This is a genomic window from Nocardiopsis sp. CNR-923, assembly GCF_001942255.1.
GTDB lineage: Bacteria > Actinomycetota > Actinomycetes > Streptosporangiales > Streptosporangiaceae > Nocardiopsis.
Genome location: NZ_MKKC01000071.1, coordinates 1 through 57,671 on the forward strand (window position 1 = coordinate 1; position 57,671 = coordinate 57,671).

41 protein-coding genes and 9 pseudogenes (1 of these 50 running past the window's edge) are annotated in these 57,671 nt (G+C 72.6%); 13 read left to right on the forward strand and 37 right to left on the reverse strand.

From position 1 onward, the window contains the following. The first annotated feature begins 136 nt into the window (after positions 1–136). Positions 137–364: a hypothetical protein gene (locus BJF83_RS09105; protein WP_143831840.1), complete on the forward strand. Its 228-nt coding sequence runs from the start codon at positions 137–139 to the stop codon at positions 362–364. 123 nt (positions 365–487) lie between these two features. Here the strand turns inward: BJF83_RS09105 and purL are convergent. The 5 genes and pseudogenes from purL to purS all read right to left on the reverse strand — a co-directional run bounded on the left by purL (position 488) and on the right by purS (position 5,287). Then, a pseudogene (gene purL, locus BJF83_RS09110) lies at positions 488–2,781 on the reverse strand (phosphoribosylformylglycinamidine synthase subunit PurL). A 69-nt stretch (positions 2,782–2,850) separates the two neighbouring features. Next, entirely contained in the window at positions 2,851–3,375 is a 525-nt protein-coding gene (locus tag BJF83_RS09115; protein ID WP_075925950.1) for a hypothetical protein, read from the reverse strand. 40 nt (positions 3,376–3,415) lie between these two features. Further along, the gene (purQ, locus tag BJF83_RS09120; protein ID WP_075925984.1) at positions 3,416–4,111 is read right to left on the reverse strand and encodes a phosphoribosylformylglycinamidine synthase subunit PurQ; all 696 of its coding nucleotides are present in this window, start codon (positions 4,109–4,111) and stop codon (positions 3,416–3,418) included. A 301-nt stretch (positions 4,112–4,412) separates the two neighbouring features. After that, positions 4,413–4,889: an ATP-binding protein gene (locus BJF83_RS09125; protein WP_075925951.1), complete on the reverse strand. Its 477-nt coding sequence runs from the start codon at positions 4,887–4,889 to the stop codon at positions 4,413–4,415. 155 nt (positions 4,890–5,044) lie between these two features. Continuing rightward, positions 5,045–5,287, reverse strand: coding sequence for a phosphoribosylformylglycinamidine synthase subunit PurS (gene purS / locus BJF83_RS09130; protein ID WP_075925952.1), 243 nt, complete (start codon positions 5,285–5,287; stop codon positions 5,045–5,047). A 283-nt stretch (positions 5,288–5,570) separates the two neighbouring features. Between purS and BJF83_RS09135 the strand changes: the two genes are divergently transcribed. From BJF83_RS09135 to BJF83_RS09150, 4 genes and pseudogenes are all read left to right on the forward strand, one after another. Further along, a complete protein-coding gene (locus BJF83_RS09135; protein ID WP_075925953.1) occupies positions 5,571–6,182 on the forward strand; it encodes a sigma-70 family RNA polymerase sigma factor in 612 nt (203 codons plus the stop codon). A 405-nt stretch (positions 6,183–6,587) separates the two neighbouring features. Continuing rightward, positions 6,588–7,703, forward strand: a complete 1,116-nt coding sequence (gene pdhA, locus BJF83_RS09140) for a pyruvate dehydrogenase (acetyl-transferring) E1 component subunit alpha (protein ID WP_075925954.1) — start codon at positions 6,588–6,590, stop codon at positions 7,701–7,703. Positions 7,704–7,706: 3 nt separating this feature from the next. Continuing rightward, positions 7,707–8,686: pseudogene (locus tag BJF83_RS09145) on the forward strand (alpha-ketoacid dehydrogenase subunit beta). Positions 8,687–8,699: 13 nt separating this feature from the next. Then, positions 8,700–10,080, forward strand: a pseudogene (locus tag BJF83_RS09150) (dihydrolipoamide acetyltransferase family protein). Positions 10,081–10,573: 493 nt separating this feature from the next. On the opposite strand, the gene BJF83_RS09155 reads toward BJF83_RS09150, so the two are convergent. The 7 genes from BJF83_RS09155 to BJF83_RS09185 form a co-directional block, all read right to left on the reverse strand. After that, on the reverse strand, positions 10,574–12,643 hold the full coding sequence (locus tag BJF83_RS09155) for a protein kinase (protein WP_075925955.1): 2,070 nt from the start codon (positions 12,641–12,643) through the stop codon (positions 10,574–10,576). 83 nt (positions 12,644–12,726) lie between these two features. After that, positions 12,727–13,074, reverse strand: coding sequence for a hypothetical protein (locus BJF83_RS09160; RefSeq protein ID WP_075925956.1), 348 nt, complete (start codon positions 13,072–13,074; stop codon positions 12,727–12,729). A 14-nt stretch (positions 13,075–13,088) separates the two neighbouring features. Further along, entirely contained in the window at positions 13,089–13,382 is a 294-nt protein-coding gene (locus BJF83_RS09165; protein ID WP_075925957.1) for a WXG100 family type VII secretion target, read from the reverse strand. A 33-nt stretch (positions 13,383–13,415) separates the two neighbouring features. Next, positions 13,416–13,754 carry a hypothetical protein gene (locus tag BJF83_RS09170; RefSeq protein ID WP_075925958.1) on the reverse strand — a complete coding sequence of 113 codons (339 nt, stop codon included), beginning with the start codon at positions 13,752–13,754 and terminating at the stop codon, positions 13,416–13,418. A gap of 179 nt (positions 13,755–13,933) precedes the next feature. After that, on the reverse strand, positions 13,934–14,122 hold the full coding sequence (locus tag BJF83_RS09175; protein ID WP_143831841.1) for a hypothetical protein: 189 nt from the start codon (positions 14,120–14,122) through the stop codon (positions 13,934–13,936). 110 nt (positions 14,123–14,232) lie between these two features. Beyond that, a complete protein-coding gene (locus tag BJF83_RS09180) occupies positions 14,233–15,339 on the reverse strand; it encodes a hypothetical protein (protein WP_075925960.1) in 1,107 nt (368 codons plus the stop codon). A 127-nt stretch (positions 15,340–15,466) separates the two neighbouring features. After that, entirely contained in the window at positions 15,467–16,357 is an 891-nt protein-coding gene (locus tag BJF83_RS09185) for a LysR family transcriptional regulator (protein ID WP_075925961.1), read from the reverse strand. 128 nt (positions 16,358–16,485) lie between these two features. On the opposite strand from BJF83_RS09185, the gene BJF83_RS09190 reads away from it, so the two are divergent. Continuing rightward, complete coding sequence (locus BJF83_RS09190) at positions 16,486–16,821, forward strand: DoxX family protein (RefSeq protein WP_262391423.1); 336 nt, start codon at positions 16,486–16,488, stop codon at positions 16,819–16,821. 40 nt (positions 16,822–16,861) lie between these two features. On the opposite strand, the pseudogene eccCa reads toward BJF83_RS09190, so the two are convergent. After that, a pseudogene (gene eccCa / locus BJF83_RS09195) lies at positions 16,862–20,768 on the reverse strand (type VII secretion protein EccCa). A gap of 272 nt (positions 20,769–21,040) precedes the next feature. Between eccCa and eccD the strand changes: the two are divergent. After that, positions 21,041–22,380, forward strand: a pseudogene (gene eccD, locus BJF83_RS09200) (type VII secretion integral membrane protein EccD). Between the two features lie 16 nt (positions 22,381–22,396). Here eccD and BJF83_RS30955 read toward each other — a convergent pair. The 3 genes from BJF83_RS30955 to BJF83_RS09215 all read right to left on the reverse strand — a co-directional run bounded on the left by BJF83_RS30955 (position 22,397) and on the right by BJF83_RS09215 (position 24,601). After that, complete coding sequence (locus tag BJF83_RS30955; RefSeq protein WP_394329316.1) at positions 22,397–22,657, reverse strand: hypothetical protein; 261 nt, start codon at positions 22,655–22,657, stop codon at positions 22,397–22,399. Positions 22,658–23,054: 397 nt separating this feature from the next. Next, the gene (locus BJF83_RS09210) at positions 23,055–24,104 is read right to left on the reverse strand and encodes an aldo/keto reductase (RefSeq protein WP_075925963.1); all 1,050 of its coding nucleotides are present in this window, start codon (positions 24,102–24,104) and stop codon (positions 23,055–23,057) included. Between the two features lie 113 nt (positions 24,105–24,217). Continuing rightward, positions 24,218–24,601, reverse strand: a complete 384-nt coding sequence (locus BJF83_RS09215; protein WP_075925964.1) for a hypothetical protein — start codon at positions 24,599–24,601, stop codon at positions 24,218–24,220. Positions 24,602–25,164: 563 nt separating this feature from the next. On the opposite strand from BJF83_RS09215, the gene BJF83_RS09220 reads away from it, so the two are divergent. Next, a complete protein-coding gene (locus BJF83_RS09220) occupies positions 25,165–26,454 on the forward strand; it encodes an MFS transporter (protein WP_075925965.1) in 1,290 nt (429 codons plus the stop codon). A 17-nt stretch (positions 26,455–26,471) separates the two neighbouring features. After that, positions 26,472–26,627, forward strand: coding sequence for a hypothetical protein (locus BJF83_RS27415; RefSeq protein ID WP_158070349.1), 156 nt, complete (start codon positions 26,472–26,474; stop codon positions 26,625–26,627). On the opposite strand, the pseudogene BJF83_RS09225 reads toward BJF83_RS27415, so the two are convergent. Further along, positions 26,624–28,446 (reverse strand): annotated as a pseudogene (locus BJF83_RS09225) (acyl-CoA dehydrogenase). The gene BJF83_RS27415 and the pseudogene BJF83_RS09225 sit on opposite strands and share 4 nt — an antisense overlap. 311 nt (positions 28,447–28,757) lie before the next feature. On the opposite strand from BJF83_RS09225, the gene BJF83_RS09230 reads away from it, so the two are divergent. Next, on the forward strand, positions 28,758–29,363 hold the full coding sequence (locus tag BJF83_RS09230) for a suppressor of fused domain protein (RefSeq protein WP_075925986.1): 606 nt from the start codon (positions 28,758–28,760) through the stop codon (positions 29,361–29,363). A gap of 16 nt (positions 29,364–29,379) precedes the next feature. Here BJF83_RS09230 and BJF83_RS09235 read toward each other — a convergent pair whose 3' ends face one another. The 17 genes and pseudogenes from BJF83_RS09235 to BJF83_RS09300 form a co-directional block, all read right to left on the reverse strand. Then, positions 29,380–31,065: a thiopeptide-type bacteriocin biosynthesis protein gene (locus BJF83_RS09235; protein ID WP_075925966.1), complete on the reverse strand. Its 1,686-nt coding sequence runs from the start codon at positions 31,063–31,065 to the stop codon at positions 29,380–29,382. Next, positions 31,062–32,435, reverse strand: coding sequence for a hypothetical protein (locus BJF83_RS26660; protein ID WP_316042235.1), 1,374 nt, complete (start codon positions 32,433–32,435; stop codon positions 31,062–31,064). Before BJF83_RS26660 ends, BJF83_RS09235 begins: the two co-directional genes overlap by 4 nt. Further along, positions 32,432–32,671: a YcaO-like family protein gene (locus BJF83_RS28810; protein WP_262391424.1), complete on the reverse strand. Its 240-nt coding sequence runs from the start codon at positions 32,669–32,671 to the stop codon at positions 32,432–32,434. The genes BJF83_RS26660 and BJF83_RS28810 overlap by 4 nt, the downstream gene beginning before the upstream one ends. After that, positions 32,590–34,227, reverse strand: coding sequence for a TOMM precursor leader peptide-binding protein (locus BJF83_RS09245; RefSeq protein ID WP_262391425.1), 1,638 nt, complete (start codon positions 34,225–34,227; stop codon positions 32,590–32,592). Before BJF83_RS09245 ends, BJF83_RS28810 begins: the two co-directional genes overlap by 82 nt. Further along, complete coding sequence (locus BJF83_RS09250; RefSeq protein WP_075925968.1) at positions 34,218–35,825, reverse strand: hypothetical protein; 1,608 nt, start codon at positions 35,823–35,825, stop codon at positions 34,218–34,220. The genes BJF83_RS09245 and BJF83_RS09250 overlap by 10 nt, the downstream gene beginning before the upstream one ends. Further along, the gene (locus BJF83_RS28815; RefSeq protein ID WP_262391426.1) at positions 35,818–36,015 is read right to left on the reverse strand and encodes a hypothetical protein; all 198 of its coding nucleotides are present in this window, start codon (positions 36,013–36,015) and stop codon (positions 35,818–35,820) included. Before BJF83_RS28815 ends, BJF83_RS09250 begins: the two co-directional genes overlap by 8 nt. Beyond that, positions 36,012–36,953, reverse strand: coding sequence for a lantibiotic dehydratase C-terminal domain-containing protein (locus BJF83_RS09255; protein ID WP_262391427.1), 942 nt, complete (start codon positions 36,951–36,953; stop codon positions 36,012–36,014). The genes BJF83_RS28815 and BJF83_RS09255 overlap by 4 nt, the downstream gene beginning before the upstream one ends. Next, on the reverse strand, positions 36,950–37,195 hold the full coding sequence (locus tag BJF83_RS28820) for a hypothetical protein (RefSeq protein ID WP_262391428.1): 246 nt from the start codon (positions 37,193–37,195) through the stop codon (positions 36,950–36,952). The genes BJF83_RS09255 and BJF83_RS28820 overlap by 4 nt, the downstream gene beginning before the upstream one ends. After that, entirely contained in the window at positions 37,162–39,600 is a 2,439-nt protein-coding gene (locus tag BJF83_RS09260; protein ID WP_262391429.1) for a lantibiotic dehydratase family protein, read from the reverse strand. Before BJF83_RS09260 ends, BJF83_RS28820 begins: the two co-directional genes overlap by 34 nt. Next, positions 39,597–40,202, reverse strand: coding sequence for an ABC transporter permease (locus BJF83_RS09265; RefSeq protein ID WP_262391430.1), 606 nt, complete (start codon positions 40,200–40,202; stop codon positions 39,597–39,599). Before BJF83_RS09265 ends, BJF83_RS09260 begins: the two co-directional genes overlap by 4 nt. Then, positions 40,202–40,435, reverse strand: coding sequence for a hypothetical protein (locus tag BJF83_RS28825; protein ID WP_262391431.1), 234 nt, complete (start codon positions 40,433–40,435; stop codon positions 40,202–40,204). The genes BJF83_RS09265 and BJF83_RS28825 overlap by 1 nt, the downstream gene beginning before the upstream one ends. Further along, positions 40,432–41,364 (reverse strand): ABC transporter ATP-binding protein, encoded by a 933-nt coding sequence (locus BJF83_RS09270; protein ID WP_262391432.1) that lies wholly within the window; start codon positions 41,362–41,364, stop codon positions 40,432–40,434. Before BJF83_RS09270 ends, BJF83_RS28825 begins: the two co-directional genes overlap by 4 nt. Before the next feature lie 48 nt (positions 41,365–41,412). Next, complete coding sequence (locus BJF83_RS09275) at positions 41,413–41,595, reverse strand: thiazolylpeptide-type bacteriocin (RefSeq protein ID WP_075925970.1); 183 nt, start codon at positions 41,593–41,595, stop codon at positions 41,413–41,415. Positions 41,596–41,764: 169 nt separating this feature from the next. Further along, a complete protein-coding gene (locus tag BJF83_RS09280) occupies positions 41,765–41,947 on the reverse strand; it encodes a thiazolylpeptide-type bacteriocin (protein ID WP_075925971.1) in 183 nt (60 codons plus the stop codon). 217 nt (positions 41,948–42,164) lie between these two features. After that, positions 42,165–47,215: pseudogene (locus BJF83_RS09285) on the reverse strand (DNA repair ATPase). A gap of 11 nt (positions 47,216–47,226) precedes the next feature. Next, positions 47,227–49,270 (reverse strand): annotated as a pseudogene (locus tag BJF83_RS09290) (SPFH domain-containing protein). A gap of 139 nt (positions 49,271–49,409) precedes the next feature. Beyond that, positions 49,410–50,102 (reverse strand): DUF1449 domain-containing protein, encoded by a 693-nt coding sequence (locus BJF83_RS09300; RefSeq protein ID WP_075925973.1) that lies wholly within the window; start codon positions 50,100–50,102, stop codon positions 49,410–49,412. A 217-nt stretch (positions 50,103–50,319) separates the two neighbouring features. On the opposite strand from BJF83_RS09300, the gene BJF83_RS09305 reads away from it, so the two are divergent. Both BJF83_RS09305 and BJF83_RS09310 read left to right on the forward strand, forming a co-directional pair. Next, positions 50,320–50,742: a YciI family protein gene (locus BJF83_RS09305; RefSeq protein ID WP_075925974.1), complete on the forward strand. Its 423-nt coding sequence runs from the start codon at positions 50,320–50,322 to the stop codon at positions 50,740–50,742. A gap of 74 nt (positions 50,743–50,816) precedes the next feature. Continuing rightward, positions 50,817–52,072 (forward strand): annotated as a pseudogene (locus tag BJF83_RS09310) (RNA polymerase sigma factor). A gap of 70 nt (positions 52,073–52,142) precedes the next feature. On the opposite strand, the gene BJF83_RS09315 reads toward BJF83_RS09310, so the two are convergent. Further along, complete coding sequence (locus tag BJF83_RS09315; protein WP_075925975.1) at positions 52,143–53,471, reverse strand: M20 family metallopeptidase; 1,329 nt, start codon at positions 53,469–53,471, stop codon at positions 52,143–52,145. A 159-nt stretch (positions 53,472–53,630) separates the two neighbouring features. Here BJF83_RS09315 and BJF83_RS09320 point away from each other — a divergent pair, with 159 nt between their 5' ends. Beyond that, positions 53,631–54,617 carry an NAD-dependent epimerase/dehydratase family protein gene (locus BJF83_RS09320; RefSeq protein WP_075925976.1) on the forward strand — a complete coding sequence of 329 codons (987 nt, stop codon included), beginning with the start codon at positions 53,631–53,633 and terminating at the stop codon, positions 54,615–54,617. Between the two features lie 151 nt (positions 54,618–54,768). On the opposite strand, the gene clpB is transcribed toward BJF83_RS09320, so the two are convergent. Both clpB and BJF83_RS09330 read right to left on the reverse strand, forming a co-directional pair. After that, entirely contained in the window at positions 54,769–57,381 is a 2,613-nt protein-coding gene (gene clpB, locus BJF83_RS09325) for an ATP-dependent chaperone ClpB (RefSeq protein ID WP_075925977.1), read from the reverse strand. Positions 57,382–57,468: 87 nt separating this feature from the next. After that, positions 57,469–57,671, reverse strand: the 3' portion of a protein-coding gene (locus tag BJF83_RS09330) for a heat shock protein transcriptional repressor HspR (protein ID WP_075925978.1). It continues 289 nt past the right edge of the window; 203 of the gene's 492 nt are visible here — the last part of the coding sequence; its start codon lies beyond the right edge, outside the window — the gene reads right to left on this strand; it ends in the stop codon at positions 57,469–57,471.

The window sequence follows — 57,671 nt, forward strand, 5'->3', positions numbered from 1 at the left end:
GAGGCAGATGTACGGGCGGGCCGGGTTCCCGCTGCTCCGACACCGCATCCTCCTGCAGTGAGCTCACCGACCGTTACCACCGGAATGGAGACAGAGCCCAAGTAGAGGTGTAACTCCAAGGGGGCAGGAGTTCACCATGAGTGACAAGACGCGGGTGAAGACGGATACTGGCAGGCCGGACGAGGCGCGCATCGCTCTCGAAGAGCACTTCGCCAAGCATGGTGAACCCGCAGAGGAGGCGCGGGCCAGGGTACGGGAGGCGATCCAGACCACAGGGGTGGGGCGCCCGGTCCCCATCGAGGACGCACAGGCGAATCGGGCGGCGCTCGCCTACCTCGACGGCTTGGAAGGGGTGGGCGGATGAGCAGCTGACGGAGCTGGCGGGGGAGCGGTCACCAGGTACGGCGACGTCGTCGGCCGGATCGTTCCACCGTGACACGACGGAGCGGGGCGCCCGGTGGGCGCCCCGCTCGTTCGGCCCCGTGTCCTACACGCCGTCCATCAGGGCGGGCAGCGCGGACTCGTAGGCGGTGCGCAGCTCGTCCAGCGGGACCTCCACGGACCCGCCCGGGTGGCTGACCACCAGGCGTCGCCGCCCACCGCGCCGATCTCGGCGACCGGCACGCCGTGCTCGGCGGCCAGCGCGCGGAGCGCGTCCTTGTGCTCGGGCAGCACGGACACGACGGCGCGGGCGCCGGACTCGCTGAACAGGGCGGTGAACGCGTCGCCGTCCACCTCCACGCGCACTCCACGGCCGCCGCGCAGCGCCGCCTCGGCGATCGCGACCCCCAGGCCTCCGTCGGACAGGTCGTGCGCGGCTGTTGCCAGGCCCCGGTCGGCGGCGGTGGCCAGCACCTCGCCCAGCGCCGCCTCGGCGGCCAGGTCCACCCGGGGCGGCAGCCCACCCAGGTGGCCGTGGACCACGTCCGCCCAGGCCGAACCGCCGAACTCGGCGCGGGTCTCGCCCAGCAGGAACACCGCGGCGCCGTCGGTGTCGAAGGCCGACCGCAGCCGCGTGCGGACGTCGTCGATCACGCCGAGCACGCCGACCACGGGCGTCGGGTTGATCGCCACGTCACCGGTCTGGTTGTAGAAGCTCACGTTGCCGCCGGTCACCGGGGTGCCGAGCCGCTGGCAGGCGTCCGCGAGGCCGCGCGTCGCCTCGGCGAACTGCCACATGACCCCCGGGTCCTCGGGGGACCCGAAGTTGAGGCAGTTGGTGACGGCCAGCGGGCGGGCCCCCGTGGCGGCGACGTTGCGGAAGGCCTCGGCGTAGGCCGCCTGCGTGCCCGCGTAGGGGTCGAGGCGGGTGTAACGGCCGTTGCCGTCGGTGGCCAGGGCGACGCCGCGGTGCGAGTCGTCGGCCACGCGGATCATCCCGGCGTCGTGCGGGGCCGAGACCACCGTGTCACCCCGCACGTAGCTGTCGTACTGCTGGGTGACCCAGGCGGGGTCGCCCACGCCCGGCGCGCCCAGCACCCGGAGCAACTGGTCGCGGAGCTCGGCGTCGTCGGCGGGGCGGGGCAGCGCGGCTGCGTCGTCGGCCTGGAGCGCGTCCTGCCCGGCGGGGCGGGCGTAGGGCCGCTCGTAGACGGGGCCCTCGTCGGAGGCGGTGCGCGGGGGCATGTCCACCACCGTCTCCCCGTGCCAGGTCATGACGAGGCGTCCGCCGCGCTCGGCCTCCTCGGGGGTCACCTCGGTCACTTCGCCGATCTCGGTGGCCAGGATCTGCCACTTGTCGCAGATGGCGAGGAACTCGTCCATCTTGGCGGGCTCGACCACCGCCATCATGCGCTCCTGGGACTCACTCATGAGGATCTCCTCGGGGGTGAGTCTGGGGTCGCGCAGCGGGACGCGGTCGAGCTGGATGTCCATGCCGCCGGTTCCGCCCGCGGCCAGCTCGGTGGTCGCGCAGGACACACCCGCGGCGCCGAGGTCCTGGATGCCCACGACCAGGTCGCGGGCGTAGAGCTCCAGGCTGCACTCGATGAGCAGCTTCTCCATGAACGGGTCGCCGACCTGCACGCTCGGCCGCTTGGCGTGCGAGGCGTCGTCGAAGGTGGCGCTGGCCAGCACGGACGCGCCGCCGATCCCGTCGGGACCGGTGGTGGAGCCGAACAGGACCACCTTGTTGCCCGGGCCGGGGGCCTGGGCGAGCTTGATGTCCTCGTGTCGCAGCACCCCCACGCACAGCGCGTTGACCAGCGGGTTGCCGAGGTAACCCGGGCCGAAGCCGATCTCACCGCCGATGTTGGGCAGTCCCAGGCAGTTGCCGTAGAAGGAGATGCCGGACACCACGCCGGGCAGGACGCGCTTGGTGTCCTCCGCGTCGGCGGGGCCGAACCGCAGCGCGTCCATCACCGCGACGGGCCGGGCGCCCATGGTGAGGATGTCGCGGACGATGCCGCCGACGCCGGTGGCCGCGCCCTGGTGCGGTTCCACGTAGGAGGGGTGGTTGTGCGACTCGATCTTGAACGTGACCGCGCGACCGTCGCCCACGTCGACCACACCCGCGTTCTCGCCCATGCCGACCAGCAGCGCGTCGCTCTCGGGAGCCTTCTCGCCGAACTGGCGCAGGTGCACCTTGGAGGACTTGTACGAGCAGTGCTCGCTCCACATCACCGAGTAGATCGCCAGCTCCGAGGAGGTGGGGCGGCGGCCCAGGATCTCGCGGACCCGCTCGTACTCGTCCTTGGCCATGCCCAGCTCGGCGTGGGGCTGGGGGGTGTCCGGGGTGTCGAGCGCCACGGCGACGGTGTCGAGACCAGGTACTTCAGACATGCGTGGTTCCGTTCGGGATGTGCGGATGTGAGCCGGGCCGCGGCGTCCGCCGGGCGGCGCGGAGGGTCGTCACGAGGCGGGAGGGTTGGCGTTGCCGAGCATGAGCAGCGCGGTCGCGTCCCGCGCGTCGTGCTCGGAGGAGTCGGTGACCATGACGTCCCCGTCGGTGAGGATCGTGTCGCCCAGGGGCACGTCGCCCGGGGACTGCGCGCCCTCGGGGAGCAGCTGACCCCAGTCGGCGCCCAGGAGGTGGTCGTAGACCGACGCGATCGCCTCCTCGGAGCCGGGGGCCTGCTCCCCCTCGGCGGCGACGACCCGCACGAGGCGCACGCACTCGGCGATGGAGCAGCGCACGTCCGCGTCCCCGGAGACGTAGGACAGCCCCTCCGGGGGGTCGCCCAGTGCGTCGACGTCCGGCGCCTCCGACCGTTCCTGGTTCTGGGCCGCCCCCGGATCGGGGGTCTGGACCGGGGCCGGGGGCGTCGGGGCGCGCAGGGCCTGGAAGAGTCCGAGTGCCCCGGAGACGACCAGACCGACCACGACCACCGAGGCCAGCGCGATCTTGAATCGGCGGGAGCGCAGGAACTCCATCATCGTGAGGATCGTCTCCCTGTCCGTGTGCGGGTCGGTCGGGTCAGGCGTGTGCCGGGGTTCCGGCCGTCAGGCGGCTGAGGACCGAGGTGAAGAAACCCAGTCCGTCGGTGGAGGGCCCGGTCAGCGCTTCGACGGCGTGCTCGGGGTGCGGCATGAGGCCGACGACGTTTCCGTGTTCGTTGGCGATCCCGGCGATGTCGCGGCGCGATCCGTTGGGGCTGCCGCCCGCGTAGCGGACCACGACCCGCCCGGTCGCCTCCAGCTCGTCCAGGGTCTCCTCGTCGGCGACGTAGCTGCCCTCACCGCTCTTGAGGACCACGAGGATCTCCTGGCCCTCGGCGTAGTCGCCGGTCCAGGCCGTGTCGGCGGACTCCACGCGCAGCGCCTGGTCGCGGTTGACGAAGCGGAGCGAGGAGTTGCGGGTGAGCGCGCCGGGCAGGAGGTGGCTCTCGCACAGGATCTGGAAGCCGTTGCAGATGCCGAGCACCGGCAGCGCGCCCGAGCGGGCGGCCGGAACGAGTTCGGACATCAGCGGGGCGAACCGCGCGATGGCGCCGCAGCGCAGGTAGTCGCCGTAGGAGAAGCCGCCGGGGAGGACGACGGCGTCCACGCCTTTGAGATCGGCGTCGGCGTGCCAGAGCGGGACGGGCTCGGCGCCGGCCAGCCCGACGGCGCGGGCGGCGTCCTTGTCGTCGAGGGAGCCGGGGAAGGTGACGACGCCCACACGGGCTGTCATGAGCACACTCCGGGTCATTGTGTGTCGCGTCCCGCCTGTGCGGGAGGACGGGTGGTCGGGCGGGGAGTCCGCGGACGCCGGCCCGTCGCCGGAACGGCGTGTCCGCACCTCGCAGCGTACCCGCTCGCCTGTGGTCGGGTACGACGCTCACCCCGGTTCCGGACCCGTGGCCTGTGTGATCCTCCCAATCCCGGTGCTCGGACGCGGGGTCGGAGTGTGCGACCCGACAGCGCCGGTGTGCGCCACGGCGCGCGGGAGGATTCGCGGGCGCCCCGACGGGTCCGCCGGGGCGCGGGGCGCCTCAGAGGGCCGCGAAGTCGTGCCTGGGGGCGGGTGCGCCTCCGGGGCCGCCGTGCCGGTCGCAGGCCGCGAGGTGCTTGCGCAGGAGCACCGTGGACCTGGGGGCGGTCCGGAAGGCCACCTCGTCCATGAGACAGCGCATCAGGAATATGCCCCTGCCGGATTCGGCGGAGAGCCGGGGCAGAGGCACGTGGTCCCGCAGGAATCCGCGGGGCGGGGCCGCGTCGCCCGGAGCCCCGCCGTTGTGGGAGATCCTCAGCTCGCACAGGTCGGCGTCGAGATCGGCCTCGACCCGGTAGTCGTGGCCGGATCCGGCGTGCTCGATGGCGTTGGCGCAGGCTTCGGAGGTGGCGAGGACGACGTCGTCGGCGCAGTCCCGGCACAGTCCGGCCCGCCGGAGGAGGGTGCTGAGGACATCGCGGACGACGGACACCGTGTACGCCTGTCGGGGGAGCGATATCGAGAAAACGGCGTCCATGCGTACACCTCTCGTGCTCCGTGATCGGTTACCGGGCCAGCACGTTAAGGAACGTTCCCGAGCCGGGTTGCCGCAAAACGAACAGCCGCGCCCGATACGGGGCGCGGCTGGCCAATTCCGGACACGCCTGGCGTGGCGTCCGCCCGGCGGTCGGGTCAGTGGACGCGGACCTCGAAGTCCTCGATGACGGTGTTGGCGAGCAGGGTCTCGGCCAGACGTCGCACGTCGGCGAGCTTGGCGTCGTCGACCTCGCCCTCCACCTCGACCTCGAAGCGCTTGCCCTGCCGGACCCGCTCGACCCCCTCGAAGCCCAGCCGGGAGCAGGCGCCGGCGATGGCCTGACCCTGGGGGTCCAGGATCTCGGGCTTGAGCATGACGTCAACAACGACGCGGGCCACAGCGTCCTCCAGAAGAAATGTGGGTGTGCCGCACTCGCCCGCCACGGGGTGGGCGGGCGCCTCTCCAAGCCGCTCGGAGCGGGCGACGCCAGCGTATGGCACGTGGGCCCGCGACCGCGTTCCGGCCAGGAGCCACGCTGGTTCTTGACCGCATGCTTACCCGTGCTGGGGACGCTTTCGATGACTCCGTGACTCGTATCACCACGATAGATGTCATCATTGGAAGCGTGTGGTGGCGTCTACCAGAGTGGAAGTGATCGTCCGGTCGTCCTGAGGGGGAATCTTGACGACTATCGCAGCGGACCAGACCTCCACGACCGGTGAGAACCGCGATGAGGGGCGGACCCTGGACTTCGCCGCCGCGGTGACACCGTTCGCCGACCAGCTCTACCCCACGGCCCTGCGGATGACCCGCAACCCGGCCGACGCGGAGGACCTCGTCCAGGAGACATTCGCCAAGGCCTTCGCCAATTTTCACCAGTTCCGAGCGGGCACCAATCTGAGGGCCTGGCTCTACCGGATCCTGACCAACACCTTCATCAACTCCTACCGCAAGAAGCAGCGCGAACCGCGCCAGGAGACCACCGACGAGATCAAGGACTGGCAGCTCGCCGCAGCCGAGGCGCACACCTCGTCCGGCATGCGCTCGGCCGAGACCGAGGTTCTCGACCACCTGCCCGACTCCGACATCAAGCTCGCGCTCGCGCGGCTGCCGGAGGAGTTCCAGGAGGTCATCTACCTGGTCGACATCGAGGGCTACGCCTACAAGGAGGTCGCCGCCCGCATGGGGACCCCGCTCGGCACCGTGATGTCCCGGCTGCACAGGGCCCGTCGCCAGCTCCGCGAGATGCTCGCCGACTACGGCCGCGAGCGCGGCATGCGCGTGCCCGCCTGAGCCCTCCCGCTCCCCGGAGCCGCACGGCCCTCTCGCCCCCGCGCCCACCCCGCGCGACCCCGCCCCGTCTCTCTCCGTAGTCGCCAAGCCATGACGCGTCACGCCCGGACGGCCTCGAACCCGAGCGTCCGGGCGTTTCCGGTCTGTGGCCGACCGGGGTCCGCAACGTTGTTGGAAGTCCTTGTAATTGCTAGGAAGCCCTGGTAGTTGCGTATGTGCGCTGGTTCAGGATGATGGGGCGGACAGGTTAAAAGGTGACGCTGAGGACTTGCGCACCACATGGTGAGTTCTGTCACGATGTGGTGAGGGCTGTCCGCTGCGCCCACCACCCCGGGTGAGCGGACCTTGATTAGGCCGATCAGCGTTCACCCGCGCGAACCCGGCCCCGAGAATCCGAGGAGCGACGTGTCGGACACCACCGAACACGCAGAACCGGAGCTTGTCCAGCTCCTGACACCCGAAGGGGAGTTCACCGCGCACCCCGACTACCCCCTGGACATCGGTGCCGACGAGATCCGCGACCTGTACCGGGACCTGGTGCTCGTCCGCAGGGTCGACAGTGAGGCCGTGTCCCTCCAACGGCAGGGCGAGCTGGGGCTGTGGGCCTCCCTGCTCGGCCAGGAAGCCGCGCAGATCGGGTCCGGCCGGGCTATGCGCGACGGCGACATGGCCTTCCCCTCCTACCGCGAGCACGGCGTCGCCTGGTGCCGGGGCATCGAGCCCAAGCAACTGCTGGGCATGTTCCGCGGCGTCACCAACGGCGGCTGGGACCCCCACGAACACGGCCTGCACCTGTACACGATCGTCATCGGCAGCCAGGCCCTGCACGCCACCGGCTACGCCATGGGCATCCAGCGCGACGGCGCCGTCGGGGAGGACGGCTCCGCGGTCATCGCCTACTTCGGTGACGGCGCCACCAGCCAGGGCGACACCAACGAGGCGTTCAACTTCGCGTCGGTGAACAACGCCCCCGTGGTCTTCTTCTGCCAGAACAACCAGTGGGCCATCTCCGAGCCCCTGGAGCGCCAGGCCCGCGCGCCCATCTTCCGCCGCGCCGCCGGGTTCGGTTTCCCGGGCGTGCGCGTGGACGGCAACGACGTGCTGGCCTGCCTCGCGGTCACCCGCGCCGCCCTGACCAACGCGCGCGAGGGCAACGGGCCCACGCTCGTGGAGGCGTTCACCTACCGGATGGGCGCCCACACCACCAACGACGACCCCACCCGGTACCGCTCCACCGCCGAGCTGGACGAGTGGAAGGCCAAGGACCCGATCCTGCGCCTGCGCCGCTACCTGGAGGGCTCCGGGATGGCCGACGACGCGTTCTTCGCCGCGGTCGAGGAGGAGGCCGACGCCATCGGCGAGCGGGTGCGCGCGGAGTGCCGGGCGCTGCCCGACCCCGAGCCGCTGGAGATCTTCCACGAGGTCTACGCCGAACCGAACGTCCACATCGACCAGCAGCGGTCCGAGTTCGCCGACTACCTCGCGTCCTTCGAGGGCGCCGGCGCGGAAGGGGGCCGCTAGGCCATGGGAACCAACCTCACGATCGGCAAGGCGATCAACGCCGGCCTGCGCGCCGCCATGGAGCACGACCCCAAGGTCCTGGTCATGGGCGAGGACGTCGGGCGCCTCGGCGGTGTCTTCCGGGTCACCGACGGGCTGTACAAGGACTTCGGCGCCGACCGGGTGATCGACACCCCGCTGGCCGAGTCCGGCATCGTCGGCACCGCCATCGGCATGGCCCTGCGCGGGTACCGCCCGGTGGTGGAGATCCAGTTCGACGGCTTCTTCTTCCCGGCCGCCAACCAGACCTTCACCCAGCTCGCCAAGATGCGGCGCCGGTCCGCCGGCAAGCTCAGCGTCCCCGTCGTCATGCGCATCCCCTACGGTGGCGGCATCGGCGCGGTGGAGCACCACAGCGAGTCCCCGGAGGCGTACTTCACCCACACGGCCGGCTCCGGGTGGTCACGGTCGCCAACCCCGAGGACGCCTACTGGATGATCCAGCAGGCCGTCCGCTCCGACGACCCGGTGATCTTCCTGGAGCCCAAGCGGCGCTACTACGAGAAGGCCGAGGTCGACACCGAGGCGCCGATCGAGGAGGCGACCCCGCTGGGGTCAGCCCGGATCGCCCGCCGCGGCACGGACGTGACCCTGCTGGCGTACGGGCCGATGGTCAAGACCGCGCTTCAGGCGGCCGAGGCCGACACCGACCACTCGATCGAGGTCGTCGACGTGCGGTCGCTGTCCCCGGTGGACTACCCGACCATCGTGGACTCGGTGCGGCGCACCGGTCGCCTGGTCGTGGCGCACGAGGCCCCGCTCAGCGGCGGCCCCGGCGCGGAGATCGCCGCCCGGGTCACCGAGGAGTGTTTCTACCACCTGGAATCGCCGGTGATTCGTGTCGCCGCCTTCGACACCCCCTACCCTCAGTCCAGGCTGGAGGAGCACTATCTTCCAGACCTCGACCGGGTTCTTGACGGTGTGGACCGGGCGTTCGCGTACTAGGGGAACTGGAGACATGGGGATTCAGAGGAACGCACCCGCCAGTGGCGGCGTGCAGTCGTTCAAGCTGCCCGACGTCGGTGAGGGGCTGGTCGAGGCCGAACTGCTCACCTGGTACGTCAAGCCCGGTGACGAGATCACCGTCAACCAGAACATCTGCGAGATCGAGACGGCCAAGGCCGTGGTCGAGCTGCCCAGCCCGTTCGCGGGCACCGTGCGCGAGCTACTGGTCGAGGAGGGTCAGACGGTCGACGTCGGCACGGTGATCATCACCGTCGACGACGGCAGCGGGGGCCCGGCCGAGGCGCAGGCCCCCGCGGCGACGCCGGCCGCGGTCGAGGAGACCGAGGAGCGCGAGAAGCCGCTGGTGGGCTACGGAGAGAGGGTCGCCGCCACCCAGCGCCGCGCCCGTCGGCGTCCGACCCCGTCGGCTCCGGTGTCGCCGACCGCGCCGAGGCCCGCCGCGGCGGCTCCGGTCGCTCCCGCCCCGCCGGCGGCTCCCGCCGGTGGCGTCCGCTGGCCAAACCCCCGGTGCGCAAGCTGGCGCGCGACCTCGGTGTGGACCTGGCGTCGGTGACGCGACGGGTCCCGGCGGGGTCGTGACCCGCGAGGACGTGCGGGCCGCGGTGGAGCCCGCCGAGGCGTCGGCCGCTCCGGCGGTGGCGGCTCCGGCCGTCACCGGGGACCGGGCCGCCCGTGAGCGGCGGATCCCGGTCAAGGGGGTGCGCAAGCACACCGCCGCCGCGATGGTCGGCAGCGCGTTCACGGCGCCGCACGTCACCGAGTTCCTCCAGGTGGACGTCACCCGGACGATGGAGGCGATCGCGCGGCTGCGGGAGCGTCCCGACTTCGCCGACGTGCGTGTCTCGCCGCTGCTGCTGGTCGCCAAGGCGCTGCTCATGGCGATCCGCCGGAACCCGGAGATCAACGCGTCCTGGGACGAGGAGAACCAGGAGATCGTGGTCAAGGACTACGTGAACCTGGGAATCGCCGCCGCCACCGACCGGGGACTGGTGGTGCCCAACGTCAAGGACGCCGACGCCAAGACCCTGCCCGAGCTGGCCGCGGCCCTGAAGGAGCTGACCGACACCGCGCGGGCGGGCAGGACGAGCCCGGCGGACATGTCGCAGGGGACGGTCACGATCACCAACGTCGGCGTGTTCGGCGTGGACGCGGGCACCCCGATCATCAACCCGGGGGAGGCCGCGATCCTGGCCTTCGGGCAGATCCGCGACATGCCGTGGGTGCACGGGGGCGAACTGGCGATCCGCAAGGTGACGACGCTGTCGCTGTCCTTCGACCACCGGCTGGTCGACGGCGAGCTTGGCTCCAAGGTGCTGCGGGACATCGGCACCGCGCTGGAGGAGCCCGAGCTGACCGCGCTCGCCTGGGGGTAGACGGTTGCCCCTCGGGGCATGGATCACGGAAGCGGGCCGGGGGTGGTACGCCCCCGGCCCGCTTCGGCGTTCGTTCACGTGCCAAGCTCTTCCGACGCGCCCGGGCTTCCCGCCACCGGGGCTCGTCGGCGGGTGCGGAGGGTCCGCATCGTGTCCGCGACGAGACGGGCCCATCGGGCCCTGAGGCGTCCCCCGGAGCCGGGCGCGGGTACACCAAGGGGGTCCGTCCCCCAAGGGGGAGAGGGACGGACCCCTCCATTGGGGTGTTCCCGGGTGGGCGTTGACCGACACATGACGCGCGGTCCCTTTCGGTTCCCCGAGGTCCGACGGAGCGGCCATGCCAGGCCATAGCGGACGCCGACCGGTGTGTCGTGGTCCCGCCCACGGCGGCGTTCCCACGTTCACCCCGGACGATCGGCGCTCCTCGGACGAAACCGCGACACGGCGCGGGTCGCACCGGGGCGGGACGCGTGCTCGTACCGGCGGCGGTGGATCACTCCTCGTCGGCGTCCGGGCTCGGGGCCTCCGAGGGCTCGGCGTCCTCCTCCCGCTCCTCCTCGGCTGCCTCCTCCTCGGCCGCGGCGGCCTCGGCTCGCGCCGCCGCGCGAGCCGTGCACACCTCCTCGGCGGCGGAGGCGGAACCCTCGACGGCCACCACGGTGAAGCAGTACTCGCCGTAGGTGTCGGCGGTGGTGATCTGCGCGGAGGTCGCACCGGCCCCGGTCCGGGCGAGGGTCGCGGGTTCGTGGTTCTGGCGACCGCCGACGACGAAGAAGGGCACGGCGCCGCCGCTGGTGTCGGTCCAGCTGAGCCGCACGGTGTCCAGCGAGTCCTCCAGGAGCACGTCCGTGGGGGCGCCGACCGCCTCCGGGACGGTCGGTTCCACCATCGCCGCCGCGTCGTCGGCGTCCTCGGCCAGCTCGTCCGCTCCCGCGCTCGGTTCGGCGGCGGGTTCCTCCGGTCCGGCGGCGGCCGAGAGGGCCGGGGCCGGGTTCTGGGGGCCGACGGACGCGAAGGCCCCGCAGACGGAGGTGAGCAGGAGGATCCCGCCCACGCTCGCGGCGAGGTGGAGGTTCTTGCGCCAGCGGACCTGGGCCGGGTCCGGGCGGTCGAGATCCGCCCACGCGGGGCTCTCGTCGCGGGCGGTCGCGGCGCCGTCGTCAGGCAGGCGGCCGGACTCGGCCGTGCCGCTCCAGCCCTCCACGCGCGACCAGGCGAGCAGGGGCGAGATCTCCTCGCCGCGCAGCTTGGCCATCATGATCTCGGCGGTGCCGCCCGCGTCGGCGGCGGGCGGTCGGCCGCCGTGCCGCTCGTCGGGGCTCGGGCGGGCTTCTCCGCGCCGCTGGGACGCTGCCGGGGCGGTCGGCCGCGCGGGTTCGCCTGGCTGGGGCCCCGGCCACAGCGGGGCGTTGAGCGGGGCCGACGGGGTTGCGGACGAGCCGTGCGGCCCCGTGCCGGACGGGGCCGCGTACGGCGGGGCGGGTAGGTGTTCCTGGGGGGCCCGGTCGCTATGGGGCGGCCCAGGGGGCGCCTGCGGTCCCGGCATCGGCGGGTGCGGGCCCGAGGGGGCCGCGGCCGGGTACGGCGCGTGGGCAGCCCGCTCGCCGCCGGGTGCGGTGTGCGGGGCCGTCGCCGGATCGGCGGCCGGCATCACGGCGGTCGGGGGCGGCTGCGCCCCGCTGGGCGCCCCGTACGGACTGGCTGACGCACCGGTCAGCGGCGCCTGGGCGCCGCTCGCACCGGAAACGGTCGTCGCGGGCCGCGACGTGCGTGCCTGTTCGAACGCGGCGGCGAACTCCGCGGCGCTGTCGTGGCGCTCGTTCGGGGACTTGGCCAGGGCACGCGTCAGCACGCCGCGGAGCTTGCGGGAGACGTCCTGGCGGCCGACCGGCTGGGCGTCCTCGGTCAGCACCCGTCGGGCGTACGCCTGGGCGTCGAACCCCTCCTCGGACGCGAAGGGGGTCCGGCCGACGAGCATCGTCCAGATCGTCGACGCGAGCTGGTACACGTCCGAGGCGGGCGTTCGCGGCTCGCCGCGCAGCGCCTCCGGGGGCGCGTGCAGGAACGACTCCGACCCGGGCGGCGGCGGGGGCACGGCCGTACCGGTCGGGTGAACGGAGCCGAAACCCGTCAGGACCGGGGTACGGCCCGCCCTCAGGACATTGCCCGGACTGACGTCGTTGTGCACCAGACCCCGGCCGTGCATGGCGCCCAGGGCCGCCGCCGCGCCGCGGGCGACCGCGGCCGCCTCCTGGATGGGAGCCGGCCCCCTGCGCGCGAGCATGTCGGCGAAGGAACCGTCCGCGTAGAACGGCAGCACCACGAAGAGCTCACCTTCGGCCGTGGTGCCCGCGTCCAGCAGCGGCACCACGCCGGGCACGCCGCTGAGGTCGCGCAACCGGTCGAGCTCCGCGCGCCCCTGGGCGGCGGGCAGGACCTTGAGCACGACGTCGGCGCCACTGGTCGAACGCGTCGCACGCACGATCCTGGCACGGCGCCCCCGGCGCAGCACCGCGGACGGCTCGTATCCGGGCGCCCATACGGCGTGTTCGGAGCCGGACAAGAGTGAGCGACCCCCTTGCGGTGTTCGTGGTGGAGGCCCCTGCGGTCAGGCGCGGGGGATGGTGACGCGGTCGGTCGCGGTCCCTACGGCGGCGGAGCCTCGAACGCGGGCTCCTGGACCATCTGCTGCCCAAGGGTGCCGAACCCGCGCTCCTCGTTGACCTCCTGCTGGCGGCCGAACGCTCCGATGAGGGCGATGACCGCGCAGATCAGGGCGGTGAGGATGAGACCGCCGATCACCGCCGGCCACACCTGCTGCCGACGCCGCCAGTAACGGCTGGACCCGTACAGCAGAGCCGACCGCAGTTGGCGGTGGCGCAGAGCGTCCGCCTGGAGGACGTACTTCTCCTCGTCGGGCGTGTAGTGGAACGCCTCGGGGAGCTGGGGGTCCGGGTCCGCTGGGGCGGGTCGGGGCGGTGTGGGGGAGGACATCGGCGATCAGCCTACTAGAACAGGCTGTCCAGGTAGCGGGTCAGACGGGAGTACTTGTCCGCGGTGTCGCCGGTCGCGGCGATCATCTTCGAGAAGGCGGCGTTCACCTCGGCGAACTGGGCGTCGAACTCCTGGGCCTTGGCCTGGAACTGCGGGCTGCCGGAGCCCTCCCACTGGTTGACGGTGTTCTCGGACTGCTCGTTGATCTGGCTCATGATCGCGGTGAAGCGGGCCAGGTGCGCCTGTTGGTCGGAGGCCAGACCCTCCAGTTGACCGACATTGCCGTAGACGTCGAACTGATTGCCCATGACTGTTCGTCTTTCTGCGCGGAGGGTGGGGGGTCAGGCGTTGACGGGGCGGGCGAGGCCGCCGAGGTCGTTTCCGGCCTGTGCGAGGTCGGCCGCGGAATCGGCGTCGGTGATGTTGAACTGCTGCTGCCCCTCGGTCAGCTTGATCCCGTTCTGGGAGCACCAGGTCATGAGCTCGTCGAACCGTTCGGTGAGCGCGTTGCGGGCCGCGCGGAAATCGTGCAGTGCCTGGCCCTGGAGCGCGTCGCCGTCGTTGGACATGTCCTGGATGAGCTGGTTCATCTGGGTGCGGAGTCCGTCGGACTCCTGGGCGAGGTTCTCACCGCCCGTCGAGAGTGTGTTGACGTTTTCGAGACCAGCGTGCTGGGACATCTGAACCCTTCCTGCGCGAGGGGAACTGTGCGGTGCGCCCATCCTCCGCGGGCACGGTGTTCGTGGACGTGACACGGGAGGATGGGGAGATTACGGACGATAGTAAGGATGTCATCAGTGGGTCAATGCTCACGCACCCTTCGCGACATTACGGCCGGATTCGGCCAATGTGCTGACATTCATTGCGGATCACGTCCGCACGTCAGCCGGTGGTCGCTCCACGTCTGTCGCGGTTGGGGCGGCGTCGCGAGAATCAGGGCCAGGACAACCTGGTTCATCAGGGCGAACGCGAGCCCGAGCGCGGTCCTGTCGTAGAGGACCATGTTCGTGAGCGCCATGCCGTTCAGGAAGGCGAACATCCCGGGCACGCCCATGGTCCTGAGGCGGCGGGCACCCCGTCGCGGGACCGGTGGGGCATGGGCTGATTCCGTTCGGGTGCATGCCTTCTCCGTTCCGTCGAGGTACGCCGACCCGGCGGTCAGTCGGAGGGGCCGGCGCTCGGCGCGTCCTCCGGTGGGCGGGCGGCCCACCGGACCACGAGCGGATACCCGGCCATGGACGCGTCGTGGAACCGGGGAAAGACCTCCTCCGTTCCGGCCACCCCGTCCTCCGCCAGGTCGACGCGGAACCACGCCTCCTCCGTCTGGAGCAGGACCGCGTCGCGCTCCTGCGACGGCGCGTGCTGGAGCACCGGGCCGCCCTCCTCCAGCAGCCGCGTCGCGGTGAACGCCTGGCCCTCCACGCGCACGAGGTAGGCGCCCCCCAGCGGTTCGGCTTCGGTGGGGGCGGAGCCCAGCACGGCGCCGCCCTCTCCCCAGACCAGGGCGTCGTCGTAGGTCTGCCACTGCTCTCCGCCGGTGGTGAGGGACGCGTTCACCACGGTGCCGCCGGTGCGCCGGACCACCAGGGCCCCGCCGTTCGCTCCGGTCATCTGCTCGGTCCGGACGCTGTCGCGGATGTGGAGTTCACCCGCCGGTGTGAGCGCCCAGTCGCTCGGAACCTGGTAGTCGCCGAGCGGGAGCGTGCCCTCCTGGTTGGGCGTGCCGCCGGGCGCGTCCAGGGGCACCGACATCACCCGGGGCGGCTGCCCGTCCTGCGGGTCGTCGGAGACGTACCAGAGCCGCTCTCCGTGGATGACCGGGCGCGACAGCTCCTCGCCCGGCGCCGCGGCGACCGACTCGACCGGCCGGTAGGAGATCCGCTCCGCCGCGCCGACGTCCTCGGGGTCGGTCAGAGCGGCCACGGTGACCGTCGACGGATCGGCGGTGGCGTAGGCGAAGAAACGCCAGTCCGCGGAGAACTGGGCGTGCACCGGCACGGACGACGCCATGGGGTCCACCGCGCCCTCGGGCAGGCCGACTTCGTGGACGGGCTGGCCGGTCGCCGGGTCGTGGAACACCAGGACCTGGTCGGTCTCCGGGTCCGCGCCCTCGTATCCGCGGTGCAGCAGAGCGAGCCCCGTGAGTCCCTGCTCGGCGATGTCCTCCACCGTCTCCGGCGGGTCGTCCGAGCCCGTGGACGAGTCATCGCAGGCGCTGACGGCCATCAGGCACACGGCCGACATGAGGGCGAGGGAACGCCGCACGAATCTGCCTTTCGGGGGAGAGAACGGTGGAGTCGCCACAAGTGGGACCAACTCGGACTTCCCATGGTTCCACCTACCCGGGGGTGGTGTGGGCGCCGCGGCCGGAGTCGGCCACGGGGCGCGGTGTTCACGACGCCCGCTCCAGGCAGCACCGGACGAAGTCCCGGATCACGGGATCGGTGTCGTCGGCGGGCGACCACGCGACGCCGACGCCGCTCGGGGAGAGGCCGCGGACGGGGCGGTAGGTGACGCCGGGGCGGGAGTAGAAGCGCGCGGCGGACTCCGGGGCGAGCGCGACACCGTAGCCGTTGGCGATCGCGGTGAGCCAGTCGTCGGGGTGCTCGGTGACCGCGCCGATCCGGACGGGGCGGCCCTGCCGTTCGTCGGACGCGAGCCAGAAGTCGCGCCAGGCCCCGGTCTCGGGCGGAGCGGCGACGAACGGCTCGTCCCGCAGGTCCGCGAGGTCCACGACCTCGCGCGCGGCGAGCGGGTGCGCCGAGGGGAGCGCCACCCAGCGAGCCTCGCTGAACAGCGGTTCCACGCACAGCTTCGCCTGGCCGGGGAACGGGAGCCGCAGGAGCGCGGCGTCGACGACTCCGTCGGCCAGCCCGGCGGAGGGATCGGCCCAGGAGGCCTGGCGCAGGTCGACCCGCCAGCCGGGACGCAGTTCCGAGAAGGCCGCGATGATGGCCTGGGTGGCCTCGTTGGCGGCGCTGGCCACGAAGCCGACCCGTAGCACCCGGGCGGACCTGCTCGCCACCGCGCGGGTTCCGCTCAGGGCGCGGTCCCACGCCGAGAGGACGGACGGCGCCCGCTCCGCGAGGGCGCGACCCGGCTCGGTGAGCGCCATGCCGGTGCGGGAACGGGTGAAGAGCTGGACTCCGAGGAGCTGTTCCAGCCGCCGGATCTGTTTGGTCAGCGCCGGTTGGGACACGTACAGCCGCTCGGCGGCGCGCGTCAGGTTGCCCTCCTCGGCGACGGCGGTGAAGTAGCGCAGCAGCCGTGTGTCGACGTCCATGCCCTCAGGTTATTGATGCGGGTATTGGACGGGCCGGAACGGACGAGGTGAGGGTGGAGGCACCCCCGGTGGAACGGACGGCGGGGGCGGCACGAGTCGAATGGGGGACGGGCGTGTTCATCGCGTACGTGGTTGTCACAGTGGTCACGATCGCGGCCAACGTCGCGGCGGCGGCGTTGGACCTGGTCGAGGCGCGCTTCGTCGTGGCCAACGCGACGGAGGTGGGGTTGCCGCGCTGGTCGGTCCGGCCGCTCGGGGCGGTCAAGGTGGTCGGGATCGCCGGTCTCGTCCTCGGACTCCTGGGGGCGCCGCTCGTCGGGGAGGCCGCGGCGGCGGGACTCGTCCTCTTCTACGTCGGCGCCGTCGCCGCCCACGTGCGGGTCCGGGTCCTGTACAACCTTTACTTCGCCGGCTCCTTCCTGGCGCTGGCGGTGGCGTCCCTGGTCCTCGCCCTGATGGTCTGAGTCGCGTTGGGGGCGGCCCGTCCCGGCCACCCCCGCGCGGCTAGGCCGGCGGGTCGCTCCAGCCGATCTGCACCAGGTCGGGCCGCTTCCCGCGCAGCGCCAGCCGCGCACGGCCCTGGGGCAGCGACGTGGAGGCCACGCCGTTGGCCAGACGCCCCTCCATCCGGTCACCCGAGAACAGCAGGCCCGGCGTGGCCATGTCGTTCAACGCCTGGAGCACCGGCTCGAACATCGCCCGCGCCGTGCCGCCCGTGCGCCGGGCCGCGATGACGTGCAGTCCCAGGTCGGCGCCCTGCGGGATGTACGGCGCCAGCGGCGCGAGCGGGTTGCTGCGCGAGGCGATCATGTCCATGTCGTCGACCACGACGTACAGGTCCAGGCCCTTCCACCAGCTGCGCTCCCGCAACTGCCTCGGGGTCACGTCCGGTCCCGGCAGGCGCTGCTTCAGCGACCCCGCCAGGTTGTCCGCGACGGCCTTGGTCTGCTCCGCCGTGGTGCAGTACGCCAGCAGGTGGTCCTCCGGCACCAGTTCCAGGTGCGAGCGCCGAAAGTCCACCATGACGATGCCCAGTTCGTCGGCCGGCCGCCGCGCGATCTGCTTGACCAGCCCGCGCAGCAGCGTCGACTTGCCGGTCTGCGGGTCGCCGAACACCACCAGGTGCGGGTCCCGGTCGAGGTCGGTCGTGACCGGGGCGAGCGAACTCTCCGCCATGCCCAGCACCAGTTCGCGCATCCGACCCTTGCCGCTCTTGCGTCCCTTGAGCAGCTCGTCGAGCTCCACCCGTTGGGGCAGTGTGCGGACGCCCTGCACTGCCTTGTGCGGCCAGCGCTCCCGGACCCGCGTGACCAGATCGCGGATCCCGTCGGTCACGTCCTCGTCGTCGGCCGTGCCGTCCACCCGCGGCAGCGCCACGTGCGTGTGGTGCTCCTCCGAGGTCAGACCGCGGCCGGGGATGTCCTTCGGGATCTCCTCGGCGACCTTGCGCCCGATCCCCGAGTCCATCGGGTCGCTGAGCCGTAGCTCGAAGCGCCCGCCGAACAGCGCCTGCAACCGGGACCTGATCTGCGACGACGCCGCGCCCGTCAGGATCGTGTGCACGCCCAGGGACGGCCCGCGCGTCGCGATGTCCATGAGGACGTCGTCAGCGGTGTCCAAGGAGTCCCGGACCGCCGACCACCCGTCGACGATGAGGAACAGGTCGCCCACCACGCTCGCGGGCACCCTCCCCTCGGCCCGCGCCTGGCGCAGCGCGGCCGGGGAGTCCAGCTTGTGCTTGCGGAACACCCGCTGCCGCCGGTCCAGGTGCCCCGACACGTCGGTGAGGATCCGCTGTACCCGCTCGGGGTCCGCCCGGCCCGCCACCCCCGCGACGTGCGGCAGTTCGTCCATCGCCTGGAGCGCGCCGCCGCCGAAGTCGATCGCGTACACCCCGACCCGGCCGGGCGGGTACCGCCACGCCAGGCTGGCGATGATCGTCCGCAGCAGCGTCGACTTGCCGGACTGCGGCCCGCCCAGGACGACGATGTTGCCCTCGCCGCCGGTGAAGTCCAGCCGCGTCGGGATCACCCGCTGCTCGCGCGGAATGTCGGTGAGGCCGATGACCGCCCTGACCTCGGCCGGGTCTGGCTCGATGCCCTCGCCATCCGGGTCGTCGGCCTCTCCGAGGTCGGCCAGCACCGTGTCGAGGGTGAGCAGCTCCGGCAGCGGAGGCAGCCACACCGGCCGCACCCGCTCGCGCCCGAGGCCACCAGCCGGTCCACGGTCACCTGGAGGGTGGTCCGCTGCTCCCGCTTGGGCCGCTTCTCCTCCTGCGATCTGACCGAGCCCATGAGCGCGTCCACCAGCGAACCCGCGCCCGTCACCTTCGCCAGCCCGTTGTAGGACAGCAGCGGCAGGACGGGTTCGTGCTCGTCCCTCTCCTCCCGCTGGGGCGGTTCGTAGGGCTGGGAGACCATGGCGGCCTTGAACCGCTCGAAGACGGAGGTGTCGACCTTGAGGTAGCCGGAGCCGGGCTCGGGCGGCAGGTGGTAGGCGTCGCCGACCCCGATCGCCTCCCGGCTCTCCGCCTCGGAGAACGTCCGCAGGCCGACCCGGTAGGACAGGTGGGATTCCAGGCCCTTGATCTTGCCCGACTCCAGACGCTGGGTGGCCAGCAGCAGGTGCACCCCGATCGACCGGCCGATCCGGCCGATCGCCACGAACAGCTCCGCGAAGTCCGGGTGGGCGGTCAGCAGCTCGGAGAACTCGTCGATGATGATGAGCAGGTGCGGCAGCGGCTCCAGCCCCGGATCGGTCTCGCGCGCCGCCTCGTAGGCGTGCAGGTTGGGCAGGTTGCCCGCGTTCTTCAGGATCTGCTGGCGCCGGACCAGCTCACCGAAGGTCGCCTCGCGGAACCGCGTGACCAGGCCGTCGTCGTCGGCGAGGTTGGTGATGAGCCCGGCGCTGTGCGGCAGCCGGTCGGTGTCCGCGAACGTCGCGCCGCCCTTGAAGTCCACCAGCAGCAGCGCCAGGTTCTCCGGCGCGTGGTTGATGACCAGCGAGGCCACCATCGTCCGCAGCATCTCCGACTTGCCCGAACCGGTCGCGCCGACCACCAGGCCGTGCGGTCCCATGCCGCCGAAGGCCGACTCCTTCAAATCCAGCAGTACCGTGTTGCCGCTCGGCCCGATCCCGATCGGCACCCGAAGGTAGTCGCCGGTGCTGCGCCTGCGCCAGGTCCGCCGCGTGTCCAGCTGCGCGACGTCGGGGACACCGAGGATCTCCGGCAGCCCGACGGTGTCGTGCATCGCGTCGTCGGAGCCGGTCACCGCGATCCCGTACGGGGCCAGGGAGCGCGCCAGGTGCGTCAGGTGGGCGACGCTCGAACGGTCGGCCCGGCCCGCGATCGGGGTGTGCGCCGGCTCCTCGGCCGCGCCTGGGTTCTCGGTGTCCTCGGAGAGGTTCCCGTCGGCGTCGACCGTCAGCCGCAGGTCGACGGCCTCCGGCTCCTCGCGCCGGTCGGCCACCAGGGCGATGACGTGGATGCCCAGGTCGGACAGGGAGGTCACGGGCGGTTCGGCGTGCAGGCCGGACAGCGTCGACTGGTGCTCGCCGTCGAGCACCACGACCAGGCGCCGCGTGCCCGGACCCGGCGGCCTGCCGCGCCGCCGCTGGAGGTCCACCGTGCGGCGTTCGATCTCCTCGGACAGCAGCTCGGCGATCTGTACGCTGTTCCCGGCCACCAGCCGGGCGGGCATCGGGCCGTCCTGGGCCTCGTCGTAGGTGTTGTGCGGCAGCCACTTGAGCCATTCCCACCAAGGGCGCAGCCGCTGGTCGCGGACCACGCCGATCTGCAGGTCGTGCGGTGAGTGGAAGGTCGCCAACTGGGCGATCATCGCGCGCGCCAGCCCGCGCCCGGCCTCGCGGTCGCCGACGACCGACACCACGCCGTACTCCCGCAGCGGGACGACCAGCGGCATCTCCGGCACGTCCCCGTACAGCTCGATGAGCTGGTCGGCGGCCCCCTGGCAGACGGGGTCGTAGACGATGAGCGGGTTGGAGTTGTCCACCCGGAGCTTGAGCGCACGGGCCAGCGGCCGGGTCCCCGAACCGGCGCGCACGTCCAGGAAGTCGGGATCGGCGGCCCGGCGCTCCCACCGGCGGGCCCGCGAGCGCGCCGGTTCGGTCAGCAGCTCCGGGGCGGGGTGGCGGAACGCGCTGTCGGCGCGCTGCGTGGCGGCCACGTCCCGGACGATCTCGCGCAGCTGGTCGAGGTAGTCGACGTAGCGTTCCCGCTGTTCCCGGATGCGCTTGCGCGGCCCGTTGTGCTGGGCGACGAACATGATGATGCCGACGACCACGCTCGCCATCATGATCATGCGCCCGCCACCGCCATCAGGGGGCGGTGCCCCATGGTGATCGACATCAGCAGCGAACCGGAGCCGGTGATGATCGGCATGATGATCATCGCGCCCGAACTGGAGGCGGGAGGGTTCTCCGGCATCTGCGGCGGGGTCGCGATGACCAGGGGGGTGTTCCGGGGCAGTCGGGACGCTGCGGGCGGGGCGGGGGACCGGTCTCGTCGCCACAGTGATCTCTTTCCGTCCGCCTACGGGGGATGGGTGTCTGGGTGACTACGCTAGGAATGATCTCGCGAACGCAGCGAATCGCCTAATTCGCGTCGGTCTGTACCCCCGAGCGGAGACGACCCCCTAGGACGACGGCAAGGGAATCATGCGTGTGAGTGGATACTGTCGGGTCACCGTCACCGGACCGGACCGCTGGGCCGACCTGGCACTGCCCGGCAGCGTGCCCGTGGCGACGCTGATGCCCCGGATCGTGGAGGTGTGCGCTCCTCGGGAGGAGGGCACCGAACCCGCCCACTGGTCCCTGACCACCGTCGACGGCTCCCCCGTGCGGTTGGAGGAACCGTTGGAGAGCGCGGGGGTCTACGACGGCGACGTCCTCGTGCTCGACCGGCGGACCGCGCCCAGCCGACCCGCGCACGTGGACGACGTGCGCGGCGCCGTGGAGGACCGGGTCGACGAGACCGCCCGGATCTGGAATCCGGCCACGACGCTCTCCTTCGGCCTCCTGGTGGCCGGAATCGGCCCCTTGGCGATGCTGGCGTGGATGATGTGGCTGCGCCCGTCGGTCGGTCACCTGGGTGTGGCGAGCGTCGGCACCCTCTTCACCATCGCGGCCATGCTCCTCGCCGCCCGCCGCCCCCTGCCCGCGGTCGCCCACGTCCTGTTCGCCGCGGCCTGCGTCTGGGGAGCGGTGACCACCGTGCTCGCGGCGCGGCTGTTGACCGACGCCGACGCCTGGTGACGTCGGCGTTCGCCCTGACCGGCGCCCTCCTGGTGGCCGGGGTCGGTTGGGCGCTGCACGAGACGGGGCTGGCCTACATCGCCGCGCTGGGCGTGATCGCGGTGACGGCGGCGGTACTGGTCGGGGTCGGCGCGTTCGTGGATCCGGTGCAGGGTGTCCGCGCCATGGGATTCGCCCTGGCCCTGTGCGTCGGCGCGCTTCCACGGGTGGCCATGGTGATGGGCGGGCTGTCCGGGCTCGACTACGAGGTCGGGCGCTCGGGCCAGGTCGCCACGGAACGGTTCGATGAGACCTTCACCAACAGCGACCGGCTGCTGCTGGGCATCGTGTTGGGCGCCGCGCTGAGCGGCGGCGCGGTCACGGTGCTGCTGGCCTTCATGGCCGAGGGGCCGCCGGACCTGCTCCTGGGCGGTCTGCTGTCGGTGCTGCTGGTGATGCGCTCGCGGCTGTTCGACCGGATCCGGCACGTGCTGCCGCTGCGGCTCGCGGGCGTGCTGGGCCTCGGGGCCACGGGCGTGGCGGCGATCGGGGTGTACCCGGTGCTGGGTCCGTGGCTGCCGGTGGCGGTCCTGTCGGCGTGCATGGTGCTGGGCGTGCTGAGCTGGGTGCGCCTGGCCGACGTCCCGCGCGCGTCGCTGCGCCGCCTGCTCAACTGGGCCGAGGTGGTGGTGATCATCGCGTTGTGCGCGGTCTTCGCCTGGGGGGCGGGTCTGTTCGCGTTCGTCGCGCGGATGTCCGGGGTCGCGTGACCGGGGCGCGTGCCGGTCAGCAGCGCTTGATCGCCTCCGCCTGCGCCTCGGGGCCGCACTCGGAGCACGCGAACGCCGGACCCCGCGGTTTCCGCACGCCCGCGCGCCGCCGCCGACGACGGGCCTCTCTGAGGGAGATCCCCACGATCCGGGTGGCCGTGACCGCCGCGACCACCGCGAGCGGCACGACGAGCGCGGCCACGGGCTGGCGGATGGGGCGGTAGTCGGCGCCTCCGCCGTCCAGGACGATGAACCCGGCCGGCCGCACCCGCGCCAACCCCGCGCCCCCGACGCCGTCGCGGCCGGGATCCGACTCGATGCGCCGCCCATCGTGCCCAGGGCGCTGACCCGCGCGACCGGGACGACCGTGGTCGCTCCCGAAACCACCGGATCGCCGAACACGGCGGCGGCCCTGGCCGCGCCGCCGGTGCGCTCGACCACGTGCGTGAGCGCGTCCAGCGCCGGGCGGCGGGGGCGGACGGCGCCCTCGGCGCGTCGGGCACGTCGGATCGCGGATCTCAGCATGGTCCTGGCTCCTCACCGGCGGGTACGGGTGTCCACGCTACCGCCCGTCGCGCCGCCCTCCGGGGAGGCCGACCGCCCGCGCGGGCGCCCTGTCGCGACAGCGGGCCGCCGGGACCCGCGGGTGTCCGCCCCGGGTCCGGCCCGGCGCCTCAGGGCCGGCCGGCGGTGGCCCCGGCCCAGATGTTGACGTCGGACTCCACCGCCCACCGGTCGACGCGGCGCAGTTCCTCGTCGGTGAACTCCGGCGCGTCCAGGGCGCCCAGGTTGTGTTCGAGCTGTTCCACGCTGGAGGCGCCGACGAGCGCCGTGGTCACCGTCCGCGGGCCCTGGTCCCGCAGGACCCAGGAGATCGCCATCTGCGCCAGGCTCTGGCCGCGTTCGGCGGCGATCTCGTTCAGCCCCCGTGCGCGTTCGAGGACCGTGTCGGAGAGCATGTGCTCGCGCCAGCTGGGGCGGCCCACCCCGGCCCGGGAGTCGGCGGGCACGTCGCCGCCCAGGTAGCGGGAGGTCAGCACGCCCTGGGCCAGTGGGGAGAAGGCGACCACGCCCATGCCCTCGTCGTCGGCGGCGGCCAGGAGCCCGTCCTCGACCCAGCGGTTGAGCATGGAGTACGAGGGCTGGTGGACGACGAGGGGTGTGCCCAGCTCGCGCATGATCCTCGCCGCCTCGCGGGTGGCGGCGGGGCCGTAGGAGGAGATTCCGGCGTACATCGCGCGGCCGGAGACCACGGCGTGGTGGAGGGCCAGCATGGTCTCCTCCAGCGGCGTCTCCGGGTCGGGGCGGTGGCTGTAGAAGACGTCGACGTAGTCCAGGCCCATCCGCCGCAGGGAGCGGTCCAGTGAGGAGAGCAGGTACTTGCGCGAGCCGCCGTGTTGGTGGGGGCCGGGGCCCATGACGTATCCGGCCTTGGTGGTGATGACGAGCTCGTCGCGGTGGGGGCGCAGGTCCCGGGCGAGGATCCGGCCCAGGTTCTCCTCGGCGCTGCCGGGCGGCGGACCGTAGTTGTTGGCCAGGTCGAGGTGGAAGACTCCGAGGTCGAAGGCGCGCAGGAGGATGCGGCGCTGGCCTTCGAGGTCGCGGTCGGAGCCGAAGTTCTGCCATAGGCCGAGGGAGAGGCGGGGCAGGTGCAGGCCGCTGTGACCGCAGCGGCGGTACTCCACGGAGTCGTAGCGGTCCTCGCTCGCGACGTGTGTGCCCACGGTGCGTCCCTTCGTCTGTCTGCATTGAAGGGGACAGTTTCGCAGATCAGGACATTCCAGGCGCAATGCTCGGAGCGGGGGAACCAGTCGGGGGCGTGTGGGCGCGTCCCGGATCAGGCGGCGGTGAGTCCGGCCAGCGCGTGGCGGTGCTGGCTGTAGGAGGCCTCGGAGATCCGCGCGAACGGGTTGAGCAGCGCGGCGGCGCCGACGGGGTCGCTCGCCGGGTGGGAGACGGTCTGACCGCCGCGGAACAGGTCGTTCCAGAAGAAGCGGCCGTCGCGACACCAGACGTTGACGTCGCACTGGACCGACATGACGGCCAAGTCCGAGGTCCCGGACCAGTAGAGCTGACGGGGGGTCAGGGAGGCGAGCTCGCCCAGGAGCGCCGTGATCGCGCGCTCGGCGCAGAAGGCGTGGCGAGGCTTGTGCTTGACTCGTCTGGCGAGTGCCGATTTCGCCCGGGAGGCCCGGGGATTGTTCAGGCGCCAGTGACTCAAGGTCGTCTCCAGTGGGTGTCTCGGGTGCCGCGGTGCTGACCGTGTGCGCTTGTCGCGACCATGCGCCGCGGTACGAGGGGCGCCGCCGCGGCGGGTTCCCTCCACAAAGTTGGCGAGGCGTGGACCGTGTCGTTACCTCGTAGTTATTCTTTGCGCTCCGGATGCTAGCAGGAGCCAACCCTCTGTGGTCGAGGCTTTTGGGTGTGGTCAATATCACAATTAACAAATGGGTATCGACTGCACACTTCCAAGAACCACCAGTTCAGACGGTTAATTTCGAACCCTTTTTCGGGTCGCTTATGCGCCGAAAGAGATCCGGTGTCTCGTTCGGACCGTCGTCCGGGGCACGCGATTTCGCGACACATGGGTGGCTGAACGTCGCTGACGGTGACTTTACGCAGGTGGGCGACTCTTGACCCGCGCTCGGGCGTGTCTTGCCTGTTCCGGATCGGCCTGACGGCGGGCGTTCGGGTCCGCCTTGCGCCGCCGTCGACCCCCGTGTAAGGGCCGGTCACACGGTTGGAGGACACTGGATCGGGTCAATCGAGGAGAGAAGCCGCGCAGTGACTCACACCCACACATCCGGTGACCCCATCGCCGAGCGGGAGGAGACCGCTCCCGCCGAGCCCGGAGGGGGCGCCCGCGCCTGGACCGTGTGGGGTGTCGCCGTCGGCGGCTACTTCCTGGCGATGCTGCACCGCAACGGGCTCGGCGTCGCCGCCCTGGCGGCCCAGGAGCGGTTCGACGTCGGTCCGGCGCTGCTCTCCCTCCTGCCGATGCTCCAACTCCTCGTCTACGTCCTCCTCCAGGTGCCCTCCGGGCTGCTGGCCGACCGCCTCGGGCCCCGGTACACGCTCGTGACCGGCATGGGCGCGATGGCGGCCGGGGCGTGCCTGTTCGCGCTCGCGCCCGGCGTGGAGGCGGCCGTCGCGGGCCGGCTCCTCATCGGACTCGGGGACGCGCTCGTCTTCCTCAACGTCATCCGCCTGGCGGCGCTGTGGTTCCCCCGGGCGCGCTACGCGCTCGTCAGCGGGCTCACCGGCGTGGTCGGCGGGACCGGCCAGGTCGCCAGTGCGGCGCCGCTCGCGTGGGCTCTGGAGGGGGTGGGCTGGGCGCCCGCCTTCCTCACGACGGCGGCCCTCACGGCGCTCATGGCGTCGCTGGTGCTCCTGGTCGTGCGGGACCGTCCGGCCGGGGCGGCCGGGCGGTCGACCTCGGCCGAGCCCATCCCCGCGTGGGAGGCGCTCAGGGAGGCGCTGCGGGCGCGCGGGCCGCGGATCGGGATGGTGCACCACGCGGCGGTCATGGCGCCGTTCACGATGATGATGGTGCTGTGGGGCTACCCGTTCCTGGTGGGCGGTCTGGGACTGACCGAGGGAACGGCGGCGCTGACGCTCACGGCACTGGCCGCCGGAACGCTGTGGACCGCCCCGTTCGCGGGCGCGGTGATCGGGCGGCGGCCGGGCGCGCGGGCGTGGCTGGGGCTGACCATGGCCACGTCGGCGAGTGCGGGTCTGGTGCTCCTGGTGGCGTGGCCGGGCGGGGCGCCCACGCCGGTGGGCGTGACGGTGCTGGCCGTGCTGGCGCTGGGCCAGGTGCTCGCGCCGACGGTCTCGTTCGACTTCGCCCGGGACGGCGTGCCCGCCAGCCGGACGGGGGTCGCCTCCGGCCTGGTGAACATGGCGGGCTTCTCCACGGCGGTGCTGTGCACGGTGCTGGCCGGGTCGGTGCTCCAGCTCCTCCCGGAGGCGACGACCGCCTTCCAGTGGGCGTTCGCGCCCCTGTGCGCGACCACGCTCGCCGCGACCCTCGCGCTCTGGGCCATGGTGCTGCGAGGTGCGCGCGGGGTCTGACCGCCGAACGCGCCGGTTTGACCGTCCTTGGTCCCGACGAGGACTTCGAGCTGGTCGCCGAGGTCACCGTGCGCCCCGCGCTGCGCCTGGGAGCCGTCCGACCCCGCCGCTCCACGCGGCGACGGGCGGGACGGCCGACGGCCGTCCCGCCCGTCGCCGGACGCGTGAGCTAGAACGCGGACTCGGGCACGTCCATCAGGTCCAGCTTCACGCCCTCGGCGATCCGGCGCTCGGCGGCGATGCGCGGCAGGAACTGCTCGGCGAAGAAGCGCGCGGCGGCGATCTTGCCGGTGTAGAAGTCCTTGTCGTCGCCCTCGGCGCCGTCGATGCTGTTCAGCGCGACCTCGGCCTGGCGCAGCAGCAGCCAGGACAGGAGGACGTCGCCGAAGGCCATCAGCAGACGGGTGGAGTTCAGGCCCACCTTGTACAGCTGGCGCGGCTCCTCGACCGCACCCATCGTGTGGCCGACCATGAGCTCGACGATCTTCTCGATGTGCTCGACGGCCTCCAGGAGCAGTCCGCGCTCCTCCTTCAGCTGGCCGTTGCCCGCCTCGCTCCGGGCGAAGGCCTTCATCTCGGCGGCGAGCTCACCGATGGCGGCGCCGCCGTTCTTCACGATCTTGCGGAAGAAGAAGTCCTGCGCCTGGATCGCGGTGGTTCCCTCGTACAGGGTGTCGATCTTGGCGTCGCGGATGTACTGCTCGATCGGGTACTCCTGGAGGTACCCGGAGCCGCCCAGGGTCTGGAGGGACTCGGCGAGCAGCGCGTAGGAGCGTTCGGAGCCCACGCCCTTGACGATCGGCAGCAGGAGGTCGTTCATCGCCTCCAGCTTCTTGACGTCCTCACCGGCCGCGTGCGCGATCTGGATCGCGTCCTGCTGGGTGGCGGTGAACACGGTCAGGGCGCGCATGGCCTCGACGTAGGACTTCTGCGTCATGAGGCTGCGCCGCACGTCGGGGTGGTGCGTGATGGTGACCTTCGGGGCGTTCTTGTCGCCGCCGGCGGTCAGGTCGGTGCCCTGCTTGCGCTCCTTGGCGTACTCCAGCGCGTTGAGGTAGCCGGTGGAGAGGGTGGCGATCGCCTTCGTCCCGACCATCATGCGCGCGTACTCGATGATGAGGAACATCTGGCGGATGCCGTCGTGCTTGTCGCCGACGAGGTAGCCGACGGCGGGGTGCTTGTCGCCGAAGGTCAGCTCGCAGGTGGTGGAGGCCTTGAGGCCCATCTTGTGCTCGACGTTGGTCACGTAGGCGCCGTTGCGCTCACCGAGGGAGCCGTCCTCGTTGACCAGGTACTTGGGGACCAGGAACAGCGAGAGGCCCTTGGTGCCGGGGCCCGCGCCCTCGGGGCGCGCGAGCACCAGGTGGAAGATGTTCTCGGTCATGTCCTGCTCGGCCGAGGTGATGAAGCGCTTGACGCCCTCGATGTGCCAGGTGCCGTCGCCCTGGTCGGTCGCCTTGGTGCGCCCGGCGCCGACGTCGGAGCCGGCGTCCGGCTCGGTCAGCACCATGGTGGCGCCCCAGCCGCGCTCGATCGCGAGCTTGGCGAACTCCTTCTGCTTCTCGTTGCCCTCGGCGTAGAGGATGCTCGCGAAGCCCGGACCCGCGGAGTACATGTGGACGGACGGGTTGGCGCCGAGGATGAGCTCGGCCGCTGACCAGACGAGGGAGCGGGGGGCGCCGAGGCCGCGAGCTCGGGGGAGAGGTCGAGGTTGTACCAGCCGGCGTCCACGTAGGCCTGGTAGGACTTCTTCAGGCTCTCGGGGATCGTGACCGTGTTCGTCTTCGGGTCGAAGACCGGCGGGTTGCGGTCGGCGTCCTCGAAGGACTCGGCGACGACACCGGTGGCGAGCCGGTTGACCTCGTCGAGGATGGTGCGGGCGGTGTCCTCGTCGAGTTCCTCGAACGGGCCCCTGCCCAGTACGTCCTGGCGCTTGAACACCTCGAACAGGTTGAACTCGATGTCGCGCAGGTTGCTCTTGTAATGCGTCATGGACAGCTCCGCTGTGTCCCGGCCGCGGTGTCTGTACACGCGGATCTACCGACTAGTAACAAGTCAATGTTACTACCCAGTAGCACGGTGCGCCAGTGGGGAAAGGACCATCTGGCGGACCGGCGAGCCACATGTGGCGACGCCGCAGGTCAAGGGTGGGAGACCGGAGGTCGCCGCTCACTGGTGTTTTCCATGGGGCGTTGCGCGTGTTCACCCCGCTCCGGTGCGTACCAGTGGGCGCGGAACGTCGCGACCGCCGAACTCCTATGCTCGGACGTGCACGAACACCCGACGTGGGGAGCCACGAGACCATGCTGGAGATGCTGCCCGGGCTCGTCCGGATCTACGAGGAGTGGGCGCGGGTGCACCCCGACGTCCAGCCGCTCACCGTCCAGTTCGCCGCGGACGGCCAAGGCGGGGAGGGGCTGGACGGAGTCCTCGCCTACCCCCTGGAGGGGCACTGGCTCCTGGTGACCTTCGGCCTGACGGAGTTGGGCGAGAAGACCAGCGGGGAGCCGCGGGTCTCCGGGGCGGGGTTCGAGTTCACCTGCCGGATCCCGCGCGAGCCCGCCGACCGCTCCGTGCCCGCCTGGGCCCTGCGCGTCCTGCACGCGCTGGCCGACCGCTTCCTCGCCGGCAGCGACCTGGACGTCGGCCACTGGATCGTCACGCCCTCACCGCTCGGCGGCGAGCCCGCCAACGGTGACATGACCTCGCTGGTCATCGTCCCCGACGTCGAGGTGCGCGCCATGGACACCGACAACGGTCTGGTCATGTTCTTCCAGCTCGTGGGTCTGCTCGCCGCCGAGGGCACGGACGCGCAGGAGGCGGGGACGGCCGCCCCGCTCGTCGCCCTCCTGCGCGACCGGGACCCGAGACTGCTCACGGTCCCCGGGCGCGAGCCGGTCCGCCTCTGAGCCGACGGGCCGCGCGTCAACGGGTCGGCCCACCCAGGGGGACGAGCGTGAGCGCCGTCCGGTCGACGCCGTCCACGTGGAGGAAGGCGTTGACCGCGTCGTCGACGAACCCGGACACCACCAGGCTGTGCAGCCCCAGTGCCGTGGCGCACAGCGTCAGGTTCTGCGCGACGTGTCCGGCCTCCTGGAGGAGGAGGCGCAGGGCCCGCTGCCCGTAGCCCGTGCGCAGCCTCCCCACGTCGCCCACCAGTACCACGAGGGCGCCGACCGTGGCCGCGACCGCCCCCGGACGACCGTCGGCCTCCCCCCGGAGGAAGGGGGACAGCTCCGTCAGGCGCCCCGCCCCCCGGGGGCCGTCCGTGCGCAGCAGGGCGTTCCCCTCGGGCAGGTAGCGGTACGCGCCGGGGGCCAGCCCCTCCACGTGTTGGGCCACCACGTGGATCTCGGTGGCGTAGGCCGCCCCCGGACTGGGGTGGTTGCGCGCCGGGGTGCGCCGGCCGGTCTCGTCGGCGCGGGCCGGACTCGGCCCCGCCGCGTGGGCGAGCAGGCGGGAGAGGTCGGCCAGGGCGAGGTGGGAACCGTAGTCCCCGTACGCGCTTGACCTGCGGGCCAGGACCTCTCCCAGGTCGGCTTCGAGTGGACCGGGGTCGGGAAGGGCGGTCATGGGGGCTCCCGCCGCGAGGGCGGAGAACCGCTCCGGCGGAACCGGCCGAGGCAGGTGGGCGCCGCCGATCGTCGCCGTCCGGTACTTGCTCGCCTCGGCGTACAGGCGGTCCGGGGCGGTCGCCTCCGGCGAGAAGTAGTCGCCGGGCGGCGTCCCGCGCGGATAGGACAGGGACAGGAGCCAGGCGACCAGGCGCTCGTCGTCGATGGTCAACCCGAGACGGTTGTGGGTCATGTGCAGCAGGGACCACACGATTCGGGTGAGGTCGTTGGTGAGTTCCATCCCCCGCAGCCGCTCCACGGTCCCCCGCAGCTCCGAGTGCCACAGGTGGTGGGTGGAGGAGCCCTCGGCGGAGACCAACCGCTCCACCCGGTCGCGCCGGCCCGACCACCGCGACGGCGCGGAGTGGAACAGCCGCTCGGCCGCCTCCCGGGACCGATCGTCGGCCGGGGCGACCTCGGCGGAGTAGTCCCAGCCGAAGTAGTATCCCCGGGCTCGCACGGCGGCCTCCACGTCGGAGAACCCGAGCACGGTGAAGGCCAGCGCGGTCAGGTCGGCGGCGACCACCAGACGCTGGTCCGCCCGGGGCGCGGCCCGCAGCACGGCCAGGCTGATCCTCGTGCTGGCGCAGAAGAAGTCCTCGCACGCCTCCAGCGCCTCGGGACCGCCGTAGCGCTCGGTCTCCGGCTCGTAGACCGCCTCGACCACGTCGCCGTCCGCGTGCCAGCGGTCCGGGTCGGCCTGGGGCAGCCCCGCGTAGAAGTCGGCGCTCCGCAGCTCCACCGCGTCCCCGGCGGTCTCCTTCGCGGCCTCGCGCATCCGCTCGGCGAAGGTCCGCACGGCGTCGGAGTCCGCATCCAGGAAGCGCACGCGCAGGTGGGGCCCGCCGTCCCAGTACCGCAGGAAGAACCAGGCGCGGGCGAGCCCCTCCGAGACCAGCTCCTCCGCGCGCGGAGCCAGGCGGTCGAGCAGGAACGCGTCGACACGCTCCCGATCGCGGTGCAGGTGGACGTACACGGCCGACCAGACGCGCGTCATGGCGTGCTCCCTCCGTGGCCGGGGGCCGGTGCGGCGGCGTCGACGGGGACGTCCATGTAGGAGCCGCGTTCCGCGCGCACCCACAGCTGGTAGGCGGGGGTCTGGTCGGGTTCGAGTCCGAGAACGGCGGCCCAGTCCGCCTCCTCGTAGTTGCGCATGGGGCGCGCGCACAGTCCCGTGGCGGCGGCCCCCAGGCACCCCCACTGGGCGATCCACCCCAGGAGGGTGTGCAGGACGGTCTGCGCGTGGTGTCCGTGGCGGCGGGCCCACGGAGCGAAGTCCACGGCCAGGGTGAACCCGAGGGAGGAGGAGAACGAGGTCGCCCCGGTTCGGGGGACGGTCCGGGCGGGACCGCGGCGCGGGGCGGTCGTCCCGGGGGCGGTGGGCCGCCAGGACCCATCGGGCTCCAGTTCGCGTGCGGTGCGGTCGTCGAGCCGGTCGTGCGCCAGCGCCATCCGGTACAGCCGCAGGGCCCCGGGAGCGGGTGACAGCGGCCGGACGGCGCCGAGCGCGGCCGTGAGGGCGTCCGTGACCCGGGCGCCGCGCTCGGGTGAGACGTGGCCGCTCGTGACGAGGTTGGCGGTGGAGAGCCCGCTGGTGCGGTCGTCCAACCAGTCGCGCAGGCGCCGTCCCGCGGGGGCGGTCGCGTCGGCGACCCGGGCCGTCGACTCGGGTGGCACGGCGGGGCCGCCCTCGTCGCCGTCCGGATCGAGGGTGATCACGGCGCAGGCGGTGGGACCGTCTGGCAGGGGAGCGGCCACGGGCGCCAGACGCGTCCGGGGGCGCAGGCCGGCACGGGCCAGGGTGAGTCCGAGCGTGGCCGCCAGGTGACCGCCCTCCAGCAGCGCCAGCGACGGCCGCAGCCGACCGTACTCGGGAGGAAGACGCCGCTGGTCCACCGCGACGACCAGGCGGGCGCCGGCCAGGCCGGTCTCCAGGTCGGCGGGGACCCGGGCGCCCGGCGTCGGCTGGAGCGCGTGCGACTGGGGGTCCACCCGCAGGCACCCGGAACCCGGTCCGCCACCGGCGGGCACGACGTACAGGTCGGCGCCGAACAGGCCGCGCGGGGAGGGGTAGGCGCGGTGCACGGGGTAGCGGTCGGCGGCCGACACCCTGCGCACCCGCACCGCCTCCACGCTCGCGGCGAGCATGCGTTGGACGGGGGTCCAGGGGCCGCCCAGCGGCGGACCGCCCGAGTCCAGGCCGCGCAGCGGCTCCAGCGCGGGAAGCGCGGGCGCCTGTCCTCCGGCGCCGCCGGTCGGACCGAGGGCCAGGGCCGGACCGGAGAAGAGCGTCTCCACCTGGGCGACGTCCTTGGCGTGCGACTGCGCGTGGAACGCCGCCAGCACGGGGGCGAGTTCGTCGGTCACGGGAACGGGTGCGGTACCGGATGGACCGTGCCGGGGCTCTCCCATGGGACTCCTCCTTCGAACAGCGTGTGCGCGCGGGTGAGTCTGCCCAGGCGGCGCGTACGCCGGTGGGTGTGGCCGAAGGTCATCGGCAGGGCGCCCGGGACGATCACCTTCACCGACCGCACGCCCGCCGCCGCCACGTAGGGCGTGCTGCTCTGGTCCACCACCACGACGTCCAGGCCGAGGCCGTGCATCCGGGCCAGGTGGGCGTCGAGCACGGCCGTGAGGTCGCGCCGGTGAACGAGGCGGGCCGTCCCGACCGGAACTCCTCCTCGGACACGGTGTCCGTGGGCGCGTCCAGGAACGCCCAGTGCGGGCGGGCCTCCCACAGCCCGTGCATGCCGGTGTGGTCCTCCAGGGTCCGGACCAGGGTGAAGTCGTCGAGCATGGGGCGGCAGCGCTCCACGCCCACGGACGGCCGCATGCGCACCCACTTGGGGTACATGAGCGCGTTGGTGGCGGTCTCCTCCACCGCGGCCAGGAGCGCGCGCCGGGGGTCGGGGTGCGCGCCGGTGGCGAGGCTGAGCGCGGGGGCTCGACCGTCGCGGACGTCCTCCTCCAGAGCGGTCACCGTCGTCAGCGCGGTCGGGACGCCCAGGTCGGAGGTCAGGTCCAGGACGCGCAGCGTCAGGCGGCGCTCGTCCAGCAGGTCCAGCAGGTGGACCAGGTCCGGGTTCCGGCGCACGTCGACCTCCCGCAGCCGGGTGCGGGAGTACCAGGCGAGCAGGAAGGCGTCCCGCTCCACCACCTCGAACAGGCCGTACAGGACCGCCTCCTCCAGGGAGGAGCCGACGGCGCATCCGTTGGAGGACTCGTAGAGGAAGCGGGTCCCGTGGTCTCCGGCGTGCCAGTACGCGACGTGCTCGGGTACCAGGACCCGGCGCCGCTCACGGGTGGACCAACCCCACACCCAGGTCGTGGGGGTGTCCGGGGTGTACGGGACCAGGTCGAAGGCCGGGTGGCCGTACCACTCGGGTTCGTGTGTGCCGAGCCGTTCGGGGTCCACGGCGTCGTCCGCGAGTTGGGCGTAGGAACCGGACACCGTCGCCGATCCGGAGAGCCGGTGGCCGCCCGTGACGCGTTCGACGCCCTCCAGCAGGGCGGGGACCTCGCTGTCGGTGAAGCGGGTGGACCGGCCGTAGCCGCCCTCGCGGGCGGTGTGTCCGGGGGCGACGGCCTCGCAGGTGACGAGGCACAGCGGCGACTCCTCGTCGCGGTAGACGTGCGCGGTCGGGCCGAAACGGAAGTCGAGCAGCCGTTCACGCAGGTCGGACCGGTCCACCGCCCGGGTGCGGAGCGCGTCGCCGACGGTCGGCTGGGGGGTGTGCGGGTCGAGCGTTCCGGGTGGGGACAGCCCGGCCCCGGCGGGGAAGCAGCCCGCGCAGTGCGGGTGGGGAACGAAGCGGTGCCTGGTCACCTCCCCGGTGCGGCAGTCCAGTGCGACCAGGGCGAGTCGCAGTTCCTCGGGGGCGGTGAGGGCGGCGTCAGCCAGGCGGGCGAAGGCGTCCGACCACAGGGTGAACAGGGCCGGGTCGAGGGCGGACCGGTCGGGGTCGACGCCGCCCTCCACGTCGCGCCGCCACAGCCCGGCGCAGCGGGCGCAGCCCGTGCCCCCGTCCGGTGTCCAGGGGCCGAGGACGGCGAGGGCCCCGCTCATGCCGGTGAAGAGCACACCCCCTTCGACACGGGTGGAGTGCGGCTCGGCCATCGTGGCTCCGGTGGGGCGGGGGACGCGCACGGTCACGACCATCGGGCCACCGCCGCGAACACACCCCGCCGCCGCCAGTCCGGGGCGCCGTGCGGCTCCTCCACGCGGACCAGCCCGGTCTCCCGGCGCCATCGGGTGAGCGAGGATGTGGCCGCGTCGGTCCGGGCCGCCGCGCGGACCACGCGGCCGTGCGGGGTCTGGGCTCCGGCGACGGCCCGGAGCAGGGCCTCCCGCACGCACGCGTCGAGGTCGGCCGCCGTTCCCGCGCCGAGGACGGCGTCCCCCGGGCCGAGGACCGCGGTGAGCCACAGCCCCTCCCACACGCGGACGCGGAGCCGGGCCGGCACCCCGAAGCGCAGGGTCAGCGCCGCCCAGAGCCGACGCGCGGGGGCGGACAGGGACGGCGGTTCGACGTCCTTCCAGTCCACCGCCCGGTCGTTCAGGACCAGGTCCGCGACGGCCGCGCCGACCGCGGACGCCGACGTCAGACCGAGCCCGAGCCCGCCGTCGCCCTCCCGTGGACGGCGCCGCCACGCGGTGGCGCTCAGGCCGCCGAGCAGGGCGTCCACCCGGGCCTGCGCGGTGCTGAACCCGCAGCCGACCAGGTCGGAGCGGTCCACCCGGGCCAGGCCCACGGGGAGCTGGGGAAGATCGCCGGGCACAGGCGCGCCCACCGGTCCGAACACCCGGTCCCACAGGTGCGCGACCGCCTCCAGCAGGTCGGGCGCCTCGGGCGCCGCGTCGTCGGCTTCCGGCGGACCGAGGGGCGCGGTGCGATCCGGATCCAGCACGGGCGGGCAGACGAAGGGGTGCGGCTCGCTGACGAGGTCGTCGGAGGTCACCATGAACTCCGGGTCCGCCGCCGTTCCCGGCCCGGACCCGGTGGGGTCGGACGGCGGACCGTCGGCGAGGCGCGCCACGTGGGCGACCAGCGCCAGGGCCAGTTGGGCGGCGACGAGGGAGCCGGTGATCCCCACGGCGGACGCCGCCAACGGCGGGCGGTCCCGCTCCGGAGCGCGTTCGCGGAGCCAGTCCTGGACGCGCTCGACCAGTTCGGTACTGGCGGAGGCGGTGCGGGGGCCGGACAGCCACACGCCCCGGCCCGTCGCGATCAGGTGCAGGGCCTCCTCGTGCCCGGGCACCAGGAGGCGCGTGGTCAGCGCCGCGCCGCCGTCGCGCCCCTCCTCGGTCCGCACGGAGCGGAACCCCGCGCGCTCCAGCGCGCGGTGGACCTCCGACCCCAGCAGGGAGCAGGAGGCGCGGACGCGGATCTGGCTCCGCTGGAGCGCCCTCAGCGCCGCGAACGGGCGACGGGTCATCGTCTCCAGGTGGGCGAAGGCCGCGCGGTCCGTCTCGGCCAGGTCGGTCTCCTCCTCCACCTCGCGCAGGAAACCGTGCTCCTCCAGTTGGTCGAGCATGCCCTCCAGGAAGGGCCGTCCCGGGGCGGGGAATCTCGCGGTCAGGTCGCCCCGGACGAAACCCGCGCGCAGTGTGGGCTCCAGGGCCCGCCACACGGTGTCGGCCCGAGCCCCGCGGACGACGACGGCGGTCACGCCCATGCTGACCGCGACGCCCTCCTCGGCCAGGGAACGGGCGCGGACGGCGCTCTTGAGCCGCAGGGGAACCGTGCGGTCAGTCATCGTCCACCCACGGGAGGGTCGGCCTGAGCTCGGGGTCGCTCTGTTGGTGGGCGACGACCCTGGCCACGGTCTGTTCCCAGCTCTCGCCGACCACCTCCTGCGCGGCCTCGGTGAGCAGGTAGGCGATGGAGTACCGCTGAACCGGCGTCACCCCCATCAGGGGCAGCAGGTCGAAGAAGCAGTTGATCACGAACCGGAACGCCGCGAACCCGTGTCCGTCGCCGAGCCTGGTGAAGTCCAGCTTCCTGAACTCCCGGTGGAAGTCGCTGTAGGAGCGTTCGTCCGACCCGCTCCAGCGCACCCGCGTCTGGTCCCCGAACCGGGCCGCGGCGTCGAGGCGGTCCGGGTGGGGGAAGGGCAGGATGTGGCCGTCCCGAGCGAGCGCGGTGGCCTCCGGCAGCCAGCGCCGGGTCCAGTCCAGCCAGGACAGCGCGGAGGGGTCCCGCGTGGCGCCTCGTGCACCGCGCGCAGGGCCGCGACCAGCCCCTCTCGCTGGTCCCGGTAGGAGGCGGCGAGCCGTTCCTGGGCCGTCCCCTTCGGATCGGACCAGTGGAAGTACTCCTTCCAGTGCGAGAGGAACGCCTGGTACCCGGAGCGCAGCCCCCACTCGGGGTAATGGGAGGCGATCGCCGCCATCCCGGCGAACACGTGCGGGACGGCGGACCGGCCGTCGATCCGGTCGGCCACGCGGGGGAGCCCGTCGGTCAGCACGCGGCCCTTGAGCGAGACCGCCTCGGGACTTCGTAGGAACGTGTCGACCGGATCGTCCCGCAGCCACCGCACGGAGTTGTCCGGTTCCAGGGGCGCGTAGGGCGGCTCCACCAGTTCCAGGCGGCCCATCCGTTCGGAGAGGGCGGCGTACCGCTCGGGGTCCAGGGCGTGTGTGGAGGGAGCGCGCTCCAGGAAGACCCGGATGTCGGCCGCGGCGGATTCGGCCGCCTCTCCCACCGGCCCGGGGTCGCCGTCCAGGTAGAGCACGCAGTGCGGGCCCAGACGCCAGTGCAGGTGCAGCCATGCGGAGTCGACGCCCTCCCGGCCCGCGGTCCGCAGGGCGGCGGGGACGAGGCACTCGCGCAGGAGCGCGCTCTTATCGCTGTCGTAGTAGGTCACGCGGAGTCCGACGGTCAAGGGAGCAGCCTCGCTTCGCCTGGGGGATCGGGCATCGGAGGGGCCGGGGGGCGGGACAGGGTGGAGACTTCGAGGAACACCTCGGTGGCGTGGTGGCCGTCCGGCCCCCGCAGCCCGCCGTCCTCGGGGTGGGGCAGGAGTTCCTCCAGCATCAGGGTCGGCCCGAGGTGGGCCAGCCGCTTGGCCGCGGTGGCCGTGTGCAGCCTGCTCAGGAAGTCGACGTGCTGGGGCTTGGGCGCCATCGCCCGTTCCAACGGGCCGAGCCGCGCTCCCTGGAGCGGGCGCGCGAAGACCTGGTCGGGGATGCCGCGGGACAGCCGTTCGGTGTTGGTCCGGCGGTACAGCGCCTCGACCGGCTCGCCCGGCTCCGCCCGCAGCGAGGACGCGTCCACGGCCCACCGGCGGCGGAACAGCAGCACGTCGCCGAAGGAGATGCGCGGGGTGCCGCCGGACCGGCGGCACTCGTGCCAGCCGTCGTGCAGGTCCAGGGCGAGGTCGCCGAACGAGAAGAACGGCGAGTCCGCCACCATGGCCACGAGCATTTCGTCGTAGGGCAGCGCGTGCGGGACGAGGAACCCCGTGTAGACCGGGTCGATCTCCTGGCCGGTCGAGGCGAGGACGAGCTCAGGCCGTTCGGGGTGTGGACCAGTTCCAGGTCGCGGGTGGAAGGGCCGTCGGCGAGGGTCGGCTCGTCGCGCAGGGCCAGTTCCTCGTCGGCGAGCAGGGGTGACAGGTTGGCGTTGAACCCCAGGGCGGACCGCATGTGCACGGTGGTCGAGCCAGCCGGAGCCAGGCGTCGGACGTGGTCCGCCACGCGGGCGTGGACGTCGTCGGGCAGGTCGGCGAGGAACCGGCTGAAGTAGCGTGCGCGCCCGCCGTACACGTGGTTGAGGACGAGGCGGCCGCGGTCGGGGTGGCCGAACACGGCGAAGGACCTCGGTGTGGCGGACTCCCGTTCCGGAAGGAGTTCGGCGATCTCGTCGACGACCGCGGGGTCCACCTCCACGGACTCGGCGTCCTCCCGTGCCAGTTCGCGAAGGTGCTCCACGGCGCGCCGCCGGGCCGCCAGCAGCGCGGACAGGGCGTCGTCGGCGTCTCCGGCGTCCCCGGCGTCCGCCCCCGCGGACATCAGCCGCTGCGTCAGGGGGAAGGCCGCGCGCGCCCGCTCCGCGAACTCGTCCAGGTCGGCGCACCGGCCGCCCCGCCCGTAACGGGTGGTGAACACGCTCTCCAGGGCGCCCGACAGCACCCGCTGGTCGTCCAGGGCGTACAGCAGCGGCATCAGTCGGCGCAGGTCCGACGTCCAGGCGCGGGTCCACGCTCGGGGAACCGGAGCGCCGCGCGAGACGAGGCAGTCCTCCACCAGCGGCGACGTGGCCGTGTTCGGTTCGCCGAGGGCCTCGGACCACGACCGCTGGAGACGGAGGAGGGCGCGCGCACGCTCCGAGCCGTCGGCCGTCCCGAAACCGGCGAGCGCCTCCTCGGTGTCGCGGAAGGCCGCGGCCACGGCGGCGGCGGCCTTCCCGGGAAGGCGCGCCGCCAGGTCGTGCCAGCTCCGGGCGAAGCGCGGGGACTGTTCGGGGGCCGGGAACCACGGGACCAGGATCCCCTCGCCGATGAGCCGGTCCAGCAGGCCCATCGCGTACGCCGGGGCGCAGCCGAGGTCGGCCGCGAGGCCCTGGCCCAACCCGTCCAGCCGGGTCGGCACGCCCGCGCGGGCCTGGAGCGAGCCGAGCAGCCGACCCCACACACCGGTCATCGGCAGGCGGACCTCCTCCTCGCCGAACGCGTCCGCGCGCAGTCCGGGGGCGGGTGCGGACCAGCGTCGGCGGCGCAGGACCAGTCGATCGCCCGCACGGCGCGCGCTGCCGGTGAGCACCCATTCCAGGCCCGACCGGGCCTCGGCGTCGGCGGCCAGCACCCGGCCCGCCTGCCGGGGCAGGAGCCGTCGCAGGTCGGCCCTGGCCGAGAAGTGCAGCGGCTCGCCGTCGCGGTCCGCCGATCCCGGGTGCTCCAGGTCGTCGAAGTGCACCCCGGTGTAGAGGGAGTACGGGCTGACCTTCACCGTCGACCGCGAGAAGTACCGGACCAGCGCCGGTTCGGCCTTGCGCGCACGTTTGTCCGGCGGCCCGTCCGCGGCCGCACGCGCCGCGACCGCCCGGTGCAGGTCCGGGCTGGAGAGCGCCGTGCCGCGGTCCACGGCCGGGTCGCGTGCCCACGCGGCGAGCACGGCGCGCTCGGCCGCCAGGGCGTCGGCGTGCGCGGAGTCGAGGCGTTCGACGGCCGTCGCGGTGGCCGCCCAGCTCCGCGTCCACTCGGCCAGGAGCGGCACCCGTGCGAGCAGGGGGTCCTCGGCGGCGGGCCGGCGCGGGTCGGCGGGCGGACGGTCGTTGAACACGTCGCGCTTGACGGCCAGCGCCGCGCGCCGGTCCCGTCCGGACTCCAGTCCGGGGGTCGCCCGGTGCAGTTCGTCGAGCAACCGCGCGCGGAGGCCGTCCCTGCGGCACTGCTCCTCGACGAGGGCCAGCAGCAGGGCGCGGTCCGTGTCCACGGCGGGGGCGGGCGCGCGCAGCGGTCGGTACGGGTACAGGTTCACGCGGGAGACCAGGTAGGGGCCCTCCACGCAGTCGGGGACGGGTACGCTCACCCCTGGCCTCCGTCGGCTCCGCGCTTGCCCGATCCGAAGCCCCTCGGTTCGCGTTCGGACGCCCACCGGAACCAGCGCAGGGCCACGACCGTGCCCACCGCCGACCACGCCAGGAGCAGCCACACCGACGGCCAGTCCCAGACGGGTCCGGACTCGGCGAGCGCGCCCTGGAGGAGGATGGTGAGGGGGCGCCCCGGCAGCAGGTCCACGACCGCCCCGACGGTGTCGCCCAGGGGCAGGACGACGAACCCTCCGGCCAGGAAGGCGGTGGGGAAGAAGATGCCGTTGACCATGGGGACGGCGGCGTCGGCGTTCGGCGGGAGCAGCGACGCGGCCGCGCCCAGCGGGGCCAGGCACACGAATCCGAGCAGGAGCGCCGCGAGCAGGTGGGGCGTGCGCGACCAGTCCGGGGTCACGCCCATGGCCAGGAGGCCGATCGCGGTCACCACCACGAGCACGATCACGGCGGTGACCAGCGTGTTCACCAGGTAGGCGCCCATCACGACCGCCGGGCTGACCGGTGTGGTGCGGAAGCGTTTGAACAGGCCGTGGTGGCGGCGGATGGCCAGGCCGATCGCGACGTTGGCGAAGGCGACCGACATCAGGGCGAAGCGAGGACGCCGCCGTAGCTGAGGTTGGCCTGGGTGATCTCGTACTCGCCGATCTCCAGCACCGCGTCGGCCCGCGAGCGGAAGGCCAGTCCGAACCCGACGTAGAACATGACCGGCATGAGCACGATGAAGGCCAGGGTGATGGGGGAGCGCCAGAACTCCTTGAGCTCACTGTCCACGTGCAGGAGGAAACTGCTCGGGCCGCGCCGAGTCGCGGTGGTCATGTCTGGCCGTCCTTCAGCATCGCGATGTAGGCGTCGTCGAGACTGGGCGGCACGATCGTCAGACCGGTGATCTCGGTCCGTTCGCGTGCGGCCCATTCCTGGACCCGCCGCACCACGGCGTCCTGGTCGTCGGTGTGGATGCGCACGCGGCCGTTGACGAGGGACGCGCCCTCGGGCAGGCGCCCGTCGAGGCCCTCGGGTGCGGCGAACTCCACGACCGTGTACGCCTGCGCGTCGCGGACGAGTTCGTCGGGGGACCCGGAGGCGATGAACTCCCCGTCGCGGATGACGTCCACGCGGTCGGCGAGCTCCTGCACCTCGACCAGGTCGTGCGAGGTGAGGACCACGGTGGTGCCGCTGTCGCGCAGCCCGGCGACGAGGGCGCGGATGCGGCGGCGGGACAGGGGGTCGAGACCGGTGGTGGGCTCGTCCAGGAACAGCAGTTCGGGGCGGCCGGTCAGGGCCAGGGCCAGGTCCAGACGGCGTCGCATGCCGTCGGAGAGCGACTTGACCAGCGCCGTGCGCTTCTCGATGAGGTCGACCTGTTCCAGGACCTCGTCGACCTCCAGGGGGTTCGGGTAGTAGGAGGCGTGGCGACGCAGGACGTCGCGGACGGACAGCCCCGGTTCCAGCATCGTCTGCTGGAGGACCACGCTGATCCGGCGGCGCAGCTTGGCGAAGTCGCGGCGGTCGCCCGGGTCCAGGCCGAGGACCGACAACGTGCCGGAGGTTCGCCCCCGGTGGCCTTCCAGGATCTCGATCAGCGTCGTCTTGCCGGCTCCGTTCGGGCCGAGCAGGGCGGCGATCCTCCCGGCGGGAACCTGGTAGGTGACCCGGTGCAGGACCTCGCCCTTCCCGTAGTCCTTGGTGATGTCGATGGCGTTGATCGCGTGCACGTACTGCCCTCGGAGGTTCGTGGGGTCGGGCATGTGGGGGGCGGCCCCCGGCCTGGGAGGGGAGCCGCCCGGACGAGAGGGTCAGCCGCAGGAGCCGGAGGAGCAGCAGCTGCTGCTGCCGCAGCAGGAGGTGGAGGTGCAGCTGGAGCTTCCGCTGGTGGCGCCGGTCTCGGGGACGGCGACGGCCTCGCGGACGCTCATGACCTCGATGTCGTCGAAGTCCAGTTCGGGCAGGTCGATCGTGGGGGATTCCTGCATGGCCATCGAACACCTTCTTCTGGAGTGATCGGGGTGTGGGGTCGCGTATGAAATGGGTGTGGCGGTTGTGGTCGGAGTGTGTCCACTTCCGGGAGCGTCCGAAACGATTCATGCTTTGATCATTGCGTCGCGGGTCGGGATGCGGGTTCACGGTCCGGGTCGGTGGGGGGTGGGGTCAGCCGCAGGATCCGCCAGAGCAGCAGCTGCTGCTGCCGCAGCAGGAGGTGGAGGTGCAGCTGGAGCTTCCGCTGGTGGCGCCGGTCTCGGGGACGGCGACGGCCTCGCGGACGCTCATGACCTCGATGTCGTCGAAGTCCAGTTCGGGCAGGTCGATCTCTGGTGCCGACGATTGGGGCATTTCGTCCTCTTTGTTTGGTGCTCTTCTCTGGCCCCCCGGGCGCAACAGAAAGTAGCACACGTACAACCAAGGGGATATGGGGTCTGTAAGATGTTTTTTCGGAAGTGGTCTCCGGTTTACGTTCGCGGCCCGGGTACGGATCCCCGGGGACGCGACAGGGCCGCCACCCCGTCGGGGGATGACGGCCCTCGTCCGACCAGACGCGACCAGACGGGTCCTACCTCCCGGCCGCGCGGTCGATGGCCGCGCCGATCGACCCCACCCGGTCGGCGAGCAGCCCCATCGCGCCGATCGCCCGCGTCATCGGGTCGTCCCCGGCCCCGCCCAGTGCGCGGCGCCGGAGGAACGCCTCCTTGACCTCGGCCCACCGGGCCTCCTGCTCGGGCGTCAGCACGCCGCGCAGTTCGGCGAGCTTGAGCAGGTTGCCTCCGCGCCCGACGCCAGGGTCTGCGCCTCGCCCAGGTAGTGGTCGTCGATCACGGCCTCCACCTCGGCGTCGTTCATCACCGGCACGATCTTCTCCGCCAGCCGGTTCATGTTCCGGTACGACCCCTGGAGCTGGAACGGCGGCTCGGTGCGCGCGTCCTCCGACTGCCCCGCCGAGGCGATGTAGGCCTGGTTGTTGGCCAGCACCACCTCGCGCACGCGCAGCATCTTGCGCAGCACCGACACGATCCGGTCCACCTCGGCCGCCGAGTACGGGTGCCGCAGCTGGTCCGTGCCCACCGACGCGTCTCCCTCGGCCATGCGCACGAAGGTGTACACGTCCTCCCGGTCGCGCGTGGACAGCGGGGAGAGCGTGGCGTTGGAGGTGAGCGCGTTCTCGATGTAGCTGAGCGCGAACACCTCCTCCCTGCCGGACAGCACGTCGCCCAGGTTGTACACGTCCGCGCGGTTGGCCAGCATGTCCGGGACCCGGAAGCGCTGGCCCCGCTCCGTGTACGGGTTGCCGGCCATGCACACCGCGAACCGCTTCCCGCGCAGGTCGTAGGTGCGCGTCCGCCCGTTCCACACGCCCTCCATCCGGCGCTGGCCGTCGCAGAGCGAGATGAACTTCTGGAGCAACTCGGGGTTGGTGTGCTGGATGTCGTCCAGGTACAGCAGCGCGTTGTTGCCCGTCTCCAGCGCGAAGGAGATCTTCTCGACCTCCTGGCGCGACGTGGCGTCGGTCGCCTCGTCCGGATCGAGCGAGGTCACGCCGTGCCCCAGCGCGGGGCCGTTGACCTTGACGAACACCAGTCCCAGACGGCTCGCCACGTACTCCATCAATGTGGTCTTTCCGTACCCAGGCGGCGAGATGAGCAGCAGCAGCCCGCTCTGGTCGGTCCGCTTGCCGTCCCCGGCCGCGCCCAGCTGCTTGGCCAGGTTGTCGCCGATCAGCGGCAGGTACGCCTCGTCGAGCAGCCGGTTCCGCACGAACCCGCTCATCACCTTCGGCCGGAACTCCTCCAGCCGCAGCCGCTCGCGCTCGGCGGCCACCAGCGCGTTGCGGCGCCGCTGGAAGTCCCGGAACGCGGGGACGTCCCGGGTCCGGAAGGCCCGCGTGCGCGGCAGGATCTCGTCCAACCGCACGTCCAGGGACCGGTCGCGCACCCGCGGATGCGCGCCGAGCAGGCCCGTCACCTTCTCGTGCACGGCGGCGGACGACCCGTACCGCTCCACGGCGGAGCCGGTCAGCTCGATCGCCGCCGCCTCGGGCAGGTCGCCCGGATCCACCGCGTCGAGCGTGGTCGCGAACGCCTCCAGCCACGCGGTCACCAGCTGGTGCCGCGCCGACAGGTCGCCGTCCAACGCCCGCAGGTCGCCCTCGAACGCCGTGCGCGTGGTCTCGCGCGTACCGCCCAGCGCCCGGTGGAACCGGTCGAGCAGCGTCCGCGCGCCCGCGCCGGTGACGAAGCCCGCCGCGGCCCGCGACCCCTCGGCCAGCTCCTCGAACAGGTACTCGCCCACCAGCTCCAGGTCGGCGCCCTGGAACAGCCCGGTCTCGGTGAGGAAGGCGTCCACGCCCTCGGCCAGCTCCGTGCGCAGCGCGTCGACCGCCGCCGAGCGCCGCGCCCCGAACACCGCGCGGGCCCGGGCCAGCGACCCCGCGCGCGTGCGCCACGCCGACCGGTCCTCCTTGCTCGTTCCGTAGGCCCAGAACAGCTGCGCCATCGCGCGCGCGGGGCCCGGGTACCGCAGGAGTCCGGCCCCGGCGCGCAGTCTGAGCAGCGCGGACAGGATCAGGGCGGCGTCGTGGTCGTGTACGCCGCGTTCGTAGCCCTCGTCGTAGCGGGTCTCGGCGACGCCGCGCACCAGCTCCAGCAGGGACCCGTTCTCGGCGTGCACGCCCGCCTCGGCCAGGGCGTCGAGGCTCACGCCGTCCGCGCCCTCCTCCGCCGCGGCCAGGATCGACGTCGCCAGGTACTCCGCCCGGTAGACGTCCTCGCTCTCCGAGACCAGCAGCCGGTGCCACAGGTGGCGGGCCTGGCCGAGGGCCGCGTCCGTGACCGGTGCGCGAAAGTCGGTGCCGGTGAGCGCGACCGACATCTCCCCGCCGTGGGGGGCGAGCGTGAGGTCGATCGGCTGGGTGTTGACCGCGAACCGGTGCCGCCCCAGCCGGACCGTCTCGCCGCCCGGCCCGTCCTCGAACAGGTCGGTCCGGTCCCGCAGCGCCCGCCCGGCCTCCTGACGGGCCGACAGGATCCGGCCCTCCAGCTCCTCGGCGCGCACGCTGTCGCCGAGACCGCGCATCTCCTCGACGGTGCGCCGCAGGCGCGCGACCATCGCGTCGGAGGTGAAGTAGGTGTTGACGTCCTCCAGGGTGGAGAGCGCGGCCACCCTGCGGTGCACCCCTTCCAGGACCCGGGCGGCGGACGAGGCCAGCCGGTCGGCCCGGCGGGCCCGCTCGTCCACCAGCGACTGCTTGCGGGTGGAGAACGCCTCGTAGACGTCCTCGCGCTTGTCCGACAACTCCGCGAGGAAGTCGTCGAACTCGGCGAACCGCGACTCCAGGTTCTCGACCTGGAGCATGATCCGCCCGAGTTGGTCGTCGCACCGGTCGGGTGTGTCTGCGGCGGCCAGCGCTCCGGTGATCGCCTGACCCAGCAGCGCGAACTCGGCGGCGAACTCGGCCCGCCCCTCCCTGGCCAGCAGTTCCCCGCGGCGCGACTCCAGGGTGGCCCGGGCCCGGTTGATCCCGGCCAGGACCTCGCTGATCCGTTCCAGGATCCGGGTCCGCACGCGCGCGTCCCCGATGTCGAGCGACCCGATGACCTCGGTGACCGCCTGGAGGCCCTCGGCGCACTCCTCGATCCGCTCGCCGACGGCCGTCGCGGCGCTGACCGCGTCGATCCCCCCGGCCTCCTCGACCAGCCGCGCGACCTCGGCGTGGTAGCCGTCGAACGCGTCGTCCTGTTCCAGGAAGGCCGCCGTGCGCCGACCGAGCGCGCCGACCTCCTCGGTCAGCAGCGCGTCCAGCTCGGCCAGTCGTTCGGCGTCGACGTAGCGCGTCTCGCCGAGCGCGGCGGCCTGCCCCCGCGCGCGGCGCAGCGCGGTCAGCCGGGTCACCCAACCCTCCGCCGACCGCGGGGTCTCCCCCCGCGAGGTGCGGATGAGCGTCCCCACCCGCGCCTCGGTCTCCGCGAGGGCGTCGGCGGCCTGCCGGGTCAGGGCCTGGACGGTCTCATGTTCCTCCAGCACCCGTTCGGCGGTGGCGCGCACCTCGGCCAACGGCGAGGCCAGGTCGCCCAGCTCCGCGTCGCCCAGCCAGTGGAACCGGTCGGCCACCCGGCGGCACGACGCGATGATCGCCTCGAAGACCCCGGTGGACGAGCCCATCTCGCTGGCGATCCGGGCGACGGACAGGCAGTCGGACACACCCCGCACCAGCTCGGCGTTGCCGATCCGCTCCAGCGGGCCCGTGCCCGCCGGCTGGGCCGCCGCGTACACGTCCGACACGTACGGCGTCCGCCACACCTGCATCGGGTGCACGCGGGTGGGCTCGTCCGAGGCCTCCCGGAAGACGGTCATCGTGCCGTCGTCGAACAGGGAGTACCCGTGGCAGACGATCGGGTTGGCGACCTCCTCGCGGATGGTGTTGTACGACAGCAGCAGGCTGCGGCCGTCCGCCGGGGAGTGGAAGACGTACAGCACGTCCTCGCCGTTGGGGGAACGGACGACCCGCTCGAACTCCAGGCCGGCGACGTCGGTGTCGAACGTGCGGACGGCGCCCGTGGCCAGGTGGTACCCGCCGGGGAAGACGAGGCCTTGGTCGTCGGGCAGGCGCTGGCACGCCTGGCCGATGCCGTCGAGCCGCACGACCTCCTTGGTGCGGGTGTTGAAGACCAGGTGGCGCCACTCGGTCTCGTTGTAGGGCAGGACGCGCAGGAGGACGAGAGCGCCCACCCGCGCGTAGTGGACCGACGCGTCCGCCAGGCTCTGCAACGGCTCGCCGACCGGTTCGCTGTAGATCCCCTCGCCGACCTCGGTGTTGTTCTCCACCTTGATCGTGAGGTCGCCGTCGACCGTCTCCACGAACACCTCGTCGAGGATCGAGATGTGCGGGTGGCGGCCCGACACGTGGTCCTCGCGGGTGGTCTCCGTCCACGTGAAGTCGTGCGACGGCGGGCGCACGTGGTCGCGCTCGCCACGGCTGTCGAGGTAGGACAGCGTGCCGGTGGGCGAGACCGCCCACCGGAGCACGCGTACGTCCTCCGTGCCCGGCCCGGTCTGGAACACCGCCAGCAGGCGGTCCTCCACGCGGCGCAGCTGCAACAGGCGGGTGTCCCGGTAGTAGCGGTACAGCTGGGCGAAGTCCTGCTGGAACGCCTCGTCGGCCAGCAGCCCGGGGACGGCGTCCTCGGGCGCGGGGACGAACGCGAACGCGTCGTCCCCGTGCTCGTACCGGTGCACGGAGAACACGTCGCGGACGCGCGTCTCCCGCCGCAGGCCGATGAAGACGTTGTAGCCGAACAGGATCATGTCCCCGCCGTCGCCGTCGCCGTCGCCGTCGCCGTCGCCGTCGCCGACGCCGCGCCCGACGCTGATGACGTCCCGGGGCACGCAGTTGTGCTCGGTGCGGATGCGTTCGGCGCCCAGCAGGGTCATGTCCGACCCGCCGAACACCTCCAGGCGGCGGGCGTTGAGCGCCTCGGTTCGCCGGGCCAGTTCGCCGGTCCGCTCACGGAGCCGGGCGCGGAGCACCTCGTAGGTGCCCGCGTCCAGCGTCCGCGCGTCCTCGGCGTCCGGTCCGGGGCCGGCGGTGTCCTGGGACGGGGCCTCGGCCACGGAGGACGACCTCACTGCTTCGCGGGGGTCAGTGTGGTCACGGGGAGCGTGTCCACGCCGAGTTCACGGGCCCTGCCGAGCAGCTGGTCGAGCTTGCCGGCCTGCGGGCCGCCCGCTCCGATGAGCTTGAGCAGCAGGGCGGAGACGGTGAGGTTCTTGACGTCCTCGGAGCCGACGGACGACAGGAACCGGCTCAGTTCGGCGCTGAGGTCGGCCTCGCCGTTGAGGAAACCGTCGCCGAGGGCCTGGACGGTCTCGGAGCTGCCGACGAAGCCGTCGACGGCCTTGCCCAGGCCGATCGAGTTGACCATCCGGTCGAAGAAGGCGCCGTCGCCGCCGACGATGCTGATGTCGGCGCTCTCCAGCCCGGAGGCCAGAACCGTGGCCTGGGCCTCGGCGACCTGGCGGTGCACGTCGATCCCGGCCAGGCGGACCTCCTTCTCCGCCTCCAGACGCAGGCGGTACTCCTCGTGTTCGCGGCTGACCTGGTCCAGGGCGGCCATCGCCCCGGCCTTGTCGTTGAGCCCCGCGGCCTCGGCGCGCAGCTTCCTCTCGATGGCCTCGGCCTCGGCCCCCGCCTTCTCGCGGGCCACGACGGCCTCGGCGCGGCCGACCTTCTCGATCGCCTCGGCGTCCTGCTCGCGGACCTGGACCTCGGCCAGGCCGGCCGCGGCGGCCTCGGCCTGGCGGCCCTCGGCGAGACGGATCTTGGCGCGGGTGTCCAGCTCGGCGGCCTGCTGGCGGGCCTCGGCGAGGGTCAGCTCCTCGGCGGCGCGGTGCTTGGCTGCGGCCTCGGCCGCCTCGGCGGCCTTGATGTCCTTGACCAGGTTCTCCTGGGCTTCGGCCTCGGCCTGGATGATGATCGCCTGGCGCGTGCGTTCGGCCTCCTCGACCGCGCGCAGCCGCTTGATCGCCTCCTCCTGCTCGGCGACGGTGCGGTCGACGGCGACGCGCTCGCGGACGACGTCGGCGACCTCGCGCCGTTGGCCCTCGATCTCCTTCTCCTTGGCGATGCGGGACAGTTCGGTCTCGCGCTCGCGGCCGATGACCTCCAGCAGGCGGTCCTTCTCGATCCGCTCGGACTCGATGGCGATGACGCGCTCGCGGTTCTTCTCGGCGACCGCGATCTCACGCTGCTGGTTCTGGTGCTGGACGCCCAGCGCCTCGCTGGTGCGGATGTTGGCGGTCTCGGCCTTGAGCCGTTCCTCGGCCTGCACGCGCGCGGTCTCGGCCTCCTCGCGGGCGCGGATGATCTCGATCTCGCGCTTGGCCTTGGCCGCGGCCTCCTCGCGGCGCTTCTCCAGCTCGGCGAGGGTCTCGGCGGTCTCGGTGTTCTGCCGGTCGATCTCCTTCTTGCGGTCGTTCTCGAACTCGTTGGTGCGTTTGTGCTCCTTGGACGTGCGCTCGGTGATCTTGCTGATGCCCTGCGCGTCGAGGATGTTGTTGGCGTCGTGCTGGTGCAGCGGGGTCTGCTCCAGCTCGTCGATGGCCACGTCCTCCAGGCTGTAGCCGTTGAGGTCGGTGCCGATGAGCGAGACGATCGCGTGGCGGAACTGCTCGCGCTGGGTGAACAGCTCCTCGAAGTCGAACTGCTTGCCGACGGTCTTGAGCGCCTCGGAGAACTTGGAGTTGAACAGCTCCTGGAGGGTGTCCTGGTCGCTGGCGCGCTCGGTGCCGATGGACTTGGCGACCTTCTTGACGTCCTCGGCGGTCTCGTTGACCCGGACGAGAAGTAGACCCGGATATCCGCTCTGATGTTGTCCTTGCAGGTCAGACCTTCGCGTCCGCGTCTGTCCAGGGTCAGCGTCTTGAGTGAGATGTCCATGACCTCGGCCTTGTGCAGGACCGGGAGGACGATCGCGCCGGTGAAGGTGACGTGGACGTCGCGGAGCTTGGAGATGATGAGGGCCTTGCCCTGCTCGACCTTGCGGAAGAGCCGTGTGACCATGAGGATCAGGGCGAGGAGGACGACGGTTCCGATGGCCAGGGCGACGCCGACGTCAGGAAGGCCGCGCTGGTCGCCTCCTGCCCGGTGGTCGTGGCGCTCGACAGCACGTGGGGGCTCTCCTTGTGCGCGTGGGGTGGGGTGACTGCGACGGGCGCGGGTGCGGGGCACGCGGCGGGGACCGCGTCCGGGGCGTCGCGTTGATCTGACGTGGCGGCCGGTGGAACGGTTCCGCGATCGCGCCCGGGGTCAGTCCCGTCCGGGGTCGAGGGCGGCGTCGAAGCCGGTGACCAGGAAGACGTCGCGGTCTTGGTCGTGCTCGAAGATCAGCGCGGTGCTGCCCGGGGGGAGGACCTCGCCGCCGGTGGTGCGGACGTCGACGGAGATCTCGGCTCCGGAGCCGGTCGTGATCCCGGCCCGGCCGAAGTCCCCGGTGGCCTCGCCGATGCGGATCACGCACGTGCGGCCGACCAGGTCGTGTTTGGAGTCCCCGCGCCCTCCGGGCAGGAACCGGGCGACGGCCGTCACCAGTCCGCTGGTGACCGCCCACGCGGCGACCAGCGCGATCACGAGGACCACGGAGCCGAGGGCGAGCAGCAGGGGGGTGGACGTGGTTTCGAGGAGGCTGGTCATGATGCCGCCCATCATGCTCACGAACCAGGCCACGCACACCATCAGCGTGAGCGAGACGGTGACGGGGGCGCGCCCCGACCGCTCGGCGCCGCGTCCGCGCGCGGACGATCGTTCCGCGTTCCCCAGCAGCCCGGCCCGGGACATGAGCGCGCTCAGGCCGGTGGCCTCGCCGTCGGCGTCCACGCCGTCGAGGAGTTCGGTCTCGGCCGCTCCGATCACCACGAACACCCAGTAGAGGGCGGTGGCGATCAGCAGCGGGGTGAACAGCGCGGTGGGGAAGCCGAAGGCGGTGCTCAGGAACAGGCCCATCGTTCGCCCTCCCTCCACCGTGAACGCCGAACCGCCACGGACTCTACCGGGGCCCGGTCCAGAACGACCCCGAGGGTCGGTTTTGTCCGCTTGTGGCCACGCCTCCGCGGGGACCCCCGAGAAAAATCTCGGCGGACGTGTCGATCCGTGTCGGTCCCGTTCGACGGGTGGATGAGAGCGAGGGGAAGGGCCCCGCTCACCACGGAAGGCGAACACCATGCGCTACCTCATGGCGATCATGTCGGACGAGAGCGCCGAGGCCGGGAACACCCCGTCGGCGGAGATCTTCGAAGCGATGGCGGCCTACAACGAGCAGCTCGTCAAGGCAGGGGTCCTGCTCTCGGGCGAGGGCCTGACGCCGACCTCCGAGGGGGCGATCGTCAGCTTCCGTGACGGGACGGCGACCGTCACGGACGGGCCGTTCGCCGAGGCCAAGGAGGTCATCGCCGGGTACTGGATCCTCCAGGTGTCCTCCCGCGCGGAGGCGATCGAGTGGGCCAAGCGCTGCCCCCACCCGCCGGAGGGCGACGACACCGTCCTCAACCTGCGGCTGCGGCGCATCGCCGAACTGGAGGACTTCGGCGACAACGTCCCCGAGCACGTCAGGGATCGCGACCGAGAGCTGCGCGCCCGGGGCTAGGACCAGGCTGACGCCCTCGCGCGGACGGCTCGGGAGGGTTGCGTCAGGGTGGCTCACCCTGCTGGGATTGGGGCGTGAGTCACACTGACGCCACCCGTGCCGTGGAGGCGGTCTGGCGGATCGAGTCGGCCCGCCTGGTCGCCGCGCTGACCCGAATGGTCGGCGACGTCGGCCTCGCTGAGGAGTTCGCGCAGGACTCTCTGGTCAGCGCCCTGGAGAAGTGGCCGGAGGAGGGCGTCCCCGACACCCCGGGCGCGTGGTTGACGACGGTCGCCAAACGCCGGATCCTCGACCGCTGGCGCCGCGACGAGCGGTTCAAGCTGCGCCTGGCCGACCTCGGCCGGGAGATCGGGGAGAACGACGGTCGGGCGGAGTTCGACGCCGTCCTGGAGGAGGACTACGGCGACGACCTGCTCCGGCTCATGTTCGTGTGCTGCCATCCCGCGCTGTCCACCGAGGCCCGCGTCGCCCTGACCCTGCGCCTGCTGGGCGGACTGACCACCGACGAGATCGCCCGCGCGTTCCTGGCGCCCGAGCCGACCGTCGCCCAGCGCATCGTCCGGGCCAAGCGGACGCTCGCGAAGAGGAAGGCGGGCTTGGAGGCGCCGGTGGGAGAGGACCGCGACGCCCGGGTCTCCTCCGTCCTGGAGGTCCTCTACCTCGTCTTCAACGAGGCTACACCGCCACGTCCGGATCGAGTTGGATGCGCGCCGACCTGTGCGAGGAGGCCATGCGACTGGGCCGGGTGCTCGCCGGGCTGCTGCCCGAGGAGCGCGAGGTCCACGGGCTGGTCGCGTTGATGGAACTCCAGGCGTCCCGGTTCCGCGCCAGGGTCGGCCGCGACGGCGCGCCCGTCCCGCTGCTGGAACAGGACCGCTCCCGCTGGGACCGGCTGCTCGTCAACCGGGGCCTGGAGGCGCTGGACCGGTCGCTGCCGCGGGGGCCCGACGACGTCCGGGGGCCCTACTCGCTCCAGGCCGGGATCGCCGCCGAACACGCGCGGGCGGTCACGCCGGAGGACACCGACTGGATGGCGATCGCCGTGCTGTACGCGACCCTGGTCAAGATGACCGCCTCCCCCGTGGCGGCGCTCAACCACGCGGTGGCGGTGTCGATGGCGGTGGGTCCGGGCCCGGCGCTCACGCTCGTCGACCGGCTGCGTGGCGAGCCCGCGCTGAAGGGGTACCACCTGTGGTCGGCGGTCCGGGGCGACCTGCTCTCGCGGCTGGGCCGGGCGGAGGAGGCGCGCGCGGAGTTCGAGCGCGCCGCCGGGCTCACCCGCAACGAACGCGAACGGGACGTGCTGCTGGAACGCGCCCGCTCGGTGTGAGGAGTCAGGGTCGGGTCCTCGACTGATGGGAACGCGGCGGGAGCCGTGCCGAGGCGTCGCGCGGCACGTGCTAGAACGCGGGCGGGCCGGGCTGGTCCACCAGGGCCGGGTCCAGGCGCCCGGTCACGTGGTCGACGGCGACGTGGGAGTACAGCCGTGTCCCCGTGGCCAGGACCGAGTCGTCCGCGTAGAAGGCGGGGTCGTGGTTGGTGGCCGCCCCCCGCTGTCCGGGGATCGCGCGCAGCGCGCCCCCGACGTACTCGGTGTCCTGGCAGCCGAGCAGGACGAAGACCCCGCCGAAGGCGTCGATGAGCTCCGACACGTCGTCGTAGCCCAGGACCGCCTCGGTCCGCTTGACCCGGCTCTCCCCGACCACCCGCCTCAGGGTGGGCAGGACCGCCGACGTCCAGCTGGGCGAGTTCTCCACCGGGGGCACGCTCTGGAGGTACTCGACCCCGGCCCTGCACCCGTGGGCCAGCGCGATGTGCTCGGCGGCGCGGCGCAGACGGTCGCGCACGGTGTCCATGTCGGACGGGTCGAGGCACCGGAGGGTGCCCCACAGGACCACCGAGGCGCCGACGACGTTGAACCGGCCCGCGTCCTCCACATGCCCGATGGACACGGTGATCGGCGAGGTCGCCGGGACCTGCCGGTAGAGCTGGCCGCAGGCGGAGACGATCTCGGCGGCGGGCGGCATCGGGTCCGCCCCCAGCCACGGCGTCGAGGCGTGCGTCCGGTGTCCCCGAACGGTGATCCTCACCAGGCAGGACGCGGCCAGCAGACGGCCGACCCGGTAGCCGACGATGCCCGTGGGCAGCGGCACCACGTGCAGGCCGAACACCATGGTCGGGGCGGGGTCGAGCAGGGCGGGGGAGGCGACCATGGCGCGCGCGCCGCCGACCTCGTCCACCGGAGGGCCCTCCTCGGCGGGCTGGAACACGAACAGGACGGTGCCCGGCAGCTCCGAGCGCAGGTCCGACAGGACCTCGGCGGCGCCCATGAGCATCGCGGTGTGGCAGTCGTGGCCGCAGGCGTGCGCCACGGGGAACGGCCCGCCGGGGTAGTCCTCGTCGACGACGGTGGAGGCGAAGTCGACCCCGCTGTCCTCCCTGACGGGGAGGGCGTCGACGTCGGCGCGCAGAGCGGCGACCCGGTCGCCGGGCAGGCCGCCCCTGAGGACGCCGACGACGCCGTATCCGGCCACGCCCGTGCGGACCTCGTCCAGGTTCAGCGAGCACAGGTGGCGGGCGACGAGGGCGGCGGTGTCCCGCTCCCGGTTGGCCAGTTCGGGGTGGGCGTGCAGGTGGTGGCGCCATCCGACGACCTTCGACCCGATCGCCGCCGTGTGCAGGTCGACGGCCTCCCACAGCGACTCCACGTCCGTGACGGTCCGACTCATCGCTCCTCCCCCCGGCGGCGTTGTCCACGCTAGACCGGGCTTCCTCCCGGTTGGTGTAAGCGCGGGCAAACGCTGTTCCCGGGGTGCCCGCGCCGCGGGGTTTCTGCTGACGGCAGCGAGGTCTGGCCCGCGACCCGGCGAGCCGTCAGACTGCCGGACATGAGACTTCTGATGCTGGGCGGCACCGAGTTCGTGGGCAGGGCCGTCGTCGAGGAGGCCCTGGGCAGGGGCTGGGACGTCACCGTGTTCCACCGCGGCCGCCATCCGTCCCCCGAGTGCGTCGCCGCCCTGCACGGCGACCGGACCGAGGCGGGCGGGCTCGCGGCGCTGGAGTCGGGCGAGTGGGACGCGGTCGTCGACACGTGGTCGGGCGCGCCCTCGGCTGTCGCGGCGGCGGCGCGCCTGCTCGACGGTCGGGTCGGCCACCACACCTACGTCTCCAGCCGGTCCGTGTACGCCTACCCGGCCGCCGCCGGTGCGGACGAGGACGGGCCGGTCGTGGAGGGCTCACCCGAGGACGACGACGCGACCGACTACGCGCGTGCCAAGCGGGGCGGGGAACTCGCGGCGGAGGCGGTCTTCGGCGACCGGGCGCTGTCCGCGCGCGCCGGGCTCATCATCGGCCCGTACGAGAACATCGGGCGCCTGCCCTGGTGGCTCGACCGGATCGCCATGGGCGGCCGGGTCCTGGCCCCGGGCCCGCGCGACCTCCCGCTCCAGTACGTCGACGTCCGCGACCTGGCCGCCTGGATCCTCGACGCCGCCCAGTCCGGCCTGGGCGGCCCCTACAACCTGGTGAGCCCGCCGGGCCACACCACGATGGGCGCGCTGCTGGAGGCGTGCGCGGCGGCCACGGATTCCGGCGCCGAGCTGTGCTGGACCGATCCGCGGAGGATCCTCGACGCGGGCGTCCGGCCCTGGACGGATCTGCCGATCTGGCTGCCGCGCGGCGAGTCGCACGACACCCTGCACCGGGGTGACGCGTCGCGCGCCCTCGCCACCGGCCTGCGCTGTCGCCCGGTCGCCGAGACCGTCGCGGACACCTGGTCGTGGCTGCGTGCCCTGGGCGGGGAGCCGCCGCGCCGGGCGGACCGGCCCGCGGTCGGCCTGGACCCGGCGGTGGAGGCGGAGCTGCTCGCAGCCTGAAGTCCCGCGGCCCGGGTGTTGGGGATCACGAACGGTTGACGGACCGGCCCCGCACACAGCGCTGGGCGCTCTGTGCGCGACCGGATCCACGCGGGGCCCGACCTCCCCCCTCCCGGGAGGAGCGGGCCCCGCGTCGGTCGCGCCGCGCCGGTCAGACCACGGGTTCCTCCGCCCGCACCGGGGTCACGAGCAGCCGGTCCGCGCCCTCGTCGACGTCCACCACGACCGTGTCCCCCTCGGCCAGGCCGCCCGACAGCAGCTCCCGGGCGAGCGGGTCGCCGATCGAGGACTGCACCAGGCGGCGCAGCGGACGCGCGCCGTAGTTCGGGTCGTAGCCCGTCAGCGCGAGCCACTCGCCGGCCGCGGCGGTCACGTCCAGCTCCACCCGGCGGTCGGCCAGGCGCTGCCGCAGCTTCTCCACCTGGAGGTCGACGATCCGCGCCAGGTCCTCCGTGGACAGCGCGTCGAACATGATCACGTCGTCCAGCCGGTTGAGGAACTCCGGCTTGAACGTCGACCGCACCACGTTCATCACGCGGTCCCTGCGCTGCTCCTCCGGCAGCGACTGGTCGACCAGGAACTGCGACCCGAGGTTGGAGGTGAGGATGAGGATGGTGTTGCGGAAGTCGACGTGGCGGCCCTGGCCGTCGGTCAGCCGACCGTCGTCCAGCACCTGGAGCAGCGTGTCGAACACCTCCAGGTGCGCCTTCTCCACCTCGTCGAGCAGCACCACGGTGTAGGGGCGGCGGCGCACCGCCTCGGTCAGCTGACCGCCCTCCTCGTACCCCACGTACCCGGGGGGCGCGCCCACCAGGCGCGACACCGAGTGCTTCTCGGAGTACTCGCTCATGTCGATCCGCACGATCGCGCGCTCGTCGTCGAACAGGAATTCCGCCAGCGCCTTGGCCAGCTCCGTCTTGCCGACACCGGTCGGGCCCAGGAACAGGAACGAACCCGTGGGCCGGTCCGGGTCGGAGATCCCAGCGCGGGCGCGCCGCACCGCGTCCGACACCGCGGCCACAGCGTCCCCCTGCCCGATCAGCCGCTGGCCCAGCTCCTCCTCCATGCGCAGCAGCTTGGAGGTCTCCCCCTCCATCAGCCGCCCGACGGGGATGCCGGTCCACGAGGAGACGACGTCGGCGACCTCGTCAGCCCCCACCTCGTCCTTGACCATCGTGTCGCCGCCCGAACTCGCGGCCTCCTCCTCCGCGCTGGAGGCCTCCTCGATCTGCTTCTCCAACTGCGGGATCTCCCCGTACATCAACCGGGACGCCTGGGCGAAGTCCCCCTCGCGCTCGGCCAGCTCGGCGCGCGTGCGCAGGTCGTCCAACTGCCCCTTGAGCTCGCCGACGCGGTTGAGGCCCGCCTTCTCCTGCTCCCAGCGGGCGACGAGCGCGTTGAGCTGCTCCTGCCGGTCGGCCAGGTCCGCGCGCAGCCGCTCCAGGCGCTGGACACTCGCCTGGTCCGACTCCTTGGCCAGCGCCAGCTCCTCCATCTTGAGGCGGTCGACGGTGCGCTGGAGCTCGTCGATCTCGACCGGGCTGGAGTCGATCTCCATCCGCAGCCGGGACGCGGCCTCGTCGATGAGGTCGATCGCCTTGTCGGGCAGGAACCGCGCCGTGATGTACCGGTCGGACAGGGTCGCGGCGGCCACCAGGGCGGCGTCCGCGATCTGCACCTTGTGGTGCGCCTCGTAGCGGCCCTTGAGCCCGCGCAGGATCGCGATGGTGTCCGCCGCCGACGGCTCACCCACCATGACCTGCTGGAACCGGCGCTCCAGGGCGGGATCCCTCTCGATCCGCTCTCGGTACTCGTCCAGCGTGGTGGCGCCGACCATCCGCAGCTCGCCGCGCGCCAGCATCGGCTTGAGCATGTTGCCCGCGTCCATGGCGCCCTCGGCCGCGCCGGCGCCGACCATGGTGTGCAGTTCGTCGATGAACGTGATGATCCGGCCCTCGGACTCCTTGATCTCCGAGAGCACCGCCTTGAGCCGCTCCTCGAACTCGCCCCGGTACTTGGCGCCCGCCACCATCGCGGACAGGTCCAGGCTCACCAGGCGCTTGCCCACGAGCGACTGCGGCACGTCGCCGGCCACGATCCGCTGGGCCAGCCCCTCCACGACAGCGGTCTTGCCCACGCCCGGCTCGCCGATCAGGACCGGGTTGTTCTTCGTCCGGCGGCTGAGCACCTGGATGACCCGCCGGATCTCGCCGTCCCGGCCGATCACCGGGTCCACCTTGCCCTCGCGGGCGCGCTCGGTCAGGTCGACGCCGAACTTCTCCAGCGCCTGATAGGTGTCCTCGGGGTTCTCCGACGTCACCTTCGCCGACCCGCGCACCCGCTCGAACGCGTCCAGGAGCGCCTCGGGCGTGGCGCCGACCTCGCCGAGCAGCCGCTTGGCCTCGCCGCCGTCGGTCGCCAGCCCCACCAGCAGGTGCTCGGTGGAGACGTACTCGTCCTCCAGTTGCTGGGCGCGCTTGGCCGCGGTGTTGATCGACACGATGAGCTGGCGGGAGGAGTTCGGTGAGCTCACCGTCGACCCGGCCGCCTTCGGCAGCGCGTCGATCGCCGCCTCCACCCGGTCCCTGAGCGTGTCGGGGTTGGCGCCCACCTCCCTGAGCAGCGGGCGGGTCACGCCCTCGGCCTGGTCCAGGAGCGCGGCCAACAGGTGGAGCGGATCCACCTCCGGACTACCGTCCGCGGTCGCGCGCCGGACGGCCACCGACAGCGCCTCCTGGCTCTTCTTCGTGAGCTTGTAGTTCATCGTCCGGTGACTCCTTTCACCCGTAGCGTCACCCAGGGTGACTCATGTTGGCCGACCGCGCCCCCGTACAGCCGTTGCGGAGCCCCGTCAGTCCCGTTCCTCGTCGCGGTTCCGTCGCGAACCGCCCTGCCCGGGGCCGGAGCCCCGGGTCCCGTCGTCCTCCGGCCGTTCGGCCGTGTTGAAGATCGTCACGCGCGTACGGCGCACCAGCTCGCCGCGCACGCCCCCGGCCTCGGAGGGGCGGCCGCGCCGGGCCACCGCCCGCCGCGCCGCCTCCAGCTCGTTGGCCA

What these genes read in the sequence shown, in the direction of transcription:
- BJF83_RS09185 (WP_075925961.1), bottom strand. Translation starts at nt 16,357, where the DNA reads ATGGACGTCGACACACGGCTGCTGCGCTACTTCACCGCCGTCGCCGAG.
- purQ (WP_075925984.1), bottom strand. Translation starts at nt 4,111, where the DNA reads ATGACAGCCCGTGTGGGCGTCGTCACCTTCCCCGGCTCCCTCGACGAC.
- BJF83_RS28820 (WP_262391428.1), bottom strand. Translation starts at nt 37,195, where the DNA reads ATGGCGCCCAAGCCCCAGCACGTCGACTTCCTGAGCAGGCTGCACACG.
- BJF83_RS09160 (WP_075925956.1), bottom strand. Translation starts at nt 13,074, where the DNA reads ATGTCCTCCCCCACACCGCCCCGACCCGCCCCAGCGGACCCGGACCCC.
- BJF83_RS09250 (WP_075925968.1), bottom strand. Translation starts at nt 35,825, where the DNA reads ATGACTGACCGCACGGTTCCCCTGCGGCTCAAGAGCGCCGTCCGCGCC.
- BJF83_RS09280 (WP_075925971.1), bottom strand. Translation starts at nt 41,947, where the DNA reads ATGCCCCAATCGTCGGCACCAGAGATCGACCTGCCCGAACTGGACTTC.
- BJF83_RS09125 (WP_075925951.1), bottom strand. Translation starts at nt 4,889, where the DNA reads ATGGACGCCGTTTTCTCGATATCGCTCCCCCGACAGGCGTACACGGTG.
- BJF83_RS09300 (WP_075925973.1), bottom strand. Translation starts at nt 50,102, where the DNA reads ATGGGCCTGTTCCTGAGCACCGCCTTCGGCTTCCCCACCGCGCTGTTC.
- BJF83_RS09115 (WP_075925950.1), bottom strand. Translation starts at nt 3,375, where the DNA reads ATGATGGAGTTCCTGCGCTCCCGCCGATTCAAGATCGCGCTGGCCTCG.
- BJF83_RS09230 (WP_075925986.1), top strand. Translation starts at nt 28,758, where the DNA reads ATGCTGGAGATGCTGCCCGGGCTCGTCCGGATCTACGAGGAGTGGGCG.
- BJF83_RS28810 (WP_262391424.1), bottom strand. Translation starts at nt 32,671, where the DNA reads ATGCACGGCCTCGGCCTGGACGTCGTGGTGGTGGACCAGAGCAGCACG.
- BJF83_RS09315 (WP_075925975.1), bottom strand. Translation starts at nt 53,471, where the DNA reads ATGAGTCGGACCGTCACGGACGTGGAGTCGCTGTGGGAGGCCGTCGAC.
- BJF83_RS09265 (WP_262391430.1), bottom strand. Translation starts at nt 40,202, where the DNA reads ATGTCGGTCGCCTTCGCCAACGTCGCGATCGGCCTGGCCATCCGCCGC.
- BJF83_RS09245 (WP_262391425.1), bottom strand. Translation starts at nt 34,227, where the DNA reads ATGGTCGTGACCGTGCGCGTCCCCCGCCCCACCGGAGCCACGATGGCC.
- BJF83_RS09275 (WP_075925970.1), bottom strand. Translation starts at nt 41,595, where the DNA reads ATGGCCATGCAGGAATCCCCCACGATCGACCTGCCCGAACTGGACTTC.
- BJF83_RS09320 (WP_075925976.1), top strand. Translation starts at nt 53,631, where the DNA reads ATGAGACTTCTGATGCTGGGCGGCACCGAGTTCGTGGGCAGGGCCGTC.
- BJF83_RS09235 (WP_075925966.1), bottom strand. Translation starts at nt 31,065, where the DNA reads ATGACGCGCGTCTGGTCGGCCGTGTACGTCCACCTGCACCGCGATCGG.
- BJF83_RS09165 (WP_075925957.1), bottom strand. Translation starts at nt 13,382, where the DNA reads ATGGGCAATCAGTTCGACGTCTACGGCAATGTCGGTCAACTGGAGGGT.
- clpB (WP_075925977.1), bottom strand. Translation starts at nt 57,381, where the DNA reads ATGAACTACAAGCTCACGAAGAAGAGCCAGGAGGCGCTGTCGGTGGCC.
- BJF83_RS09105 (WP_143831840.1), top strand. Translation starts at nt 137, where the DNA reads ATGAGTGACAAGACGCGGGTGAAGACGGATACTGGCAGGCCGGACGAG.
- BJF83_RS09305 (WP_075925974.1), top strand. Translation starts at nt 50,320, where the DNA reads ATGCGCTACCTCATGGCGATCATGTCGGACGAGAGCGCCGAGGCCGGG.
- BJF83_RS28825 (WP_262391431.1), bottom strand. Translation starts at nt 40,435, where the DNA reads ATGACCACCGCGACTCGGCGCGGCCCGAGCAGTTTCCTCCTGCACGTG.
- BJF83_RS09170 (WP_075925958.1), bottom strand. Translation starts at nt 13,754, where the DNA reads ATGTCCCAGCACGCTGGTCTCGAAAACGTCAACACACTCTCGACGGGC.
- BJF83_RS09270 (WP_262391432.1), bottom strand. Translation starts at nt 41,364, where the DNA reads ATGCCCGACCCCACGAACCTCCGAGGGCAGTACGTGCACGCGATCAAC.